This is a genomic window from Enterobacter sp. RHBSTW-00318, assembly GCF_014101375.1.
Classification (GTDB): Bacteria; Pseudomonadota; Gammaproteobacteria; order Enterobacterales; family Enterobacteriaceae; genus Enterobacter; species Enterobacter ludwigii.
Genome location: NZ_JABXQH010000001.1, coordinates 3,096,584 through 3,154,254 on the forward strand (window position 1 = coordinate 3,096,584; position 57,671 = coordinate 3,154,254).

35 protein-coding genes, 2 tRNA genes, 3 rRNA genes and 8 pseudogenes (1 of these 48 cut by a window edge) are annotated in these 57,671 nt (G+C 54.8%); 29 read left to right on the forward strand and 19 right to left on the reverse strand.

What is annotated here, in order from left to right; all coding sequences use genetic code 11:
- Together fadA and fadB are read right to left on the reverse strand one after the other, a co-directional pair.
- Positions 1-915: the 5' portion of an acetyl-CoA C-acyltransferase FadA gene (gene fadA, locus HV157_RS15340; RefSeq protein ID WP_044866329.1), read on the reverse strand. The gene continues 249 nt to the left of window position 1, outside the view; 915 of the gene's 1,164 nt are visible here — the first part of the coding sequence; its start codon is at positions 913-915; its stop codon lies beyond the left edge, outside the window.
- 9 nt (positions 916-924) lie between these two features.
- Positions 925-3,114: a fatty acid oxidation complex subunit alpha FadB gene (gene fadB / locus HV157_RS15345; protein WP_182268687.1), complete on the reverse strand. Its 2,190-nt coding sequence runs from the start codon at positions 3,112-3,114 to the stop codon at positions 925-927.
- Between the two features lie 190 nt (positions 3,115-3,304).
- Between fadB and pepQ the strand changes: the two genes are divergently transcribed.
- The 12 genes from pepQ (at position 3,305) to HV157_RS15405 (ending at position 15,865) form a co-directional block, all read left to right on the forward strand.
- Positions 3,305-4,636, forward strand: coding sequence for a Xaa-Pro dipeptidase (pepQ, locus tag HV157_RS15350; RefSeq protein WP_025202792.1), 1,332 nt, complete (start codon positions 3,305-3,307; stop codon positions 4,634-4,636).
- Entirely contained in the window at positions 4,636-5,250 is a 615-nt protein-coding gene (locus HV157_RS15355; RefSeq protein ID WP_182268688.1) for an IMPACT family protein, read from the forward strand. The genes pepQ and HV157_RS15355 overlap by 1 nt, the downstream gene beginning before the upstream one ends.
- Positions 5,251-5,291: 41 nt before the next feature.
- The gene (gene trkH, locus HV157_RS15360) at positions 5,292-6,743 is read left to right on the forward strand and encodes a Trk system potassium transporter TrkH (RefSeq protein WP_025202793.1); all 1,452 of its coding nucleotides are present in this window, start codon (positions 5,292-5,294) and stop codon (positions 6,741-6,743) included.
- Positions 6,744-6,753: 10 nt separating this feature from the next.
- Positions 6,754-7,299 (forward strand): menaquinone-dependent protoporphyrinogen IX dehydrogenase, encoded by a 546-nt coding sequence (gene hemG / locus HV157_RS15365; RefSeq protein ID WP_020882866.1) that lies wholly within the window; start codon positions 6,754-6,756, stop codon positions 7,297-7,299.
- A 376-nt stretch (positions 7,300-7,675) separates the two neighbouring features.
- Positions 7,676-9,215 (forward strand): 16S ribosomal RNA (locus HV157_RS15370).
- Positions 9,216-9,285: 70 nt separating this feature from the next.
- A tRNA-Ile gene (locus HV157_RS15375) sits at positions 9,286-9,362 on the forward strand.
- Positions 9,363-9,400: 38 nt separating this feature from the next.
- Positions 9,401-9,476: transfer RNA gene (locus tag HV157_RS15380), tRNA-Ala, on the forward strand.
- 180 nt (positions 9,477-9,656) lie between these two features.
- Positions 9,657-12,562 (forward strand): 23S ribosomal RNA (locus HV157_RS15385).
- A 63-nt stretch (positions 12,563-12,625) separates the two neighbouring features.
- Positions 12,626-12,741 (forward strand): 5S ribosomal RNA (gene rrf, locus HV157_RS15390).
- Together the 16S, 23S and 5S rRNA genes with 2 tRNA genes alongside form the textbook arrangement of a ribosomal RNA operon.
- Positions 12,742-12,875: 134 nt before the next feature.
- The gene (gene murB, locus HV157_RS15395) at positions 12,876-13,904 is read left to right on the forward strand and encodes a UDP-N-acetylmuramate dehydrogenase (RefSeq protein WP_182268689.1); all 1,029 of its coding nucleotides are present in this window, start codon (positions 12,876-12,878) and stop codon (positions 13,902-13,904) included.
- Complete coding sequence (birA, locus tag HV157_RS15400) at positions 13,901-14,863, forward strand: bifunctional biotin--[acetyl-CoA-carboxylase] ligase/biotin operon repressor BirA (RefSeq protein WP_032680102.1); 963 nt, start codon at positions 13,901-13,903, stop codon at positions 14,861-14,863. The genes murB and birA overlap by 4 nt, the downstream gene beginning before the upstream one ends.
- 6 nt (positions 14,864-14,869) lie before the next feature.
- Positions 14,870-15,865: a glycosyl hydrolase family 8 gene (locus HV157_RS15405; RefSeq protein WP_040018274.1), complete on the forward strand. Its 996-nt coding sequence runs from the start codon at positions 14,870-14,872 to the stop codon at positions 15,863-15,865.
- 45 nt (positions 15,866-15,910) lie between these two features.
- Here the strand turns inward: HV157_RS15405 and bcsG are convergent, their stop codons facing one another.
- From bcsG to bcsE, 3 genes are read right to left on the reverse strand one after another with little or no spacing between them, the layout of a single operon-like run.
- Positions 15,911-17,590: a cellulose biosynthesis protein BcsG gene (gene bcsG, locus HV157_RS15410; RefSeq protein WP_020884479.1), complete on the reverse strand. Its 1,680-nt coding sequence runs from the start codon at positions 17,588-17,590 to the stop codon at positions 15,911-15,913.
- Complete coding sequence (gene bcsF / locus HV157_RS15415; protein WP_182268690.1) at positions 17,583-17,777, reverse strand: cellulose biosynthesis protein BcsF; 195 nt, start codon at positions 17,775-17,777, stop codon at positions 17,583-17,585. The genes bcsG and bcsF overlap by 8 nt, the downstream gene beginning before the upstream one ends.
- Complete coding sequence (bcsE, locus tag HV157_RS15420; RefSeq protein ID WP_014172094.1) at positions 17,774-19,336, reverse strand: cellulose biosynthesis c-di-GMP-binding protein BcsE; 1,563 nt, start codon at positions 19,334-19,336, stop codon at positions 17,774-17,776. The genes bcsF and bcsE overlap by 4 nt, the downstream gene beginning before the upstream one ends.
- A gap of 113 nt (positions 19,337-19,449) precedes the next feature.
- Between bcsE and HV157_RS15425 the strand changes: the two genes are divergently transcribed.
- From HV157_RS15425 to bcsA, 5 genes and pseudogenes are all read left to right on the forward strand, one after another.
- Positions 19,450-20,430, forward strand: a complete 981-nt coding sequence (locus tag HV157_RS15425; protein ID WP_000019445.1) for an IS5-like element ISKpn26 family transposase — start codon at positions 19,450-19,452, stop codon at positions 20,428-20,430.
- A complete protein-coding gene (locus tag HV157_RS26445) occupies positions 20,412-20,639 on the forward strand; it encodes a hypothetical protein (protein ID WP_307729179.1) in 228 nt (75 codons plus the stop codon). Before HV157_RS15425 ends, HV157_RS26445 begins: the two co-directional genes overlap by 19 nt.
- A 70-nt stretch (positions 20,640-20,709) precedes the next feature.
- Complete coding sequence (gene bcsR / locus HV157_RS15430) at positions 20,710-20,898, forward strand: cellulose biosynthesis protein BcsR (RefSeq protein ID WP_020884481.1); 189 nt, start codon at positions 20,710-20,712, stop codon at positions 20,896-20,898.
- A gap of 11 nt (positions 20,899-20,909) precedes the next feature.
- Entirely contained in the window at positions 20,910-21,662 is a 753-nt protein-coding gene (gene bcsQ, locus HV157_RS15435) for a cellulose biosynthesis protein BcsQ (RefSeq protein ID WP_025202798.1), read from the forward strand.
- Positions 21,659-23,533, forward strand: a pseudogene (gene bcsA / locus HV157_RS15440) (UDP-forming cellulose synthase catalytic subunit); the annotation flags it as partial. The gene bcsQ and the pseudogene bcsA, both read left to right, overlap by 4 nt.
- A 16-nt stretch (positions 23,534-23,549) precedes the next feature.
- Here bcsA and HV157_RS15445 read toward each other — a convergent pair.
- The 5 genes and pseudogenes from HV157_RS15445 to HV157_RS15465 all read right to left on the reverse strand — a co-directional run.
- Positions 23,550-24,026, reverse strand: a pseudogene (locus HV157_RS15445) (IS3 family transposase); the annotation flags it as partial.
- Positions 24,027-24,106: 80 nt separating this feature from the next.
- On the reverse strand, positions 24,107-25,615 hold the full coding sequence (ltrA, locus tag HV157_RS15450) for a group II intron reverse transcriptase/maturase (protein WP_001189111.1): 1,509 nt from the start codon (positions 25,613-25,615) through the stop codon (positions 24,107-24,109).
- Positions 25,616-26,287: 672 nt separating this feature from the next.
- Positions 26,288-26,716 (reverse strand): annotated as a pseudogene (locus tag HV157_RS15455) (IS3 family transposase); the annotation flags it as partial.
- 9 nt (positions 26,717-26,725) lie between these two features.
- Entirely contained in the window at positions 26,726-27,877 is a 1,152-nt protein-coding gene (locus tag HV157_RS15460) for an IS30-like element IS30 family transposase (protein ID WP_001254932.1), read from the reverse strand.
- Positions 27,878-27,944: 67 nt separating this feature from the next.
- Positions 27,945-28,190, reverse strand: a pseudogene (locus HV157_RS15465) (transposase); the annotation flags it as partial.
- Between the two features lie 66 nt (positions 28,191-28,256).
- Here HV157_RS15465 and HV157_RS15470 point away from each other — a divergent pair.
- The 7 genes and pseudogenes from HV157_RS15470 to HV157_RS15500 all read left to right on the forward strand — a co-directional run.
- Positions 28,257-29,000: pseudogene (locus tag HV157_RS15470) on the forward strand (PilZ domain-containing protein); the annotation flags it as partial.
- A 10-nt stretch (positions 29,001-29,010) separates the two neighbouring features.
- Positions 29,011-31,432, forward strand: a pseudogene (gene bcsB / locus HV157_RS15475) (cellulose biosynthesis cyclic di-GMP-binding regulatory protein BcsB).
- 6 nt (positions 31,433-31,438) lie between these two features.
- A pseudogene (gene bcsZ / locus HV157_RS15480) lies at positions 31,439-32,545 on the forward strand (cellulose synthase complex periplasmic endoglucanase BcsZ).
- Positions 32,527-36,009 (forward strand): annotated as a pseudogene (bcsC, locus tag HV157_RS15485) (cellulose synthase complex outer membrane protein BcsC). Before bcsZ ends, bcsC begins: the two co-directional pseudogenes overlap by 19 nt.
- 119 nt (positions 36,010-36,128) lie before the next feature.
- The gene (hmsP, locus tag HV157_RS15490; protein WP_025202803.1) at positions 36,129-38,135 is read left to right on the forward strand and encodes a biofilm formation regulator HmsP; all 2,007 of its coding nucleotides are present in this window, start codon (positions 36,129-36,131) and stop codon (positions 38,133-38,135) included.
- A 159-nt stretch (positions 38,136-38,294) separates the two neighbouring features.
- Positions 38,295-39,581, forward strand: a complete 1,287-nt coding sequence (locus HV157_RS15495; RefSeq protein ID WP_014172087.1) for a dicarboxylate/amino acid:cation symporter — start codon at positions 38,295-38,297, stop codon at positions 39,579-39,581.
- 226 nt (positions 39,582-39,807) lie between these two features.
- Complete coding sequence (locus HV157_RS15500; RefSeq protein ID WP_014172086.1) at positions 39,808-41,301, forward strand: pitrilysin family protein; 1,494 nt, start codon at positions 39,808-39,810, stop codon at positions 41,299-41,301.
- Positions 41,302-41,344: 43 nt separating this feature from the next.
- On the opposite strand, the gene HV157_RS15505 is transcribed toward HV157_RS15500, so the two are convergent.
- Positions 41,345-42,274: a sugar kinase gene (locus HV157_RS15505; protein ID WP_014172085.1), complete on the reverse strand. Its 930-nt coding sequence runs from the start codon at positions 42,272-42,274 to the stop codon at positions 41,345-41,347.
- Positions 42,275-42,502: 228 nt separating this feature from the next.
- On the opposite strand from HV157_RS15505, the gene pdeH reads away from it, so the two are divergent.
- Both pdeH and HV157_RS15515 read left to right on the forward strand, forming a co-directional pair.
- Positions 42,503-43,276: a cyclic-guanylate-specific phosphodiesterase gene (gene pdeH, locus HV157_RS15510; protein WP_020884490.1), complete on the forward strand. Its 774-nt coding sequence runs from the start codon at positions 42,503-42,505 to the stop codon at positions 43,274-43,276.
- A gap of 65 nt (positions 43,277-43,341) precedes the next feature.
- Positions 43,342-45,384, forward strand: coding sequence for an AsmA family protein (locus tag HV157_RS15515; protein ID WP_182268692.1), 2,043 nt, complete (start codon positions 43,342-43,344; stop codon positions 45,382-45,384).
- Positions 45,385-45,444: 60 nt separating this feature from the next.
- On the opposite strand, the gene HV157_RS15520 is transcribed toward HV157_RS15515, so the two are convergent.
- The 3 genes from HV157_RS15520 to HV157_RS15530 form a co-directional block, all read right to left on the reverse strand.
- The gene (locus HV157_RS15520; RefSeq protein WP_047355821.1) at positions 45,445-46,767 is read right to left on the reverse strand and encodes an MFS transporter; all 1,323 of its coding nucleotides are present in this window, start codon (positions 46,765-46,767) and stop codon (positions 45,445-45,447) included.
- A gap of 261 nt (positions 46,768-47,028) precedes the next feature.
- Entirely contained in the window at positions 47,029-48,054 is a 1,026-nt protein-coding gene (yhjD, locus tag HV157_RS15525) for an inner membrane protein YhjD (RefSeq protein ID WP_182378520.1), read from the reverse strand.
- Between the two features lie 50 nt (positions 48,055-48,104).
- Complete coding sequence (locus tag HV157_RS15530; protein WP_182268694.1) at positions 48,105-49,004, reverse strand: LysR family transcriptional regulator; 900 nt, start codon at positions 49,002-49,004, stop codon at positions 48,105-48,107.
- A 119-nt stretch (positions 49,005-49,123) separates the two neighbouring features.
- On the opposite strand from HV157_RS15530, the gene HV157_RS15535 reads away from it, so the two are divergent.
- Complete coding sequence (locus HV157_RS15535) at positions 49,124-49,882, forward strand: SDR family oxidoreductase (RefSeq protein WP_044857220.1); 759 nt, start codon at positions 49,124-49,126, stop codon at positions 49,880-49,882.
- Positions 49,883-50,055: 173 nt separating this feature from the next.
- A complete protein-coding gene (locus HV157_RS15540) occupies positions 50,056-50,658 on the forward strand; it encodes a response regulator transcription factor (RefSeq protein WP_182268695.1) in 603 nt (200 codons plus the stop codon).
- Here HV157_RS15540 and HV157_RS15545 read toward each other — a convergent pair.
- Both HV157_RS15545 and HV157_RS15550 read right to left on the reverse strand, forming a co-directional pair.
- On the reverse strand, positions 50,637-50,975 hold the full coding sequence (locus HV157_RS15545) for a lysozyme (protein ID WP_014172077.1): 339 nt from the start codon (positions 50,973-50,975) through the stop codon (positions 50,637-50,639). The two genes, HV157_RS15540 and HV157_RS15545, sit on opposite strands and share 22 nt — an antisense overlap.
- 71 nt (positions 50,976-51,046) lie before the next feature.
- Positions 51,047-51,586, reverse strand: a complete 540-nt coding sequence (locus HV157_RS15550; protein ID WP_182268696.1) for a GNAT family protein — start codon at positions 51,584-51,586, stop codon at positions 51,047-51,049.
- 148 nt (positions 51,587-51,734) lie between these two features.
- Between HV157_RS15550 and HV157_RS15555 the strand changes: the two genes are divergently transcribed.
- On the forward strand, positions 51,735-53,324 hold the full coding sequence (locus tag HV157_RS15555) for an STY4199 family HEPN domain-containing protein (RefSeq protein WP_032679187.1): 1,590 nt from the start codon (positions 51,735-51,737) through the stop codon (positions 53,322-53,324).
- 60 nt (positions 53,325-53,384) lie between these two features.
- Here the strand turns inward: HV157_RS15555 and HV157_RS15560 are convergent, their stop codons facing one another.
- From HV157_RS15560 to HV157_RS15570, 3 genes are all read right to left on the reverse strand, one after another.
- The gene (locus HV157_RS15560) at positions 53,385-55,034 is read right to left on the reverse strand and encodes an alpha,alpha-trehalase (RefSeq protein WP_020884498.1); all 1,650 of its coding nucleotides are present in this window, start codon (positions 55,032-55,034) and stop codon (positions 53,385-53,387) included.
- A gap of 271 nt (positions 55,035-55,305) precedes the next feature.
- Entirely contained in the window at positions 55,306-56,658 is a 1,353-nt protein-coding gene (gene gorA / locus HV157_RS15565; RefSeq protein WP_032680113.1) for a glutathione-disulfide reductase, read from the reverse strand.
- A gap of 71 nt (positions 56,659-56,729) precedes the next feature.
- Positions 56,730-57,572: a 23S rRNA (adenine(2030)-N(6))-methyltransferase RlmJ gene (locus HV157_RS15570; protein WP_020884500.1), complete on the reverse strand. Its 843-nt coding sequence runs from the start codon at positions 57,570-57,572 to the stop codon at positions 56,730-56,732.
- Positions 57,573-57,671: the final 99 nt, after the last annotated feature.

A 57,671-nucleotide genomic window follows, 5' to 3' on the forward strand; every position in this document is an offset into this window, starting at 1 on the left:
AAACAGATCGATATCACTGGTGGTTAAGCCTGCTTTTTTCAGCGCCAGCTTCGAGGCCGGCACCGGACCGTAACCCATAATGGACGGATCGCAACCCACCACCGCCATCGAACGCACCCGGGCACGAGGCGTCAGGCCTAATTCGCGGGCACGGCTTTCACTCATCACCAGCATCGCGGCGGCCCCGTCAGATAGGGCAGACGAGGTGCCTGCCGTTACCGTACCGGTGACCGGGTCAAACGCCGGGCGCAGCGTAGAAAGGGTTTCTACAGTGGTTTCCGGGCGAATCACTTCATCGTAGTTGAACTGCTTCAAAACGCCGTCAGCATCGTGACCACCGGTTGGGATGATCTCATGCTTAAACGCGCCGGACTGCGTTGCGGCCCAGGCGCGTGCGTGGGAGCGCGCAGCAAAGGTATCCTGCATTTCGCGGCTGATGCCGTGGAGGCGGGAAAGCATCTCAGCGGTCAGGCCCATCATTCCCGCCGCTTTCGCCACGTTACGGCTCATACCCGGGTGGAAATCAACCCCGTGGCTCATCGGCACGTGGCCCATGTGCTCCACGCCGCCGACCAGACAGGCCTGTGCATCACCGGTCATGATCATGCGTGCCGCGTCGTGCAGCGCCTGCATTGACGAACCACACAGACGGTTAACGGTCACCGCCGGAACTGAATGCGGGATCTCCGCCAGCAGCGAAGCGTTACGGGCGATGTTAAAGCCCTGTTCGAGGGTTTGCTGTACACAGCCCCAGTAAATATCGTCGAGCGCAGCGGGATCCAGTGCCGGGTTACGCGCCAGCAGGCTACGCATCAGGTGCGCGGAGAGGTCTTCCGCGCGCACATTACGGAATGCACCGCCTTTTGAACGGCCCATCGGGGTGCGAATCGCATCAACAATGACAACCTTTTCCATTGTGACTCCTTAAGCCGTTTTCAGCTCGCCAACCGGACGGGCTGGCTCAACTGCAGGGTAATAGGGTTCGTTATGGCGCGCTTTGTTACGCAGACCTTCCGGCACGTCATACAGCGGGCCGAGGTGCTGGTACTGCTGAGCCATATCGAGATAACGGGCGCTGCCGAGCGTATCCAGCCAGCGGAACGCGCCGCCGTGGAACGGAGGGAAGCCGAGGCCGTACACCAGTGCCATATCCGCTTCTGCCGGGCTGGCGATAATGCCTTCTTCCAGGCAACGCACCACTTCGTTGATCATTGGAATCATCATTCGGGCGATGATTTCATCGTCGGTGAAGTCACGTTTCGGCTGGCTGACGTCGGCCAGCAGGCCATCCACCGCCGCGTCTTCTTCTTTCTTCGGTTTGCCTTTGCTGTCTTCTTTATAACGCCAGAAGCCCAGGCCGTTTTTCTGACCAAAGCGGCTGGCGTCAAACAGGGCGTCAATCGCGTCGCGGTAATCTTTCTGCATGCGCTGCGGGAAGCCTGCCGCCATCACCGCTTGGGCGTGGTGTGCGGTGTCAATGCCGACCACATCCAGCAGATACGCCGGACCCATCGGCCAGCCGAACTGTTTTTCCATCACTTTGTCGACTTTGCGGAAATCCGCACCGTCGCGCAGGAGCTGGCTGAAACCGGCGAAGTACGGGAACAGCACGCGGTTGACGAAGAAGCCCGGACAGTCGTTGACCACGATTGGGGTTTTGCCCATTTTGCTGGCCCATGCCACGACTTTGGCGATCGTTTCGTCAGAGGTTTTTTCCCCACGGATCACTTCGACAAGCGGCATACGGTGCACCGGGTTAAAGAAGTGCATACCGCAGAAGTTTTCCGGGCGCTTCAGAACGCCTGCCAGTTCGCTAATCGGGATGGTGGAGGTGTTTGAGGCCAGTACGGTATCAGGACGAACCTTCTCTTCGGTTTCCGCCAGCACCGCTTTTTTGACTTTCGGGTTCTCAACGACCGCTTCAACGACCACATCCACACGGTCGAAACCGCTATAGTCCAGGGTCGGGTGGATTGTCGAGATCACCCCTGAGAGTTTCAGACCGTCAATTTTGCCGCGTTCCAGCTGTTTATTCAGCAGCTTGGCCGCTTCGGTCATGCCCAGCGTCAGGGATTTCTCGTTGATGTCTTTCATCACCACAGGCACGCCTTTCCAGGCCGACTGATAAGCGATGCCGCCGCCCATAATGCCTGCACCGAGTACCGCCGCATGTTTTGGCGTCTCAACATTTTTGGTCAGCTGTTTCGCCTTACCTTTCACGAATTGATCGTTCAGGAAGATGCCCACCAGTGCGCGAGCTTCATTAGTGTGCGCCAGCGGAACAAAGCTTTGGTTTTCCAGTTTCAGCGCTTCATCACGGCCAAAGCGGGCTGCGGCTTCAATCGTTTTAACGGCGGTAATGGGCGCGGGGTAGTGTTTGCCTGCCGTCTGCATCACCATCCCTTTGGCGATGGTGAAGCTCATGGCGGCTTCAATTTTGCTGAGTTTCAACGGTTCCAGCTTCGGCTGACGTTTGGCTTTCCAGTCGAGGTCGCCATTAATGGCCTGATGCAGAATGGTGAGGGAGCCTTCAATCAGTTTTTCTGGTTTAACCACACCGTCCACCAGGCCTATTTTCTGCGCCTGTTCCGCCCCGACATCTTTACCGGCGGCGATGATCTCCAGGGCGCTATCGGCACCCAGCATGCGTGGCATACGTACGGAACCGCCAAAGCCTGGCATGATGCCCAGTTTTGTTTCCGGCAGGCCGATGCGCAGGTCTGGCGTGGCCAGACGATAGTCGGTTGCCAGCACGCACTCGCAGCCGCCGCCCAGCGCGTAGCCGTTAACGGCGGAGACTGTCGGAACAGGCAGATCTTCCAGACGATTAAAGACGCTGTTGGCAAAGTGCAGCCACTGGCTCAGCTGTTCTTCCGGGACCTGGAACAGTGAAAGGAATTCGGTGATATCTGCACCGACAATAAAAGCCGCTTTGTTTGAGCGCAGCAGCAGCCCTTTTAATTCAGATTGTTTTTCAAGCACATCCAACGCCTGGCCAAGACTGGCCACCGTCGCGGTATCAAGCTTGTTGACTGAGCCGGGGGCATCGAACACCAGTTCGGCAATGCCATCTTCCAGCCAGTTGAGGTACAGGGTGTCGCCTTTGTAGAGCATGTCAGTCTCCTGAATCCAGCAAGTGGATCTGGTCATACCAGATGAGACGGAGTGTGGGATTTATGTTAATAAAATGCAAATTTCTCATTAAGAAATTGCTGCATTGATCACGGTCGGTGGAAATCACGCAGTCGGAGTCAGGTGTGCTAAGATGCGATGACTTGAGCTCAGAAAAATGAAAGGAAGAAAGATGGACTCACTGGCTTCGCTTTATAAAAATCATATCGTTACCCTACAGGAACGTACCCGTGATGTACTGGCGCGCTTTAAGCTGGATGCGCTGTTAATCCACTCCGGAGAGCTGATTAACACCTTCCTGGATGACCATGCGTATCCGTTTAAGGTCAACCCGCAGTTCAAAGCCTGGGTGCCGGTCACGCAGGTCCCAAATTGCTGGTTGCTGGTGGACGGGGTGAACAAGCCGAAACTGTGGTTCTATCTGCCTGTCGATTACTGGCACAACGTTGAGCCGCTGCCGACCAGCTTCTGGACGGAAGAAGTGGACGTTATCGCTTTACCAAAAGCCGATGGCATTGGCAGCCTCCTGCCAGCCGGGCGCGGCAACATTGCTTATATTGGCCCGGTTCCTGAGCGTGCGCTCGGTCTGGATATTCCGGCGGATAAACTCAATCCGAAAGGGGTTCTGGATTATCTGCACTACTATCGCGCTTATAAGACCGACTACGAACTTTACTGCATGCGTGAAGCGCAAAAAACGGCGGTAAACGGTCACCGTGCTGCGCATGAAGCGTTCCAGTCTGGCATGAGCGAGTTCGATATTAACCAGGCGTATCTGACCGCCACCGGCCACCGTGACACTGATGTCCCTTACAGCAACATCGTCGCGCTGAATGAGCATGCGTCCGTTCTGCACTACACCAGGCTCGATCACCAGGTGCCATCCGAGTTGCGCAGCTTCCTGTTGGACGCTGGGGCAGAGTACAACGGCTATGCGGCCGACCTGACCCGCACCTGGGCGGCAAATGCGGATACCGATTTTGCACAGTTGATTAAAGACGTTAACGATGAGCAACTGGCGCTTATTGGCACCATGAAAGCGGGAACCAGCTATGTGGATTACCACATCCAGTTCCATCAGCGCATCGCTAAACTGCTGCGTAAGCACCAGATCGTGAAAGACATGAGCGAAGAGGCGATGGTGGAAAACGATCTGACCGGGCCGTTCATGCCGCACGGTATTGGTCACCCGCTGGGTCTGCAGGTTCATGATGTTGCCGGTTTTATGCAGGACGATACCGGTACGCACCTGGCCGCGCCGTCTAAATATCCTTACCTGCGCTGCACGCGTATTCTTGAGCCGCGTATGGTGCTGACCATCGAGCCGGGTATCTACTTTATCGAATCGCTGTTAGCGCCATGGCGTGAAGGCCCGTTCAGCAAGCACTTCAACTGGGACAAAATTGAAGCGCTGAAACCGTTTGGCGGTATTCGTATCGAAGACAACGTGGTGATCCACGAAAACGGTATTGAGAATATGACGCGAGACCTGAAGCTGGCCTGATGGATAGCTGGCTGATACCGGCTGAACCGGTCACCTTTGTTGAGGAAATTAAGAAGAGTCGATTCATTACGCTGCTGGCACATACCGACGGCGTTGAGGCGGCAAAAGCGTTTGTTGAGTCCGTTCGCGCGCAGCACCCTGACGCACGTCACCATTGCGTGGCATGGGTGGCAGGGCCGCCGAACGATTCACAACAGCTGGGGTTTTCCGATGACGGTGAACCGGCAGGCACAGCCGGTAAACCCATGCTCTCCCAGTTGATGGGCAGCGGCGTGGGTGAAATCACCGCCGTGGTCGTTCGCTACTATGGCGGTATCTTATTAGGCACGGGTGGACTGGTTAAAGCGTATGGCGGTGGGGTTCAGCAGGCACTGAATATGCTGATTACCACCCGCAAAACGCCGCTCACCGAATATACTTTATTGTGCGATTACGGCCAGTTATCCGGCATTGAGGCATTGCTAAAGCAGTTTAACGGCGTCATCGCGCACCGTGACTATCAGGCAATGGTGCAACTACGCGTGGCGCTTCCGCAGGCGGAACTGGCTGCTTTTTCAGCAAAGCTGGCGGATTTTAGTCGCGGTTCGTTGCAATTGCTGCCGATTGAAGAATAATCCCCACCTCACTTTTTTGAATACCAAAGGAAGCGGCAGAGATGCATTTTCGTGCCATTACCCGAATCGTTGGACTGCTGGTCATACTTTTTTCCGGGACGATGATTCTCCCAGGACTGGTAGCGCTTATCTACCGGGACGGCGCGGGGCGGGCATTTACCCAGACCTTCTTTGTCGCGCTGGCGATTGGCTCACTGCTTTGGTGGCCAAACCGTCGTCAAAAGGGTGAGCTGAAATCTCGCGAAGGGTTTTTGATTGTTGTTCTGTTCTGGACAGTGCTGGGAAGCGTGGGTGCGCTACCCTTTATCTTCTCTGAGCAGCCTAATCTGACCGTCACGGATGCGTTTTTTGAATCGTTCTCGGGTTTAACGACGACCGGGGCGACCACGCTGGTCGGGCTGGATTCCTTACCTCATGCCATTCTCTTTTATCGCCAGATGCTGCAATGGTTCGGGGGGATGGGGATCATCGTCCTGGCCGTGGCCATCCTGCCTATTCTCGGCGTCGGGGGGATGCAGCTTTACCGTGCGGAAATGCCGGGCCCACTGAAAGATAACAAGATGCGCCCGCGCATAGCCGAGACGGCGAAAACCCTGTGGCTTATCTATGTCTTACTGACGGTCGCCTGTGCGTTAGCGTTATGGTTTGCCGGGATGCCTGCATTCGACGCTATCGGGCACAGCTTTGCGACGATCGCCATCGGCGGGTTCTCGACCCACGATGCCAGCGTGGGTTACTTCGACAGCCCCACCATTAACACGATCATTGCCATCTTCCTGCTGATTTCCGGCTGTAACTACGGTCTGCACTTCTCCTTACTCAGCGGGCGTAGCCTGAAGGTATACTGGCGTGACCCGGAGTTTCGCATGTTCATTGGTGTCCAGCTTACGCTGGTCATCATCTGTACCGTGGTGTTGTGGTTCCACGATGTCTATAACTCCGCGTTGACTACGTTAAATCAGGCGTTCTTCCAGGTGGTGTCGATGGCAACCACCGCCGGTTTTACAACGGACAGTATTGCGCGCTGGCCGCTGTTCCTGCCGGTACTGCTGCTGTGTTCTGCGTTCATCGGGGGGTGTGCGGGGTCGACGGGCGGTGGCCTGAAGGTGATCCGTATTCTGCTGTTGTTTAAGCAGGGGAACCGTGAACTTAAACGTCTGGTCCACCCGAACGCGGTTTACAGCATCAAACTGGGTAACCGTGCCCTGCCGGAACGTATTCTTGAAGCGGTGTGGGGGTTCTTCTCGGCCTATGCGCTGGTCTTCATCGTCAGTATGCTGGCGATTATCGCGACGGGGGTGGATGATTTCTCTGCCTTTGCTTCCGTCGTTGCAACGTTGAATAACCTCGGGCCTGGCCTGGGGGTTGTGGCGGATAACTTTGCCAGTATGAACCCGGTCGCGAAATGGATCCTCATCGCCAACATGCTGTTTGGTCGTCTGGAGGTCTTTACGCTGCTGGTGCTGTTCACCCCAACATTCTGGCGCGAGTAAGGAGTCGTCGGTGAAAACACTTATTCTTTTCTCTACGCGGGATGGGCAAACGCGTGAGATTGCCTCATATCTGGCTTCAGAATTAAAAGAGCTGGGGATTTACTCTGATGTGGTGAACCTGAACCGCACGGAGCAGATAGCCTGGCAGGATTACGACCGTGTGGTTATTGGCGCGTCTATTCGTTACGGGCATTTCCATCCGGCGCTGGATCGTTTTGTGAAAAAGCATACGGCAGTACTCAATAAACTGCCCGGGGCTTTTTACTCGGTCAATCTGGTGGCGCGTAAACCTGAGAAACGTACGCCGCAGACCAACAGCTATACGCGCAAGTTTCTGTTGAGCTCTCCGTGGCAGCCTGACATCAGCGCCGTCTTTGCCGGCGCGCTGCGTTATCCGCGCTATCGCTGGTATGACCGCTTTATGATTCGCCTCATTATGAAGATGACCGGTGGCGAAACCGATACGCGCAAAGAGGTGGTGTATACCGACTGGTCGCAGGTCGCCAGTTTTGCGCGGGAGATCGCACATTTATCAGGCGATTCGCGGCTTAAATAGGCGTGACGTTTGAAAAGTGAGCGAACGAAAAGTTTTTTGTATTTTGTGCTTGCCACTGCAGAATAACTCCCTATAATGCGCCTCCACTGACACGGAACAACGGCACACACGCCGCCGGGTTAGCGGGGTTCAGAGATGAACACCAACAGAGACAAGCGAAAATAAATGCTTGACTCTGAAGCGGGAAAGCGTAATATGCACACCCCGCGCCGCAGCGAAAACGAAGCGGCACTGCTCTTTAACAATTTATCAGACAATCTGTGTGGGCACTCAAAGTGACATGGATTCTTAATGTCTTCGGACACTAAATGAATACCAAGTCTCTGAGTGAACATACGTAATTCATTACGAAGTTTAATTCACGAGCATCAAACTTAAATTGAAGAGTTTGATCATGGCTCAGATTGAACGCTGGCGGCAGGCCTAACACATGCAAGTCGAACGGTAGCACAGAGAGCTTGCTCTCGGGTGACGAGTGGCGGACGGGTGAGTAATGTCTGGGAAACTGCCTGATGGAGGGGGATAACTACTGGAAACGGTAGCTAATACCGCATAACGTCGCAAGACCAAAGAGGGGGACCTTCGGGCCTCTTGCCATCAGATGTGCCCAGATGGGATTAGCTAGTAGGTGGGGTAACGGCTCACCTAGGCGACGATCCCTAGCTGGTCTGAGAGGATGACCAGCCACACTGGAACTGAGACACGGTCCAGACTCCTACGGGAGGCAGCAGTGGGGAATATTGCACAATGGGCGCAAGCCTGATGCAGCCATGCCGCGTGTATGAAGAAGGCCTTCGGGTTGTAAAGTACTTTCAGCGGGGAGGAAGGTGTTGTGGTTAATAACCGCAGCAATTGACGTTACCCGCAGAAGAAGCACCGGCTAACTCCGTGCCAGCAGCCGCGGTAATACGGAGGGTGCAAGCGTTAATCGGAATTACTGGGCGTAAAGCGCACGCAGGCGGTCTGTCAAGTCGGATGTGAAATCCCCGGGCTCAACCTGGGAACTGCATTCGAAACTGGCAGGCTAGAGTCTTGTAGAGGGGGGTAGAATTCCAGGTGTAGCGGTGAAATGCGTAGAGATCTGGAGGAATACCGGTGGCGAAGGCGGCCCCCTGGACAAAGACTGACGCTCAGGTGCGAAAGCGTGGGGAGCAAACAGGATTAGATACCCTGGTAGTCCACGCCGTAAACGATGTCGACTTGGAGGTTGTGCCCTTGAGGCGTGGCTTCCGGAGCTAACGCGTTAAGTCGACCGCCTGGGGAGTACGGCCGCAAGGTTAAAACTCAAATGAATTGACGGGGGCCCGCACAAGCGGTGGAGCATGTGGTTTAATTCGATGCAACGCGAAGAACCTTACCTACTCTTGACATCCAGAGAACTTTCCAGAGATGGATTGGTGCCTTCGGGAACTCTGAGACAGGTGCTGCATGGCTGTCGTCAGCTCGTGTTGTGAAATGTTGGGTTAAGTCCCGCAACGAGCGCAACCCTTATCCTTTGTTGCCAGCGGTCCGGCCGGGAACTCAAAGGAGACTGCCAGTGATAAACTGGAGGAAGGTGGGGATGACGTCAAGTCATCATGGCCCTTACGAGTAGGGCTACACACGTGCTACAATGGCGCATACAAAGAGAAGCGAACTCGCGAGAGCAAGCGGACCTCATAAAGTGCGTCGTAGTCCGGATTGGAGTCTGCAACTCGACTCCATGAAGTCGGAATCGCTAGTAATCGTAGATCAGAATGCTACGGTGAATACGTTCCCGGGCCTTGTACACACCGCCCGTCACACCATGGGAGTGGGTTGCAAAAGAAGTAGGTAGCTTAACCTTCGGGAGGGCGCTTACCACTTTGTGATTCATGACTGGGGTGAAGTCGTAACAAGGTAACCGTAGGGGAACCTGCGGTTGGATCACCTCCTTACCTTAAAGAACCTGCCTTTGTAGTGCTCACACAGATTGTCTGATGAAAAACAGCAGTAAAAAACCTCTACAGGCTTGTAGCTCAGGTGGTTAGAGCGCACCCCTGATAAGGGTGAGGTCGGTGGTTCAAGTCCACTCAGGCCTACCAAATCTGTCATGCAGATTTGAAGAGGTTGGTCATACGATGGGGCTATAGCTCAGCTGGGAGAGCGCCTGCTTTGCACGCAGGAGGTCTGCGGTTCGATCCCGCATAGCTCCACCATCTTTTACTGCGAAAACAAGAAAACTTCAGAGTGAACCTGAAAAGGTGCACTGCGAAGTTTTGCTCTTTAAAAATCTGGATCAAGCTGAAAATTGAAACGACACACATGTTATGTGTGTTCGAGTCTCTCAAATTTTCGCAAACCGGTGATGAATCGAAAGAAACATCTTCGGGTTGTGAGGTTAAGCGACTAAGCGTACACGGTGGATGCCCTGGCAGTCAGAGGCGATGAAGGACGTGCTAATCTGCGAAAAGCGCCGGCGAGGTGATATGAACCTTTGACCCGGCGATGTCCGAATGGGGAAACCCAGTGTGTTCCGACACACTATCGTTAACTGAATACATAGGTTAACGAGGCGAACCGGGGGAACTGAAACATCTAAGTACCCCGAGGAAAAGAAATCAACCGAGATTCCCCCAGTAGCGGCGAGCGAACGGGGAGCAGCCCAGAGTCTGAATCAGCTTGTGTGTTAGTGGAAGCGTCTGGAAAGTCGCACGGTACAGGGTGACAGTCCCGTACACGAAAGCACACAGGCTGTGAACTCGAAGAGTAGGGCGGGACACGTGGTATCCTGTCTGAATATGGGGGGACCATCCTCCAAGGCTAAATACTCCTGACTGACCGATAGTGAACCAGTACCGTGAGGGAAAGGCGAAAAGAACCCCGGCGAGGGGAGTGAAAAAGAACCTGAAACCGTGTACGTACAAGCAGTGGGAGCCTCTTTTATGGGGTGACTGCGTACCTTTTGTATAATGGGTCAGCGACTTATATTCTGTAGCAAGGTTAACCGTATAGGGGAGCCGAAGGGAAACCGAGTCTTAACTGGGCGTTAAGTTGCAGGGTATAGACCCGAAACCCGGTGATCTAGCCATGGGCAGGTTGAAGGTTGGGTAACACTAACTGGAGGACCGAACCGACTAATGTTGAAAAATTAGCGGATGACTTGTGGCTGGGGGTGAAAGGCCAATCAAACCGGGAGATAGCTGGTTCTCCCCGAAAGCTATTTAGGTAGCGCCTCGTGAACTCATCTTCGGGGGTAGAGCACTGTTTCGGCTAGGGGGCCATCCCGGCTTACCAACCCGATGCAAACTACGAATACCGAAGAATGTTATCACGGGAGACACACGGCGGGTGCTAACGTCCGTCGTGAAGAGGGAAACAACCCAGACCGCCAGCTAAGGTCCCAAAGTCATGGTTAAGTGGGAAACGATGTGGGAAGGCACAGACAGCCAGGATGTTGGCTTAGAAGCAGCCATCATTTAAAGAAAGCGTAATAGCTCACTGGTCGAGTCGGCCTGCGCGGAAGATGTAACGGGGCTAAACCATGCACCGAAGCTGCGGCAGCGACACTATGTGTTGTTGGGTAGGGGAGCGTTCTGTAAGCCGTTGAAGGTGTCCTGTGAGGGGTGCTGGAGGTATCAGAAGTGCGAATGCTGACATAAGTAACGATAAAGCGGGTGAAAAGCCCGCTCGCCGGAAGACCAAGGGTTCCTGTCCAACGTTAATCGGGGCAGGGTGAGTCGACCCCTAAGGCGAGGCCGAAAGGCGTAGTCGATGGGAAACAGGTTAATATTCCTGTACTTGGTGTTACTGCGAAGGGGGGACGGAGAAGGCTATGTTAGCCGGGCGACGGTTGTCCCGGTTTAAGCATGTAGGCGGAGGTTCCAGGTAAATCCGGTTCCTTGTTAACGCTGAGGTGTGATGACGAGGCACTACGGTGCTGAAGTAACAAATGCCCTGCTTCCAGGAAAAGCCTCTAAGCATCAGGTAACATCAAATCGTACCCCAAACCGACACAGGTGGTCAGGTAGAGAATACCAAGGCGCTTGAGAGAACTCGGGTGAAGGAACTAGGCAAAATGGTGCCGTAACTTCGGGAGAAGGCACGCTGATATGTAGGTGAAGCCCCTGCGGGTGGAGCTGAAATCAGTCGAAGATACCAGCTGGCTGCAACTGTTTATTAAAAACACAGCACTGTGCAAACACGAAAGTGGACGTATACGGTGTGACGCCTGCCCGGTGCCGGAAGGTTAATTGATGGGGTTAGCGGTAACGCGAAGCTCTTGATCGAAGCCCCGGTAAACGGCGGCCGTAACTATAACGGTCCTAAGGTAGCGAAATTCCTTGTCGGGTAAGTTCCGACCTGCACGAATGGCGTAATGATGGCCAGGCTGTCTCCACCCGAGACTCAGTGAAATTGAACTCGCTGTGAAGATGCAGTGTACCCGCGGCAAGACGGAAAGACCCCGTGAACCTTTACTATAGCTTGACACTGAACACTGGTCCTTGATGTGTAGGATAGGTGGGAGGCTTTGAAGCGTGGACGCCAGTCTGCGTGGAGCCAACCTTGAAATACCACCCTTTAATGGCTGGTGTTCTAACGTAGACCCGTAATCCGGGTTGCGGACAGTGTCTGGTGGGTAGTTTGACTGGGGCGGTCTCCTCCCAAAGAGTAACGGAGGAGCACGAAGGTTAGCTAATCCTGGTCGGACATCAGGAGGTTAGTGCAATGGCATAAGCTAGCTTGACTGCGAGAGTGACGGCTCGAGCAGGTGCGAAAGCAGGTCATAGTGATCCGGTGGTTCTGAATGGAAGGGCCATCGCTCAACGGATAAAAGGTACTCCGGGGATAACAGGCTGATACCGCCCAAGAGTTCATATCGACGGCGGTGTTTGGCACCTCGATGTCGGCTCATCACATCCTGGGGCTGAAGTAGGTCCCAAGGGTATGGCTGTTCGCCATTTAAAGTGGTACGCGAGCTGGGTTTAGAACGTCGTGAGACAGTTCGGTCCCTATCTGCCGTGGGCGCTGGAGAATTGAGGGGGGCTGCTCCTAGTACGAGAGGACCGGAGTGGACGCATCACTGGTGTTCGGGTTGTCATGCCAATGGCACTGCCCGGTAGCTAAATGCGGAAGAGATAAGTGCTGAAAGCATCTAAGCACGAAACTTGCCCCGAGATGAGTTCTCCCTGAGACTTTAAGTCTCCTGAAGGAACGTTGAAGACTACGACGTTGATAGGTCGGGTGTGTAAGCGCAGCGATGCGTTGAGCTAACCGATACTAATGAACCGTGAGGCTTAACCTTACAACGCCGAAGATGTTTTGGCGATGAGAGACGATTTTCAGCTGATACAGATTACAGAATTTGCCTGGCGGCTTTAGCGCGGTGGTCCCACCTGACCCCATGCCGAACTCAGAAGTGAAACGCCGTAGCGCCGATGGTAGTGTGGGGTCTCCCCATGCGAGAGTAGGGAACTGCCAGGCATCAAATAAGTGAAGAGGCCATCCGAAAGGATGGCCTTTTTGCGTTTTTATCCCTTCCTCGTTTCTCTAAACTAATCACCTATCCCCCCGTATATACGGTAAACTATCCCGGTTTTTGTCTCAGGATAGCGTCTATGAATCACTCCCTTAAGCCCTGGAATACCTTTGGCATTCAACGTAATGCTAATAAAATTGTACGTGCCGATACTGCACAGCAGCTGCTGGATGCCTGGCAAAGCGCAACAGAACAAGACGAACCTGTACTGATTCTGGGCGAAGGAAGTAATGTCCTGTTTCTCGATGATTTTGCGGGAACGGTGATCGTTAACCGCATCATGGGAATTGATGTGGAAGAGCGCGCCGATAGCTGGCATCTGCACGTTGGCGCCGGTGAAAACTGGCATCATCTGGTGCAATACACCCTGGACAAAGGGATGCCAGGACTGGAAAACCTTGCCCTTATCCCTGGCTGCGCCGGATCATCCCCCATTCAAAATATCGGTGCCTATGGCATCGAACTGAAACACGTTTGTGAATACGTCGATTGTATTGAGCTGGCGACCGGCGCGGCTCAGCGTTTAACCGCTGAACAGTGCCGTTTTGGCTACCGTGACAGTATTTTCAAGCATGAATATCAGGATCGCTACGTGATTGTCGCCGTAGGCCTGCGTCTGTCAAAAAACTGGCAGCCGGTGCTGACCTACGGTGATTTAACGCGTCTCGATCCCGAAACGGCGACTGCCCGTGATGTTTTTGACTCGGTGTGCCATATGCGCACGACCAAACTTCCTGATCCTAAAGTGAATGGAAATGCGGGAAGTTTCTTCAAAAACCCGGTTATCAGCAGCGAAAACGCACAAGCGTTTCTTGCAGGTTGGCCTGCCGCGCCCCATTACCCACAGGCGGATGGTAGCGTGAAGCTGGCCGCGGGCTGGCTTATCGATCAATGCCAGTTAAAAGGCACCTCCGTGGGCGGTGCGGCCGTTCATCGCCAGCAGGCTCTGGTGCTGATTAATCAAAACGATGCGACCAGCGAGGATGTTGTCCAGTTGGCCCATCACGTCCGTCAGCAAGTGGGCGAAAAATTTAACGTCTGGCTGGAGCCAGAGGTCCGCTTCATTGGCCGTACGGGTGAAGTGAATGCCGTGGAGGTTATCGCGTGAAGGACAATACTATCCCTTTAACCCTGATAAGCATTCTTGCCGACGGTGAATTCCATTCCGGCGAGCAACTGGGTGAACACCTGGGCATGAGCCGTGCCGCCATTAACAAGCATATCCAGACCCTCCGCGACTGGGGTGTCGATGTCTTTACGGTACCCGGAAAAGGCTACAGCTTGCCGGAGCCGATTCAGCTGCTGAATGAAGAGCTGATCCGCAGCCAGGTAGAGCATGGCAATGTTGCGGTCTTGCCGGTGATCGATTCGACCAACCAGTACCTTATGGATCGACTCAGCGAATTATCCTCCGGGGATGCCTGTGTAGCCGAGTACCAGCAGGCCGGGCGTGGCCGTCGAGGCCGCAAGTGGTTTTCGCCATTTGGTGCCAACCTCTATCTCTCCATGTACTGGCGTCTGGAGCAGGGTCCCGCTGCTGCTGTTGGCCTGAGCCTGGTCATCGGGATTGTGATGGCGGAAGTGCTGCACGATCTGGGCGCTGATAAGGTGCGGGTGAAATGGCCAAACGACCTTTATCTGAACGATCGTAAACTTGCCGGTATTCTCGTTGAATTAACGGGTAAAACAGGCGACGCGGCGCAAATTGTCATTGGTGCAGGCCTCAATATGGTGATGCGCAATGTACAAAATGACGTGGTGAATCAGGCGTGGACCAACCTGCAGGAAGCGGGGATCACCATCGATCGCAACACCCTTGCCGTGCGTATGATAAAAGAATTACGCAGTTCGCTTTCGCTCTTTGAACAAGAGGGGCTGGCATCCTTCCTGTCCCGTTGGGAAAAGCTGGATAACTTTATTAACCGTCCGGTGAAATTGCTGATTGGTGATAAAGAGATCTACGGTATTTCCCGCGGCATCGACGCACAGGGCGCGTTGCTCCTGGAGCAGGATGGCGTGATCAAACCCTGGGTGGGCGGTGAGATTTCACTGCGCAGCGCGGAATAACCCATTATGCGAAAACCCGCATGCGCCGCTCTGGCCGTCATGATGAGTTTACTGTTCTCCCCCCTCTCTCAGGCGGGCCAGGCCTGGGAGAGTTACAAAGCACGCTTCTTTACGCCGGAAGGGCGGATTGTCGATACCGGCAACGGCAATGTTTCGCATACTGAAGGCCAGGGCTTCGCCATGCTGATGGCGGTGGCTAACGACGATAAAACCACGTTCGATAAGCTCTGGAAATGGACTGACAGTACGCTGAAGAACAAAGAAAATGGTCTGTTTTACTGGCGTTATAACCCTGCCGAGTCCAACCCGATTGCTGACAAAAATAACGCCGCCGATGGCGATGTCCTGATTGCCTGGGCGCTGTTGAAAGCGGATACGCGCTGGCATGACAAACAGTACAGCGCCGCATCGGATGCGATAACGAAAGCACTCATTAGCCACACCGTGACCCGTTATGCGGGTTACCGCGTGATGCTGCCCGGCGTCCAGGGGTTTACCCTCGACGGTGAGATCGTGCTTAACCCCTCTTATTTCGTCTTCCCGGCCTGGCAGGCCTTTGCCAGTCGCAGCCATTCGCCGGTCTGGGGCAAGTTGATTCAGGATGGCCATCGCTTGCTGGCAAAAATGGGATCGGGTAAAGCCAGACTTCCCACGGACTGGGTCTCGCTGGGCTCTACGGGCACGCTGTCCCCGGCCAAAGCCTGGCCGCCACGGATGAGCTACGACGCGATCCGCATTCCACTTTACCTGGCCTGGTCTGATAAGAAGAGCCCACTGTTAACGCCGTGGCGAGCCTGGTTCGGTCAGTTCCCCCGCGAACAAACTCCCGCATGGGTAAACGTGACGACCAATGAATATGCGCCTTACATGATGGAAGGGGGGCTGCTGGCGGTACGTGATTTAACGATGGGACAGCCATCCGGAGAACCCGAGATCACTGCAAAGGATGATTACTACTCCGCAAGCCTGAAAATGCTTGTATGGCTTGCTGAACAGCCATAACGGAACGGGTGAGCCCTCTCCCCTGGGGGGAGAGGGAAATGCGGTTTACTGCGGATAAGGTACCCAGTCTCCACCGTTCAGTCGAACGTACGGTTTGTTCTGATACTGAATCACGACCGCGTTCGCGTTCTCAGAGACTTCGGCAGTTTGCGGCAGGTTACTGGTGAGTTGATCCCAGTTCACGCTGTCTTCCACAAACAGTTTGCCGTCAACCGCGCGGGCAACCAGTTCTGAAATGGCCAGATAGCTGGTTGGCTGAGCGATCTCAATCGGTGCGCCCTGATGAGGTGCCTTCATACCAAAGAATTTAATGCCTGCCGGTACGTTGGTAATAGACGGGCTAGGGATATCACGCAGACCTGACACCTGCATTCTGTCGCCTTTCAGCGCGGCGCCGTGTTCAGGTACCACAACCACCATCACTTTACGGCCCGATTTATCCAGCTCCGTAAAGAACGCGTCCAGTTCATCGAAGAATTTCTGCGCACGAACTTTATAATCTGCCGTTTTGCTCACGCCAGGGAAGTGGTTACCATCGTGAAGCGGCAGCGTGTTGTAGAACGTTGCACTGCGCGGATTACTGTCTTTTTCGATGGTCTTCAGCCAGCGTTGCAGCACGGCGGTATCGTCATAAACAGGTGAACCGTCAAAGCCCAGCAGAGTGACCGGCAGTCCGGTTTGATCCATCAGCTGTGCCTGCATACCACCCTGTTCGCGCACCTCTTTCAGGAAGTTACCGAACTGGCCGTTATGTCCCAGCATCAGATGCTGCGTGAAGCCCAGTTTTGAGAGGTTATCGAACAGATAACACTGGTTGCCGGCGGGTTGATACAGGTTCTTATGCGATGTCTGACCGCAGCTTGCGCGAAGCAGGCGAATTGCTGCCGGGCCGCTGTACGAGGTGGCAGAGTTAAAGTCTTTAAACTGGATATCGAAATGGGACCACAGCGGGTGAGACATCAAACCCGCGGCATCGACGTCAGCCCAGGAGAGGGAACAGATGTTGATCACCAGCAGCTCAAACGGCTGAGCATCCGCCGGCAGGGCTTCCGGGAATTTGGTCTGACGTTTATCTTCCGCGGTATAGAAGCTGGAGAGCCAGGCGTTCAGGTTAGTGGACGTCGGCGGTGCAGTCTGCGTCGGGATATCGCCGACCACAGGCGTATCACCTGCCGTCGTGACGGTTGCCGCTGCACTTCCCCCGGTAGTGGTCACCGTGGTCGTGGGTTGACCCGCGGGCCACAGGGAGAAGTCTGGACCCGCAAGCGTCAGCACGTTCAGCCAGATCATAATGGCGACGACAAATACCGTGACGCGGATCCATTGTGACAGGAACAGCCAGGCCACCAGCAGCACAAAGACGGCACCTATCATTTGCCAGTTAATAAAGCGCTCGGTCAGGTCAAGGACATAGCTGGCGCTAAACCCTGCCACCTGCGAACCCTGACTCATAATGCTGTCCGGTCCCGGCAGCCAGGTGTCATGCCAGAACAGAGCAAAGCCGACAGGGATAGCAATCCAGTGACGCAAGCGATGCAGCCTGATATTGGGCAAAGGCATCAGCAGGAAAGCCATAAACACCAGGTTGAGCAGGGGATGGAAATTCAGATAGCCTGCCCACAGCAGACCAAACTTCACCAGAAAGTAGAAGTTCCAGCCGGAAAGGCCGCGCCAGTATTGCCAGAGCGGCGATGGTGACGAAGCGGTATAGGTAGAATTAGTCATGTTTTCGGTCTGCCTTGACGTGTGATGCCCGTGTCAGTGTTCCGGCTGGTTTTACATAGCGAGGTTTTACAAACAGCACTCTGGCCGTATCGCGGATACGGCGTATGGAATGGCGTGCATAGTAGCCAAGCGGGAAAAAGATCAGCGCAGAGAATACGACCAGTTGAATGATATCGCTGATATTCATGATGGTGCGTTCTCCCCATTCTCAGTTAACAGGCGAAGGGGTTCCGGTATTCGCCGCCAGACGTGTCCGTCATGTCGGGCGTTGAGAATCGGTTTGGCATCGCTCTTCACGCTGAGCGGTTTCGCCCATTGTTCAGGTTCGAGGGCGCGCATCTGCACCAGCTCTGCACTGATAGAATTATCTTCGAACCAGATCATACGGTTCGAGAAAATATCCCCGGTTGGCAGCGGGAAGATATGGTTAAGGGCGGTATCAAGATCGTTTATCCGGCAGAAGGACAAGAACAGCACCAGGCGGTTGTCGCCGATGGTCATGATGTCTCCTGTGCGGTTCGGACGGCATAACGTGAGCGCCTGTTCAACGCGGATACCCGGTACCGGGCGCAGGGCAACCATCACCCCTTTCCCGTCTGCAGGAAGCAGCGTGTTGCTCATCATGTTGCCGACGGCGTCGCAGAAGGTATCCCATTTCTGGTATCCACGCAGCTTCATCGGCTGCGTCATGGAGAGCAGGGTGGAGATATCTTCCGGTACGTGACGGTTGAACTGCTGACCCTGAACGCTTTCGAGAAGCGTCAGGCAGCGTGATAACGGCGCATTCCACGGAATCACCATATTGGCACCGCAGCCCAGAAGCAGGCGCTCATCCGTGGCGCGAAGGCTGGTGTTATTTTCGCGCACCACTATTTTTAAGGCGCTTCCGCGCTGGCGACGTAAGGTGTGGATCTGTCGCGCCAGCGTTTCAATCTGGTTATTTTGCATGAGCGAAAAAACAATGGTTGCCGCCTGAGTTGTGCGAGCTTCATTAAAAAGCGCTTCGTTAGAATCAAACAACGACCAATTTTCCGAGAGCGCAGGTGCCCCTTCTAAAACGGCAATATGGCTCAGGATTCGTTTTTCATCGCTGCGCGGTTGCACCACGGTTTCTTCCTGCTGCGCCAGGTGCCATTCGCCCTCAATATGTTTAAGGGTGAGCTGTTGTCTGGCGCTTACGCCTTTTTCATTACACCAGAACGCAATATCGTAGAGATAGCTGTCTGCCTGGTTCCGAAGACTCGCCAGACCAAACAGGGAGCGATATTCGCCCATTAAAAGGGAAAACAGTTTGTCATTATTACTGCCAGGATTGACTATCAATAGCGTGCAATTTTGAAATTTTGCCCATTTATTGATTTTTTCCAGCCAGGGCAGTAGTTTTTCAGCAGGGATATTTTGCAGGGCGTTATTTGAGCATTTCAGAATCACCAGATAGTGATCCGGATCAATAGAGCACTGAATGTCGCGGGACAAAAAGTATAGACTATCGGCCTCCGCAGGCATGGAAAATAATCGCACCGTCTGCGGACCGCGATCGTTTTCAAGGGTGATAATTTTCTTTGGCTCTTCGCCCATGCTCACGACGGCCACGCGGGAATCCTTGCCCTGAGCGGCAATTGTCTTGTTTACCAGACTGATAGCATCTTCATTACGATCCGTATTAATCCACCAGACTCCTCCGACTGGCATGTGGCTCAATTCGTCCCATAATGACTGGATGCCAATAGAAAATATGGAGTCCACGGTGTCCCTCTTTTCGTTTAATTTCTCTGTATCTCAGTTTACTAGGGAAGGTGCGAACAAGTTCCTGATATGAGATCATCATATTCATCCGGAGCGCATCCCAGAGGGACATCATGAGCCATCAACTCACCTTCGCCGATAGTGAATTCAGCACTAAGCGCCGTCAGACCCGAAAAGAGATTTTCCTCTCCCGCATGGAGCAGATTCTGCCATGGCAGAATATGACCGCTGTCATCGAGCCGTTTTATCCCAAGGCGGGCAATGGCCGACGGCCCTATCCGCTGGAGACCATGCTGCGTATTCACTGCATGCAGCATTGGTACAACCTGAGCGACGGTGCCATGGAAGATGCCCTGTACGAAATCGCCTCCATGCGCCTGTTTGCCCGATTATCCCTGGATAGCGCCCTGCCGGATCGCACCACCATCATGAATTTCCGCCACCTGCTCGAGCAGCATCAACTGGCCCGTCAATTGTTCAAGACCATCAATCGCTGGCTGGCCGAAGCAGGCGTCATGATGACCCAAGGCACTTTGGTGGATGCCACCATCATTGAGGCACCCAGCTCTACCAAGAACAAAGAGCAGCAACGCGATCCGGAGATGCATCAGACCAAGAAAGGCAATCAGTGGCACTTTGGCATGAAGGCCCACATTGGTGTCGATGCCAAGAGTGGCCTGACCCACAGCCTGGTCACCACCGCGGCCAACGAGCATGACCTCAATCAGCTGGGTAATCTGCTTCATGGAGAGGAGCAATTTGTCTCAGCCGATGCCGGCTACCAAGGAGCGCCACAGCGCGAGGAGCTGGCCGAGGTGGATGTGGACTGGCTGATCGCCGAGCGTCCCGGCAAGGTAAAAACCTTGAAGCAGCATCCGCGCAAGAACAAAACGGCCATCAACATCGAATACATGAAAGCCAGCATCCGTGCCAGGGTGGAGCACCCGTTTCGCATCATCAAGCGGCAGTTCGGCTTCGTGAAAGCCAGATACAAGGGGCTGCTGAAAAACGATAACCAACTGGCGATGTTATTCACCCTGGCCAACCTGTTTCGGGTGGACCAAATGATACGTCAGTGGGAGAGATCTCAGTAAAAACCGGAAATAACGCCAGAAATGGTGGAAAAAATAGCCTAAATAGGCTGATTCGATGTGTTTGCGGGAAAAAAATCGGCCCAGATCCGCGAAATTTTAATCAGCGAGTCAGCTTGGGAAGAAATGACCTGCTTATTCGCACCTTCCCTAGCGAAAGCGTAGAAATAAACCTAACATTGAAATTAAAGAACATCAGATTTAGCATGTAAATGAAATTTGATAGGGCAGGAAGCCTCGCTACTTCTGATTGTGCGATTTTACTCAAAGGGATGGAATAGAATGGATAATAACGAACCCGGCACCCCAGTCGACTCAACCCTGGGTTACACATTCCAGAACGACTTTCTGGCGCTGACGCAGGCGTTTTCATTACCTGAAATAGATTACACCGACATTTCCCAGCGGGAACAGTTGGCCGCGGCTATTAAACGTTGGCCGCTATTAGCTGAATTTGCCCAACAACAATAAGGGAGCCATTGATGGCCATACTAGGATTACAGGGCGTCCGTGGTGGAGTAGGTACAACATCCGTTACCGCGGCGCTGGCGTGGTCATTACAGCTTTTAGGTGAATCGGTATTGGTGATTGACGCCTGTGCCGATAATTTGCTGCGCATGTCGTTTAATGTCGACTTTACGCGTACAGAGGGTTGGGCTCGCGCGCTGCTTGATGATAAAGACTGGCGCGATGCGGGTATGCGTTATACCTCGCAGCTTGATGTACTGCCCTTTGGCCAATTGACCACTACCGAGCGTGAAAATGAAGCTGCCTATCAGCGTCTGTTTTCCCAGTTCACCGTCGCGCTGCAGGAGCTGAAAGAAAAAGGCCATTATAAGTGGATCCTTCTGGATCTGCCGCACGGCGCCGGCACGCTGACCCGACAGCTTATGGCGCAGTGCGATCGCGTGCTGTCGATTGTGAACGTCGACGCGAATTGCCATATCCGTCTGCATCAGCAAGGGTTGCCTGAAAATGGTCATATCCTGATTAATGATTTACGCATTGGCAGCCAGATCCAGGACGACCTGTATCAGGTTTGGCTGCAAAGCCAGCGCCGTCTGCTGCCGATTGTTATCCATCGTGATGAGGGCATGGCGGAATGCCTGGCCTCCAAACAGCCACTCGGTGAATACCGCAGCGATTCCCTGGCGGCAGAAGAGATCCTGACGCTGGCGAACTGGTGTCTGCTGCACTTTGCCAAAGGGGCAGAGCCTGCAGGGAGTTCTGTATGAGCCGTCTCGCCAGCTGGTTACTCATCCCGCCGGTCAGTTCGCGTCTGAGCGAACATTACCGGCATTTTCGCCGACACGGTGCTTCGGCATTCAGCGCCGCGCTCGGCTGCTTCTGGATGATTCTGGCCTGGACGTTTATTCCCCTCGAACACCCGCGCTGGCAGCGCATTCGTGCGCAGCACAGTGAGTTATATCCGCATATTCATCCCGACCGCCCGCGACCGTTGGATCCGGCGCGTTATATCATTCAGGCTGTCTGGCTGGTGGCCACGTCGTCCCGCTCAGAAAACAAAGCGCCGCGCTGGCGCAGCTTCTCCCGCGTGCAACATTTACGTGAGCGCTATCACCAGTGGCTGGACAGTTTGCCTGACCGCGTGGGTGACAAGACCAGCCATCTGGATAACCATAAAGAGCTCGGGCATCTGCACCCGGGCTTGCGGCGTTTTATACTCGGCGTAATCGTCGTTTTCTCGCTCATACTGGCCCTGGTCTGTATTACGCAGCCCTTTAACCCTCTGGCGCAGTTCACCTTCCTGATCCTGCTGTGGGGCGTGGCATTGCTGGTGCGCCGTATCCCGGGACGCTTCTCCGCCCTGATGCTGATTGTGCTGTCACTGACCGTCTCCTGTCGCTACATCTGGTGGCGTTACACCTCAACGCTCAACTGGGATGACCCGGTCAGCCTGGTGTGCGGTCTGGTTCTGCTGTTTGCGGAAACGTACGCCTGGGTTGTACTGGTGCTGGGGTATTTCCAGGTCATCTGGCCGCTCAACCGTCAGCCGGTTCCGCTGCCAAAAGACACGTCACAATGGCCGTCTGTCGATCTCTTCGTGCCGACCTACAACGAAGACCTGAGCGTGGTAAAAAACACGATTTACGCCGCGCTGGGTATCGACTGGCCGAAAGATAAACTCAAAATCTGGGTCCTGGATGACGGCGGCCGCCCGGCGTTCCGCCAGTTCGCGGAAGAGGTGGGTGTCGAGTACATCGCCCGTACCACGCATGAACACGCAAAGGCCGGGAACATCAACAACGCCCTCAAGTATGCCAAAGGTGAGTTTGTCTCAATCTTTGACTGCGACCACGTGCCGACGCGCTCGTTCCTGCAGATGACGATGGGCTGGTTCCTGAAGGAGAAAGAGCTGGCGATGATGCAGACGCCGCACCACTTCTTCTCGCCAGATCCGTTTGAACGTAACCTTGGCCGTTTCCGTAAAACCCCTAACGAAGGCACGCTGTTCTATGGCCTGGTGCAGGACGGGAACGACATGTGGGATGCGACCTTCTTCTGCGGTTCCTGTGCGGTTATCCGTCGTAAACCGCTGGATGAGATCGGTGGCATTGCCGTCGAAACGGTCACCGAAGATGCGCATACCTCGCTGCGCCTGCACCGTCGGGGCTACACCTCCGCGTATATGCGTATTCCGCAGGCCGCGGGTCTGGCAACGGAATCTCTCTCGGCGCACATCGGCCAGCGTATTCGCTGGGCGCGCGGCATGGTGCAGATTTTCCGTCTCGATAACCCCCTGATTGGGAAAGGGCTGAAACTCGCGCAGCGTCTGTGCTACGTCAACGCCATGTTCCACTTCCTGTCCGGTATCCCGCGCCTCATCTTCCTGACCGCGCCGCTGGCGTTCCTGCTTCTTCACGCCTATATCATCTACGCGCCTGCGCTGATGATTGCGCTGTTCGTTCTGCCGCACATGATTCACGCGAGCCTGACGAACTCGAAGATTCAGGGTAAATACCGCCATTCGTTCTGGAGTGAAATCTACGAAACGGTGCTGGCCTGGTACATCGCGCCGCCGACGATGGTGGCGCTGATCAACCCGCACAAAGGTAAATTCAACGTCACCGCGAAGGGCGGTCTGAATAGCCACGGATAATCTAGACACTTCCGAGTCGTTGATAATATTGGTTTTCATACTCCGTCGGTGGCATCTGATCGCTCGAACCATGTCGACGCTTACTGTTATAAAACATTTCGATGTAATCAAAAATATCGCTGCGTGCTTCTTCCCGTGTTCCGTAAATCTTTTTCTTTATCCGTTCACGCTTCAGTAGCTGGAAAAAGCTTTCTGCAACTGCGTTGTCGTGACAGTTACCACGACGGCTCATACTACCCTCCAGACCGTGTGATTTCAGGAACGACTGCCACTCATGGCTTGTGTACTGACTACCTTGATCAGAATGAACCAGAACCTGTTTTTGGGGATTACGTCGCCACACGGCCATCAAAAGCGCATTCAAAACAATATCTTTTGTCATCCGCGGTTGCATTGACCAGCCGATAACTTTGCGCGAGAACAGGTCAACAACTACGGCAAGATACAGCCAGCCTTCGTGGGTTCGGAGTAGAGTAAGAGGCAGGGCGTAGTCGGACTATTTCCCTGCCTCTCCTCCCCGAACCGGACGTGCACCTTTCAGCGCATCCGGCTCTCCATTTAAATGCTGGCGAACGCCATTGCCACTTCTGTAAAGCGCGATGTATACGTGTTTCTGGTCTCCGTCCTCAGATAGGGATTACCTTCGGGTAGCCGCCAGCGGAACAGCTTCTTGCCTTGCCCCACCAACCGGTACAGTATTTCGCCGCTGAGCTTGCCGTGATTGGTTTTACCAAATAAAACCCACGTTTTGCTCTGACCCGGTTTCGGTGATTTACACCACCACCTCATCAGGGAAGCGATACCTGTACGGTATTTGCGGGCCAGCCAGTGAGCCAGCTTCCAGAACACGACACGGTCGATATAACTGAAGACTTTGGCCTTAAAATCAACGAACTGATAGAACATAGCCCAGCCTTTCAGTTTTCGGTTGAGTTGTTCAGCCATATCGACTTTGCTTTCACTGTAGTTGCCTGATAACAGTGCTGTCAGCGATGCGGCGAAGTTTCTGGCTTTCTCCTGCGGGATCGTTGAGACCACTCGCATCTCGCCATAACGACTGCGTTTGCGAATGATTCTGTGCCCCAGAAAGATAAAGCCGTCATTAACATGGGTGATTTTAGTCTTATCCATGTTCAGCCTGAGTTTCAGACTGCCTTCGAGCACACCCCGACACTCCTCCCTGATGGCTTCCGCCTGTGCTTTGGTGCCTTTGACGATGAGGACAAAATCATCGGCATAGCGGCAGTACGCCACCGCGGGTTTCCACTGCCAGTTTTCTCTGACCGCCGTACTTCGGCCCCGTTGGATACTGTTATTCCAGTACCACCGATCTTTTCTGGCTTTCCCGCTCAGGTAGCGCTCATGCAGGTATTGATCGAACTCATTCAGCATGATGTTCGATAATAGCGGCGATATAACACCGCCCTGTGGTACACCTTCACTGGCCGCCCGAAAGAGACCGACATCGATATGTCCCGCCTTGATGGTTTTCCACAGCAGAGTCATGAAACGTGCGTCACTGATCCTGCGGCGTACAGCCTTCATCAGCAGTCGATGATGTACGGTGTCGAAGTAACTGGACAGGTCGCCTTCAATCACCCAGCGTCCCCGGGTTTCACCACAGTCTGTGAGCTGTAATTTCACCGTGCGGATCGCGTGGTGGACACTGCGCTCAGGCCGGAAGCCATATGAGAGCGTATGAAAATCACTCTCCCATATCGGCTCCATCGCCATCAGCATGGCCCGCTGAACAATACGATCCCGCAACGCGGGGATACCCAGTGGTCGCAGTTTGCCGTTGCTTTTAGGGATGTAAACCCGTCTGGCGGGCAAGGGCTGGTAGTGGCCTGAGAGTAATTCATCCCTGAGGATTTGCAGCTCAACAGCCAGTCTGGCCTGTAGCATTGTTTTGTTCACGCCATCAACGCCGGGGGTATGGGCCCCCTTTGATGAAAGCGTGATCCGCGCCGCTTCAGCCAGCCATTCTGGTTGTGTTATCAGACGCAGCAGCCGTTGAATCCGTAGGGACGGATCGGTGGCTGCCCATGTGGCAAGCTTGCGTTGCATTTCGCTGATTATCAAAGGTCTTCACCTCGTTAGGTCAGTTAATTCACGTCGCAAACACATTCAAACTGCTTCCCTTCGCCATGTAATGGGCTTTCCCCATCGCGGACTACTACGGAAGCTCCGCCAGCCAGCGCGTCATCGGAGCCATGCCCCCTTAACATCCGTCGCTGACCTTCCCCGGTTTACCTGCCTGGACTCAGGCATACTGAGGAGGCTGCCCGTCGCACTCTTTATCCTTGCTTGCCGCAAGTTGGCAGAAGTCAGCAACGCAAGCGTGATAGACGCTGCTGCCCCGGTGTTTCGCATACATGTCAAAACACCTTCGACCGGCAGTGCTTACGTATCACTGCCAGTTCCTCCTGCACGGCCTGTCAGATCACGTAGGCCGTGGTGACGTTTTCAACCCACAGAGGCGGATTAACGGGTTCATGTTCTTCAGCCTTTCAGTACTTAACCTTGAGGATCATCTCGGCTTAGTGATCTCGCCTCAATCCCCGTTGTCAGCGGGTTACATCACCCTGCGGGCATGCCGCAGGTCACTGCCGCTCAGGTTCTCCACCGTCACACCCGGTGGGATTGTTGGGTTTCTCATCGTGAGTTACCGGTTCAATATTCCAGACAGACTCGCGGTTCATTTAAGCATCCATGCCCGCCCTGAACTCCGGGCACACTGTACGTTATGTCCGTTACCCACCGTTCATCCGGTGCTTCCGGGTTGAACTGCCGCTGGAGTCTGTTGGGTGTCACGATACTGGCTTCACCTTTACGCGATCGTGGGCTTCGATACCCAACCTGAGCCTTTATCCCGGCACGCTTCATCAGCCGCCAGACCCGGTTAATCCCACATTGTTGCCCACTATCTCGCAGGTCGAGATGGATCTTGCGATAGCCATAAACGCAACCGGACTCCAGCCAGAACTGTTTGATTTGTCCTGTCAGTCTTATATCCGCCTGATGCCGTGGTGAATACGGCTGCTGAAGCCAAGCGTAAAACCCACTCGGATGAACATTCAATACCCGACAGAGTAGGCGAACAGGCCAACAACAGGAGTTGTCACGGATAAAGGCGTACCTCAGTCGGACAGCTTTGCGAAGTACGCCGCTGTAGATTCAATCTGTCAATGCAACACCCCTTTCAATTATCTCTTTCGGTGTTTTGAACTTCAGTGTCTTTCTCGGTCTGTTGTTTAGCTGAGCAGCAACCAGATCTAGTTCATGTTGAGTATATTGGGCAAGACATGTCTTTTTAGGAAAGTACTGCCGAATTAGCCCATTTGTGTTCTCATTTGTTCCCCGCTGCCAAGGACTCTGAGGATCGCAGAAGTAAACTTTAACGCCGGTGCTGACAGTAAATTCTAGATGTCTGGCCAGTTCCATTCCTCTGTCCCATGTCAGTGATTTTCTGAGTTCTGACGGTAAACTCAGGAATTTGTCGGTAAGAGCCTGATTTACTGAGACAGAATCTTTGCCCCTGAGTCTAAGGATGATCGTATAACGTGATTTTCGGTCTACAAGTGTGGCTATATGAGAGTTTTTTGTACCTGAGACTAAATCGCCCTCCCAATGCCCCAGAGAGCGTCTGTTATCGATATTTCGGGAACGTTCGTGAATTGGTGTTCCGTTCACTATGTTAATCGTACCTCTTTCGCCTTTGCGGGTATGACGCCTGCCATGGCGAAGGCTATGCGACCGTCGCAGATGCTGTATATTCAGGTGGTGTAGCGCTTCACGGCTACGAAAGTACAGCGTTTTATAAATTGTCTCAGGTGATATTCGCAGCGTTTTTTGACGTGGTTTTGTTCGCCTTAACCATCCTGATATTTGCTCTGGAGACCATTTCATCTCCAGCTTTTCCAGAACAAGCTTTCGCAATGGTAAATTTTGATCCAGTAAGCACGGTTTTGGCCTTTTCGCCATTCTGTTGGCTCGGTTATTAGCATCAACAGCTTTGTAATAGCGTCTGCCCCGATTACGCTGAACTTCACGTGAGATCGTCGAAGGACTGCGATTCAGCGCAGTAGCTATCGCACGAATGCTCATTTTGGCTGACAAACCAGCTCGTATCTCCTCGCGCTCAGACAGTGTCAGGTGAGCTACAGCCCGCTTACGCTCATGGGGTTTTATGCCGCCAGTATCCCTTAACATAGTGAAGATCGTTCCGGGTTTTGAACCCAGGATATTCGCTATTTCACTGAAGCCTGTTCCGTTCTTCCATAGTTCAAAAACAGAGGCTTTTTCCTCTGCTGTAAATGTTCGTCTCATTCAAAAAACCTCCGCAACCCCATGTTTTCACATAACTGTTGCGTTGACCAATTGAATCTACAGCGGCTTTTTTTAATATGTCCCGTTCGTCAGTAACCCGCTTCAGCTCCTTCTGGAGTCGACGGATCTCGGCCTGAGCATCTGACTGCTCTTTGTTGGTGGAAGAGTCCGGTCCGAACTTCTTTATCCAGGCATAAAGACTGTGGGTAGTGATATCGAGGCGTGTTGCAACGCTGGAAACAGAATGACCACGATCAACAACCTGTTTGACAGCTTCAATTTTAAACTCTTCAGGGTAACGCTTACTGCTCATGTGCACCTCTCTTTTAAGCCATTTTAAATGACTCAGAGGTGTCTGTTAAACCCGTGGCTATTCAGTCTGGTGGAAGAGGAGTATGTCGACTGGGTCATCTCCCGGCCGTACATCTTCCTGGTGTTGCTGAATATCGTGGGCGTGATTGCCGGTATCTGGCGCTACTTCTACGGCCCGGAAAACGAGATCCTGACCGTGTTCGTGAGTATGGCATGGGTGTTCTACAACCTGATTATCCTCGGCGGCGCGGTTGCGGTGTCGGTGGAGAGCAAACAGGTCCGCCGTGCGCATCGCGTGGAAATCTGCATGCCTGCGGCAATCGCCCGTGAAGATGGTCACCTCTTCTCCTGTACCGTGCACGACTTCTCAGACGGTGGTCTGGGGATAAAAATCAACGGTCAGGCGAAGGTGCTGGAAGGGCAGAAGGTTAACCTGCTGCTGAAGCGCGGCCAGCAGGAGTACGTCTTCCCGACGCAGGTGGTGCGTGTAGCCGGTAATGAAGTCGGTCTGCAGCTGATGCCGCTGACGAAAAAGCAACATATTGATTTTGTGCAGTGTACGTTTGCCCGCGCGGACACGTGGGCTCTCTGGCAGGACAGCTTCCCGGAAGATAAACCTCTGGAAAGCCTGCTGGATATTCTGAAGCTGGGGTTCCGTGGCTATCGTCACCTTGCAGAATTTGCCCCGTCGTCGGTGAAATTAATTTTCCGGTCCCTTACTTCGCTGGTTTCCTGGATCGTATCGTTCGTTCCTCGTCGTCCCGAGCGGGATGAGGCGAAGCAGGCGGACCCGGTTATGGCTCAACAATGATGATAACGCGATGAAAACTAAACTTTCCTGGTTATGTGCAGTGGCAATGGGGGTAAGTGCGCTCCCCACAACGATGGCTAACGCAGCACCCGATAACGCAGCGGCAACGCCTGCTCCGACGGTACCTGTGGTCGCCCAGGCGACCGATCCGGTTATCACCGCGGCACCCGGTCAAACGGAAAACGTCATTCCGAACCAGCCTACGGACGGCAACACCCTGCCGGCAGACAGCAATGTCGTCGGTCAGGTGATGCTGGGCGTACAGGGAGCAAACGCGCCTATTGTCGCGGAAGATGCCCCGTCACGGGACGTGAAGCTGAGCTTTGCGCAGATTGCGCCGCCGCCGGGCAGCATGGTGCTGCGCGGTATTAACCCTAACGGCGGCATTGAGTTCGGTATGCGCAGCGATGAGGTTGTCTCTCACGCCATGCTGAACCTTGAATACACGCCATCACCGTCGCTGTTGCCGGTACAGTCTCAGCTGAAGGTTTACCTGAATGATGAGCTGATGGACGTCCTGCCCGTCACGAAAGAGCAACTGGGTAAGAAAACACAGGCCCAGGTGCCAATTAACCCCCCTTTTCATCACCGACTTTAACCGCATACGTCTGGAGTTTGTCGGTCACTACCGTGACGTCTGTGAGAACCCTGCCAGCAATACCCTGTGGGTAGACGTAGGACGCAACTCTTCGCTGCAGATGACCTACCAGTCGCTGGCGCTGAAAAACGACCTCTCGTCGTTCCCGGTTCCGTTCTTTGATCCGCGTGATAATCGTCAGTTAGTGCTGCCAATGGTGTTTGCGGCGTCTCCGGACGTCACCGAGCAGCTGGCGGCCACCATTGTGGCATCGTGGTTTGGTTCACGTTCCGGCTGGCGCGGGCAGAACTTCCCGGTGATGTACGACAAAATGCCGGACAGAAACGCGATCGTGTTTGCGACCAACGCGAAACGTCCTGCCTTCCTGCGCGATCACCCGGACGTAAAAGCGCCGACCATTGAGATGATGAGTCACCCGGATAACCCGTACGTGAAGCTGCTGGTGGTCTTCGGGCGTGATGATAAAGACCTGGTGCAGGCGGCCAAGGGCATTGCCCAGGGTAACGTTCTGTTCCGTGGAAACAGCGTGGTGGTGGATGAGGTTAAACCGCTGCTGCCGCGTAAACCTTATGACGCACCAAACTGGGTGCGTACTGACCGTGCCGTCACGTTTGGCGAACTGAAAACGTATGAAGAACAGCTGCAGGCGACGGGGCTTGAGCCAGCCCCAATTAGTCTGTCACTGAATCTGCCGCCAGACCTGTACCTACTGCGCACCAACGGCATTGATATCAATCTGAGCTACCGTTACACCGCGCCGGCAACCAAAGACAGCTCGCGCATGGATATCAGCCTGAACAACCAGTTCCTGCAATCTTTCAGTCTGACAAGCACGCAGGATACTAACCGACTGATGCTCCGTCTGCCGGTGTTGCAGGGGCTGCTGGACGGGAAAACGGACGTCTCTATTCCGGCGCTGAAGCTTGGGGCGATCAACCAGCTGCGCTTTGATTTCCAGTACATGAACCCGATGCCTGGCGGCTCGGTGGATAACTGCATCACCTTCCAGCAAGTACAGAACCACGTTGTGATTGGGGATGAGTCAACCATCGACTTCTCGAAGTATTATCACTTCCTTGCCATGCCGGACCTGCGTGCATTTGCTAATGCCAGCTTCCCGTTCAGCCGTATGGCCGATCTCTCTGAATCCATTGTCGTCATGCCAAAAGCGCCAAATGAGGGCCAGGTGACGACCCTGCTGGATACCATGGCGTCCGTGGGTGCGCAGACCGGATTGCCGGCAATTAACGTCACGTTGACTGACGATGGTAGCCAGATCCAGAACAAAGACGCGGACATCATGGTGATCGGTAACATCCCGGATAAGCTGAAGGATGACAAGCGTATCGATCTGCTGGTCAAAGCAGCCCAGTCCTGGGTTAACACGCCACTGCGTCAGACCGAGTTCCCGAGCATTATGCCGGATATCAACGATCGTCAGGCCAGCGTGCAGACAACCGTTACGTCTCAGGGACCAATGGCCGCGGTGGTTGGCTTCCAGTCACCTTACAACGAGCAGCGTAGCGTAGTGGTGCTCCTGGCGGACAGCCCGCGTGGGTATGCGTTACTCAACAGCGCGATGAACGACAGCGGCAAACGTGCCGCGATGTATGGTTCGGTGGCGGTGATCCGCGAGTCTGGGGTCAATAGCCTGCGCGTGGGCGATGTGTACTATGTGGGCCATCTGCCGTGGTTCGAGCGTCTGTGGTATGCGCTGGCTAACCATCCGGTTCTGCTGGCTATCCTGGCCGCCGTCAGCGTGGTGTTGCTGGCGTGGGTGCTGTGGCGTCTGCTGCGTATCATCAGCCGTCGTCGCCTTAACCCGGATGAGTAACAGGTGATGAAAGCGTTTCGCTGGTGTGTGTTAGCAGCGTTGATGCTGGCGGCGATCCCTCTTCGCGCCGCCTGCACCTGGCCTGCCTGGGAGCAGTTTAAAAAGGATTACATCAGTGAGAGCGGGCGTGTCATTGATCCCAGCGATACGCGCAAAATCACCACGTCGGAAGGGCAAAGCTATGCGTTGTTCTTTGCCCTGGCCGCGAACGATCGCAAAGCCTTTGATCAATTGCTGACGTGGACGCGCGACAACCTGGCCGGGGGCAATCTGAACGATAATTTGCCCGCCTGGCTATGGGGTCAGAAAGACCACGACAACTGGGCGATAATCGATACCAACTCCGCCTCGGATGCCGATGTCTGGATTGCCTGGTCACTGCTTGAGGCGGGCCGGCTGTGGAAACATCCGGACTATACCCGCACGGGTAAGGCGCTCCTTAAACGCATTGCCCATGAGGAAGTGGTGAAAGTACCGGGACTCGGCTCCATGCTGCTGCCCGGGAAGGTCGGTTTTGCCGAGGAGAAAGCCTAGCGCTTTAACCCCAGCTATCTTCCTCCGCAGATAGCGAGCTATTTCACGCGCTTTGGTGCCCCGTGGACGACCCTTCGTGAAACCAATCTGCGCTTGTTGCTGGAAACGGCGCCAAAGGGGTTTTCGCCGGACTGGGTGCAGTATCAGAAAAACAGAGGCTGGCATTTGCAGCAGGATAAATCGCTGGTGGGCGGCTACGACGCCATCCGCGTCTACCTCTGGGTCGGAATGATGAGTGACAAAGACGCCCAGAAAACCCGGTTGCTTACGCGCTTCCGGCCGATGGCGACAATGACAACGAAACACGGTATACCGCCGGAAAAAGTGGATGTGGCGAGCGGGAAGCCTGCGGGCAAGGGGCCGGTCGGCTTTTCCGCTGCGATGCTGCCTTTTTTACAGCAGCGTGATGCGCAGGCGGTACAGCGCCAGCGCGTTGCAGATAATTTTCCCGATAATAATGCCTATTACAGCTACGTACTGACTCTCTTCGGGCAAGGATGGGATCAGCATCGTTTTCGCTTCACCGCTCAAGGTGAATTAATACCGGACTGGGGCCAGGAATGCGCAACTTCACAGTAAATCTTCTCAGTTTATCGCTTAGCCTGGCACTGATGCCGCTGGCTCAGGCCGCTAACTCCCCGCAGCAGCAACAGCTGCTGCAACAGGTGCGGCTGGGTGAATCGACGCAGCGTGAGGATTTGGTTCGTCAGTCGCTCTACCGCCTTGAGCTGATTGACCCGAACAACCCCGACGTCATTGCGGCGCGCTTTCGTTACCTGCTTCGTCAGGGTGATAACGCCGGTGCGCAAAAAGAGCTGGATCGTCTGAAAGGGATCGCGCCGGGCTCCAGTGCGTATCAGTCCTCGCGCAATACGATGCTGCTTTCTACGCCTGAAGGCCGTCAGCAGTTACAGCAGGCCCGGTTACTGGCTACAACGGGTCATACTCAGGAGGCCATTGCGGCCTATGACAAGCTTTTTGACGGTAATCCGCCGGGCGGTGACGTGGCGACGGAATACTGGAATGTTGTGGCGAAAGATCCTGCCCGCCGTAGCGTCGCCATTAACCAGCTGAAGAAAATTAACGCCAGCAGCCCGGGCAATACGCAGCTGCAGGGCACGCTGGCCCAGCTCCTGTTCCAGACCGGTCGTCGCGATGAAGGCTTTGCGGTGTTGCAGGAGATGGCCAAATCCAGCAATGGCCGCAGCCAGGCATCTGATATGTGGTATGAGCAGATCAAAGATCAGCCTGTCAGTAACGCCAGCGTCAGCGCGCTGCAAAAATACCTGAGCGTCTTCAGCGACGGCGACAGCGTAGCGGCGGCGCGTACTCAACTTGATACGCAGCAAAAACAGCTCGCCGACCCAACGTTCCGTGCGAAAGCACAAGGGCTGGCGGCGGTGGATGCCGGGCAGGGCGATAAGGCGGTGGCGGATCTGCAAAAAGCGGTCAGCGCAAATCATGCCGACAGCGAAGCCGTGGGCGCGCTTGGACAGGCGTACTCTCAGAAAGGCGATCGCGCCCGCGCGGTGGCACAGTTTGAAAAAGCGATCGCCCTCGATCCGCAGAGCGATAACCGCGGAAAATGGGAGAGTTTGCTGAAAGTTAACCGCTACTGGCTGCTGATCCAGCAGGGTGATACCGCCCTGAAAGCGAACAATACGGCGCAGGCGGAACGTTATTACCAGCAGGCGCGTACCCTCGACAATACCGACAGTTATGCGGTGCTGGGGCTGGGAGATGCCGCGGCGGCGCGTAAAGACACGGCTGCGGCGGAACGTTATTACCGTCAGGCGCTGCGTATGGACAGCGGTAACAGCAATGCCGTTCGTGGCCTTGCCAATGTTTATCGTGCGCAGTCCCCGGAAAAGGCCTCGCAGTTTATCCAGTCGCTCTCTGCCAGCCAGCGCCGAAGCATTGATGACATTGAACGCAGCCTGACCAACGAGCAGCTGTCAGCCCAGGCGGAACAGCTGGAAAACCAGGGCCAATACGCTCAGGCGGCGGAAATTCAGCGTCGTCGTCTGGCACTCTCTCCGGGCGACGTCTGGATAACCTACCGTCTGTCGCGCGATCTCTATAGCGCGGGCCAGCGCAGCCAGGCGGATACCCTGATGCGCCAGCTTGCCAGCCAGAAACCGTCCGATCCGGAACAGGTGTATGCCAGTGGGCTGTATCTCTCCGGAAACGATCAGGACCGGGCCGCGCTCACGCATCTGGAGACGCTTCCGCGCAGCCAGTGGAACGCCAATATTAAGGAGCTTGCCGACCGCCTGCAGAGTAACCAGACGCTGGAAACGGCAAACCGACTGCGCGACAGCGGCAAAGAGCAGGAGGCGGAAAACCTCCTTCGCCAGCAACCGTCCTCTACCCGTATCGACTTAACCCTTGCGGACTGGGCGCAGCAGCGTGGCGATCTGGAGGCCGCGAAAACGGCTTACAACACCGTGCTGGAGCGTGAACCGCAGAACGAAGATGCGATCCTCGGTCTGACCGAAGTGTATAGCGCCCAGGGCAACAAAGAGGCAGCCCGTGCCGCGCTGGCAAAACTGCCTGCTGCGCAAAACGGAGAGCCGCTGTCGCTCAATATGCAGCGCCGGATCGCGATGGCGCAGGCAGGCCTTGGGGATTCCGCCGCCGCAGAGCAGACGTTCAGCAAGATTATTCCTCAGGCGAAATCACAGCCTGCATCTATGGAAAACGCGCTGGTATTACGTGATGCCGCCCGTTTCCAGACGCAAAATGGTCAGCCTCAGCAGGCACTGGAAACGTATAAAGATGCGATGGTGTCGTCAGGCGTCACGACGACACGTCCGGCTGACAATGACAGCTTTACCCGCCTGACGCGTAACGACGAATAAGACGACTGGCTGAAACGCGGCGTGCGTAGCGACGCCGGTGATTTGTACCGTCAGCAGGATGTTAACGTCACGCTGCAGCACGATTACTGGGGCTCCAGCGGCACCGGCGGCTATTCCGATCTTAAAGCGCATACCACCATGTTACAGGCGGATGCGCCACTGGCGGATGGCCGTATGTTCCTGCGTAGCGATGTGGTCAATATGGATGCCGGGTCCTTTTCCACCGATAACGGTACCTACGATCCGAAATGGGGCACCTGTTACGAAACGCCGTGTAGTGGCAACACGCATCAGTCAGCAAATGGCGCGAGTATTGCCGTGGGCTGGCAGAACAAAACCTGGGCGTGGGATATTGGTACCACGCCGATGGGCTTTGACGTTGTCGACGTGGTCGGTGGTGTAAGCTACAGCAGCGACCTGGGGCCAATCGGTTATACCGTTAACGCCCATCGTCGCCCGATCTCCAGCTCTCTGCTCGCCTTTGCCGGGCAAAAAGATACCAACACCGGCACCACCTGGGGCGGCGTGCGCGCAACCGGCGGTGGCGCGAGCATCAGTTATGACAAAGGTGAGGCGCACGGCGTCTGGTCGAGCCTGAATGCGGAAACGCTGACGGGTAAAAATGTGGAAGATAACTGGCGCGTCCGCTGGATGACCGGTTACTACTACAAGCTCATCAATAAAAACAATGAGCGTCTGACCGTTGGCGTGAGCAACATGCTCTGGCACTACGATAAAGATCTGAGCGGTTATACCCTGGGTCAGGGCGGTTATTACAGCCCGCAGGAGTATGTCTCCTTCGCGTTGCCTGTCACCTGGCGTAAACGTACCGAGAACTGGTCCTGGGAGCTGGGCGGATCGGTGTCATGGTCTCATTCTAAAACTAACGACGTGATGCGCTACCCCATTCAGGGACTGATTCCGACCGATGAGCCCGGTCGCTACACCGACAGAGGCGAAATGGAAACCGGCAGCAGCTCCTCAGGCACGGGTTATACCGCACGGGCCATTATCGAGCGCCGGGTCACGTCCAACTGGTTTGTGGGTCTCGGTGTGGATATTCAGGAAGCAAAAGATTATACCCCAAGCCACGCACTGCTTTATGTACGCTACTCTGCTGCAGGCTGGCAGGGCGATATGGACTTACCGCCGCAGCCGCTGATCCCTTACGCGGACTGGTAATCGGATTTAACTTAATCCATTTGTAAGTCTCTCTTAAAAGTACAGCAATCGGGTATACTCAGGCGCACCAGGTTTACACCCTGGTGCGCCCTGCGCTTCGAGTTTTGTGGAGAGTCATTTTGCGTGTCAGCCGTTCCTTAACTATCAAACAGATGGCGATGGTTTCTGCCGTCACAATGCTGTTTGTACTCCTTTTTTGCGTAATTTTGCTGTTTCATTCCGTACAGCAGAATCGCTATAACACGGCTTCGCAATTAGAAAGTATTGCCCGCTCGGTGCGTGGCCCGCTCTCTGCCTCTATTTTGAAAGGGGATATTCCCGAAGCGGAAACCATTTTAAAACGCATTCAGCCTGCCGGTGTCGTGAGCCGCGCAGACGTGGTGTTACCCAATCAGTTTCAGGCGCTGCGGATGAGTTTTATCCCCGAGCGCCCGGTCCCCATGATGGTGATGCGACTGTTTGAACTGCCGGTGCAGATTTCGCTGCCGGTCTATTCGCTTGAGCGTCCCGCGAATCCACAGCCGTTGGCCTACCTTGTTCTGCAGGCGGACTCGTACCGCATGTACAAATTCGTCATGAGCTGGGTTGTCACGTTAGTGACCACTTGCTTACTTATGACACTTATTCTGAGCGTGGCGCTGACCTGGTGTATTAACCGTCTGATTGTGCATCCGCTACGCCGGATTGCCCGGGAGTTGAACACGCTTTCACCGCAGGACCAGGTGGGGCATCAGCTTCCGCTGCCGCGTCTTCATCATGACGACGAGATTGGCATGCTGGTACGTAGCTATAACCTCAACCAGCAGCGGATGCAGCGCCAGCAGGATGAGCTGAACAGCAGCGCCACGCGCTTCCCGGTCTCGGAACTGCCCAATAAAGCCTTCCTGATGGCGATGCTGGAACAGACTGTCGCCCGCCAGCAAACCACCGCGCTGATGGTGATCGCCTGTGAAACCCTGCAGGACACCGCCGGCGTGCTCAAAGAGAACCAGCGTGAAATGCTGCTCCTGACGCTGGTGGAGAAAGTGAAGTCCGTGCTGGCCCCGCGCATGGTGCTGACCCAGGTCAGCGGGTATGACCTGGTGGTGATTGCCAACGGCGTGAAAGAGCCGTGGCATGCGATCACGTTAGGTCAGCAAGTACTCACTGTCATTAATGAGCGGCTGCCCATTCAGGGCATCCAGCTTCGTCCAAGCGCCAGCATCGGTATTGCGATGTACTACGGTGACTTAACGGCGGAACAGCTTTACCGTCGTGCTTTCTCGGCGGCGTTTACCGCCCGGCGCAAAGGGAAAAATCAGATCCAGTTCTTCGACCCGGAACAGATGGAAAGGGCGCAGCAGCGCCTGACGGAAGAGAGCGACATTTTGACCGCGCTGGATAACCGTCAGTTTGCCCTCTGGCTCCAGCCGCAGGTGAATTTGCTGACGGGCGAGGTGATCAGCGCGGAAGCGCTGCTGCGCGTGCAGCAGCCGGATGGTTCATGGGAATTGCCGGAAGGGCTCATTGAGCGCATCGAATCCTGTGGCCTGATGGTCACCGTCGGTTACTGGGTGCTGGAGGAGTCGTGCCGACAGCTTGCTGCCTGGCAGGAACGAGGCGTGACGCTCCCGCTGTCGGTCAACTTGTCCGCCCTGCAGCTGATGCATCCGACCATGGTGTCTGAGATGCTGGAGCTGATCCATCGTTACCGGATCAAGCCTGATACGCTAACGCTGGAAGTCACGGAAAGCCGGCGTATTGACGATCCTAATGAGGCGGTCGCGATTCTGAAACCGCTGCGTAATGCCGGTATACGCATCGCGCTGGACGATTTCGGTATGGGCTATGCCGGGCTGCGTCAGCTCCAGCATATGAAAACCCTGCCGGTGGATGTGCTGAAAATCGACAAAGCCTTTGTTGAAGGGTTGCCGGAAGACAGCAGCATGGTCCAGGCCATTATCCAGCTGGCCCGCAGCCTGAAACTGCAGCTGATTGCCGAAGGGATTGAGACAGACGCGCAGCGCACCTGGCTGGCTGAAGCGGGCGTGGAGGGCGGACAGGGCTTCCTGTTTGCACCGGCTGTTCCGTCGGATGTCTTTGAACAACGCTACCTTTCCGGTGGGGACAATAGCGCAAACGTGTAATTTTGTTGCTGGCTTGTGCGAGCCAGCTCAAAGTTCTTAACATTTGTGTTTCAAATTTGAACTGGGTTTATTTCTGTCCTGTTATACGGGTGTTATTTTAGAGCCGCAGGTTAACCATAACCTTACAAAGCCTGTGGTTTTTCTTCCCAAGGACACCCTATGAAAACCTCACTCTTCAAAAGTCTCTATTTTCAGGTCCTGACAGCCATCGCAATCGGTATTTTGCTTGGTCACTATTACCCTGAACTTGGCGCACAAATGAAACCGCTTGGCGACGCATTCGTTAAGCTCATCAAAATGGTCATCGCCCCGGTGATCTTCTGTACCGTCGTGACGGGCATCGCTGGCATGGAAAGCATGAAGGCGGTAGGCCGTACCGGTGCAGTGGCGCTTCTCTATTTCGAAGTGGTCAGTACCCTTGCGCTGATTATTGGTCTTATCATCGTGAACGTGGTGCAGCCCGGCGCGGGGATGAACGTTGACCCGTCGACGCTGGATGCCAAAGCGGTCGCGGTGTATGCCGATCAGGCGAAAGACCAGGGGGTAGTGGCCTTCCTGCTGGACGTTATCCCAGGCAGCGTCATCGGTGCATTTGCCAGCGGCAACATTCTGCAGGTGCTGCTGTTTGCCGTCATGTTTGGCTTTGCCCTGCACCGTCTGGGCAACAAAGGCCAGCTGATCTTTAACGTCATTGAAAGCTTCTCGCAGGTCATCTTCGGCATCATCAATATGATCATGCGCCTGGCGCCTATTGGGGCCTTCGGTGCGATGGCATTCACCATCGGTAAGTACGGTGTGGGTACCCTGGTGCAGCTGGGTCAGCTCATCATCTGCTTCTATATCACCTGTATTCTGTTCGTGGTGGTGGTGCTGGGCTCAATCGCCCGCGCGGCAGGGTTCAGCATTTTCAAATTTATCCGTTATATCCGCGAAGAGCTGCTGATTGTTCTGGGGACCTCTTCATCAGAATCGGCCCTGCCGCGCATGCTCGATAAGATGGAAAAGCTGGGCTGCCGTAAATCGGTGGTGGGGCTGGTCATCCCGACGGGCTACTCCTTCAACCTTGATGGCACCTCGATATACCTGACAATGGCGGCCGTGTTTATCGCTCAGGCGACCAACAGCCATATGGACATTTTCCATCAGGTTACCCTGCTGGTGGTGCTCCTGCTCTCGTCTAAAGGGGCCGCAGGTGTCACTGGCAGTGGCTTTATCGTGCTGGCGGCCACCATTTCCGCGGTCGGACACCTGCCGGTGGCGGGGCTGGCGCTGATTCTCGGTATTGACCGCTTTATGTCTGAAGCCCGTGCCTTGACCAACCTCGTAGGTAACGGTGTGGCAACGGTAGTCGTGGCAAAATGGGTGAAAGAGCTGGATCACAAAAAGCTCGACGATACGTTAAATAATCGCCAGTCAGACAGCAAAACTCCTGGTTTATCCTCTTAATATTGTCACAAATGCCCGCATTCCCTTGTCGGGATGCGGGCTCCTGCGCATAATAACTGTTCGTACCTGTCATAATTCGACAAGATTTTTTTTGGGTATATTTCACTTCTGACCGTGACGTTTTGTAGAACACGCGGTCTAATCGACGTGTTTTCATCGTCATCTTTTAGAGTGAAACGCGTCGCGAGACACTCTCTTTAACCAGGAATGTTGATCAGGGGTTCACATGCAGGGCACAAAAATTCGACTCTTAACCGGCGGTTTGCTGATGATGGCAGCAGCCAGTTATGTGCAGGCAGATGCGCTCCAGCCAGACCCGGCCTGGCAACAAGGGACACTAGCGAACGGTTTTCAGTGGCAGGTTTTAGCCACCCCACAACGTCCAAGTGACCGTGTTGAAATCCGTCTGTCTGTTAATACCGGCTCCCTCACGGAAAGCACTCAGCAAACCGGTTTTAGCCATTTTATTCCCCGACTGGCGCTCACGCAGAGCGGCAGTTTACAAGCAGTTCAGGTGCGTTCGCTCTGGCAACAGGCCATTGATCCGAAACGCCCGCTTCCGCCGGCTGTGGTCTCGTATGACTACACCATGTTCAACCTGAGCCTGCCAAATAACCGTAACGACCTGCTCAAAGAAGCCCTTACGTATCTCGCCGATGCGTCGGGCAATCTGGCGATTACGCCGGAAACCGTTAACTATGCGCTGAGCAACAGTGACATGGTTGCCACCTGGCCTGTGGACACCAAAGAGGGCTGGTGGCGTTACCGCCTGAAGGGTTCAACGCTGCTTGGGCATGACCCGGCCGAGCCGCTGAAACAGCCGGTGGACGCTGAGCAGGTAAAATCGTTCTACCAGAAATGGTACACCCCGGACGCGATGACGCTTATCGTGGTGGGGAATGTGGACAGCCGTGCGGTGGTGGAGCAGATCAACAAAGCGTTTGGCGAACTGAAAGGCAAACGCGAAACACCGGCCCCTGTCCCAACGCTCTCTCCGCTGCGCGCAGAGCCTGTCAGCATTATGACGGATACCGTTCGTCAGGACCGCCTCTCCGTCATGTGGGATAACGCCTGGCAGCCAATCCGTGAGTCAGCGGCGCTGCTGCGCTACTGGCGTGCCGATCTGGCACGTGAAGCGCTGTTCTGGCACGTTCAGCAGACGCTCAGCAAGAATAACGTGAAGAATATCGGTCTCGGCTTTGACTGCCGCGTGCTGTTCCAGCGTGCACAGTGTGCCATTAACGTTGAATCGCCGGGCGATAAGCTGAATGCGAATCTGGGCGTGGTGGCAAAAGAGCTGGCAAAAGTGCGCAAAGAGGGCCTGTCGGAAGAAGAGTTCAATGCACTGGTCGCGCAGAAAAAACTTGAGCTGCAGAAGCTGTTTGCAACGTATGCCCGCGCCGATACCGACATTCTGATCAGCCAGCGTATTCGCTCACTGCAGAATCAGGTGGTGGATATCGCGCCGGAGCAGTACCAGAAGCTTCGTCAGGACTTCCTGGAGGGGTTGACCGTCGATATGTTGAATCAGGACTTACGTCAGCAGCTGTCGCAGGAAATGGCGTTGATTCTTCTGCAGCCGAAAGGCGAGCCGGAATATGACATGAAGGAACTTCAGTCGACCTGGAATACCATTATGGCCTCCGCGCCGCAGCCATCGCAGGCTGCTACGGCAGATGATTTGCACCAGGACGCAACGGATATCCCGCAGGGGCAGTAATGCCCCTCATCCAGAACCCTCTCCCTGTCGGAGAGGGTTTTTTTTACTGTGGCATTGCCTCACGCGGAATAATTGCCCCGCGATACTGGATCACGGTGCTCGCCGTCAGGTGTCCACGCTGGGCTGCCGCTTCAGGCGTCCCGCCCGTCAGACGCACCGCCAGATAGCCCGCACTGAATGAATCACCCGCCGCCGTCGTATCAATCACTTTCTCTTTCGGCAACGTCACCGCAGGAACGTCGATGACGGCTTCACCTGGGATGGCGACCAGACATGAATCAGCCCCGCGCTTAATCACCACTTCACTTACGCCGGCGGCCTGCGTACGCGCAATCACCTCATCAACGGGTTTCTCACCCCACAGCGCATCTTCATCATCGAGCGTCAGAAAGGCGATATCGGTGCATTGCAGTATCTGCTGATAAACCTGCTGCGTCTCTTCACGGCTGGCCCACAGGCGCGGGCGGTAGTTATTATCGAAAATAACCTTGCCGCCATTGGCGCGGCATTCACGCAGTAACGACAGCAGCTTTTCACGGCTGGCTGAGCTTAAAATAGCCAGGCTAATCCCGCTCAGATAAAGATAATCAAAGGTGGCTAACGCTTCGCAGATGGCTGCCGCAGCGTCGCTCTCCAGCCAGAATTTGGCCGCGGCTTCGTTACGCCAGTAGTAGAAGGTCCGCTCGCCGGTATCGTCGGTTTCAATGTAGTAAAGCCCCGGCAGGCGGTTTTCCATACGCTGTATCAGCGAGGTGTCCACCTGCTCACTCTGCCAGGCTTCCAGCATTTGCTGGCTGAAACTGTCCGTCCCCAGGGCGGTGACGTAGTTCACGGTAAGGGCCTCAGGGGCAACCTGACGGGCAATATAAACGGAGGTGTTTAACGTATCGCCACCAAAACCGCGGCTGACTTCCGCGCCTTTTTGTGACAGCTCAATCATGCATTCGCCAATCACGGCAATTTTCTTGGTCATAGTCGTGAACCTGAACAGAGTAATTTTCGGTAGTGTGCGCTGAGTGAATTATGCGGTCAACTATATTAAAACGACGTTCCATTATTTTATTTGAGCCAGCGCGTGTTCCTGTTAATTTCTGCCCGCTTAATTTCATTTTCCCGGTGAATTGAACATAAAGTTCTCAATTGCCGGGCCGATAACCCTTTGACGAGTCCAGAAAGGCCATCCAACAACAGGACATCTGAAATGAAGTCAGAGCAGGTTATCCAGCGGCTGAGCACTACGCCTGAGGCAAGTATTGAGAACTTGCAGGAGCATCGCTACTGGCTGCAATGTGAGCGTGCGTACACCTATCAGCCGATCTACCGAACGGACGGTCGACTGATGGCTATTGAAATTTTGACCGTCGTGACGCACCCGTCAAACCCCTCACAGCGTATCGCACCGGACCGCTATTTTGCCGAAGTTGCCGTGCGCCAGCGCCTGGATGTGCTGGAAGAACAGCTCCGTATGCTGGCAACCAAACAGGCCTTTTTCGAACAGCACGCCATCCTCGCCTCGGTCAACGTCGATGGACCCACCCTGCTGGCGCTGCGCCAGAACGCGAAATTACAGGAGCTGATCGCCTCCTTACCGTGGATGCGCTTTGAGCTGGTGGAGCATGTTCGTCTGCCACAGGACTCATCATTTGCCTCGATGTGCGAATTCGGCCCGCTGTGGCTGGATGACTTTGGCACCGGGATGGCGAACTTCTCTGCCCTCAGCGAAGTGCGTTACGACTACATTAAAGTGGCCCGCGACCTGTTCATTATGCTGCGCCAGACCCCGGAAGGGCGGAATCTGTTTACGCTGTTATTACAGCTGATGAACCGCTACTGCCAGGGCGTGATTGTGGAAGGTGTGGAAACGCTGGAAGAGTGGCGTGATGTGCAAAATTCTCCCGCGGCGGCGGCACAAGGCTATTTCCTCTCTCGTCCGGTCCCAATGGATACCCTCGATTCCGTGATAACGATCCTCTGATCTGCCCGCTTCCCTTTGTCTGAACTATAGTTTTACAGGTAAGGTCATCAGGAAAGGGGATAACAATGACAAAAACAACCAGGGTAATCTCCTGGACAGCAGGGATTTTATTGTTGTTGATCGTGGTCGCCGTCGTCATTATCGCGACGTTTGACTGGAACCGCCTTAAGCCGACCATCAACCAGAAAGTCTCCACCGAACTCAATCGCCCCTTCGCCATACGCGGCGATCTCGGGGTGGTGTGGGAACGTCAGAAAGAGGAGACCGGCTGGCGAAGCTGGATCCCCTGGCCGCATGTCCACGCCGACGACATCATTCTCGGCAACCCGCCGGATATTCCTGACGTGACAATGGTGCATCTGCCCCGCGTAGAAGCCACGCTGGCCCCGTTAGCGCTACTGACCAAAACGGTTTACCTGCCGTGGATCAAGCTTCAGCAGCCCGATGCGCGTCTGATCCGCCTTTCCGAAAAGAACAACAACTGGACGTTTGATCTCGCCAGCAGCGACGAAAAAGATCCCAATGCGCAGCCCTCATCATGGTCATTCCGTCTCGACAATATTCTCTTCGATCGCGGGCGGATCGCCATCGACGACAAGGTCAGCAAAGCTGATATCGAGATCCTGGTCGATCCGTTGGGCAAACCGCTGCCGTTTAGCGAAGTGACCGGCGCAAAAGCGAAGGGCGATAATGCCAAAGCCGGGGATTACGTTTTCGGCCTGAAGGCCGAAGGACGCTACCAAGGGCAGCCCCTGACCGGCACCGGTAAAATTGGCGGCATGCTGGCGCTTCGAAGCGACTCGACGCCATTTCCTGTGCAGGGGGATTTCCGCTCCGGGAACACGCGGGTGGCCTTCACCGGGACCGTCAACGATCCTATGAACATGGGGGGCGTTGATCTGCGGCTGAAGTTTGCCGGTGATTCGCTGGGTGAACTGTATGAACTCACTGGCGTCCTGCTGCCAGATACGCCACCGTTTGAGACGGACGGTCATCTGGTGGCAAAAATCGATACGGAAAAATCGTCGGTATTTGATTATCGCGATTTCAATGGCCGTATTGGCGACAGCGATATCCATGGCTCGTTGACCTACACCACCGGAAAACCGCGTCCGAAACTGGAAGGCGATGTGGAGTCTCGCCAGCTGCGGCTGGCCGATTTGGGGCCGCTGATCGGGATTGATTCCGGTAAAGGCACGAAATCAAAAGAGGTGAAGAAAGATCGCCAGCCGGCGGGGAAAGTCCTGCCTTACGATCGCTTTGAGACCGATAAGTGGGACGTAATGGATGCGGATGTTCGCTTTAAAGGGGGCAAAATCGAACATGGCAGTACGCTGCCGATCAGCAATCTTTCGACCCATATCCTGCTTAAAAATGCCGATTTACGCCTGCAGCCGCTGAAGTTTGGTATGGCGGGTGGGACCCTCTCATCGAACATTCACCTCGAAGGCGATAAAAAGCCGATGCAGGGGCGTGCCGATATCAAGGCCCGCCGACTCAAACTGAAAGAGCTGATGCCGAACGTGGAATTGATGCAGAAAACCCTCGGTGAAATGAACGGCGATGCGGATATCCGCGGCGTGGGGAATTCCGTGGCTGCACTGCTCGGGAGCAGTAACGGTAACCTGAAGCTTCTGATGAACGACGGGCTGGTGAGCCGCAACCTGATGGAGATCCTGGGGCTGAACGTCGGGAACTACGTCATCGGGCAAATCTTCGGTGATGATGAGGTGCGGGTGAACTGTGCGGCGGCCAACCTGGATCTGGTCAACGGCGTGGCGCGCCCGCAAATTTTTGCTTTCGATACGGAGAACGCGGTTATCAACGTGACCGGTACCGCCAGTATGGCCTCCGAGCAGCTTGATTTAACCATCGATCCGGAAAGTAAGGGGATTCGTATCATCACCCTGCGTTCGCCGCTCTACGTGCGTGGGACCTTTAAAAATCCGCAGGCGGGTGTGAAACCCGGTCCGCTGATTGCGCGCGGCGCGGTGGCGGCAGCACTCGCGACGCTGGTTACGCCAGCGGCGGCGCTGTTGGCGTTAATTTCGCCGTCAGAAGGGGATGCGAATCAGTGCCGGAACATTTTGTCGCAGATGAAAAAATAACGTACGGCTTTCGGGACCTTTACCCTCTCTCTGGGGGAGAGGGTATCAGGCCGCAGTGAATTACAGAGACTGGTGCTTCGTCTCGTGGGTCAGCAGCAGGGCAATCAGCGTCAGCGCTGCCATGGCGGCCAGGTAAACGCCCACGTAGAACAGGCCATAATTTGCCTGCAGCCAGGTGGCGATATAAGGCGCAACGGACGCACCCAGAATAGAGGCAACGTTATAGGAGAACGACGCACCGGTATAACGCACTTCCGTCGGGAACAGCTCTGGCAGCAGCGCACCCATCGGGCCGAAGGTCAGGCCCATCAGGCTCAGACCAATGAGCAGGTACGCCATCACCAGCGAAGGGCTACCTGAACCCAGCAGCGGCGGGAAGACGAACAGGGCAAACAGAATGATCAGCGTGGTGATAACAATCATGCTTGAGCGACGACCAAACTTATCCGCCAGCAGGCCGGCAATCGGCACCATGACGCCAAACCCAATGACCGCCATCATCAACATCCACAGCACTTCGTTACGCGGCAGGCCGAGCCCAACCGGCGCGGCGGCGGTGCTGAACGTCATTGAGTAGACCGTCATGATATAGAACAGCGTATAGGTCGCGAGCATGATAAACGTGCCCAGTACCGTCACGCGGACGTGTTTAGTCAGCAGCGTACCCAACGGCACTTTTACCTGTTTTTTCGCGGCAGCAACTTTAGCGAAAACCGGCGTTTCGTGAAGCGACACGCGGACATACAGGCCAATCAGCACCAGCACGGCGGAGAAGACGAACGGAATACGCCAGCCCCAGCTCATGAACTGTTCGTCCGTCAGCAGCCAGGAGAGCAGCAGGAAAGTCCCGTTCGCAAAGAAGAAGCCAATCGGTGCACCAAGCTGCGGGAATGAACCGTACAGCGCGCGTTTGCGTGCCGGTGCGTTCTCCGTGGCCAGCAGCGCCGCACCCCCCCATTCACCGCCCAGCCCCAGACCCTGACCAAAACGCGCCAGCGCCAGCAGCATCGGGGCCAGAATACCAATGGTTTCGTAGGTAGGCAGCAAGCCGATAGCGACGGTGGAGATCCCCATCGTCAGCAGCGAGGCCACCAGCGTGACCTTACGGCCGATGCGATCGCCAAAGTGTCCAAACAGGGCAGAGCCAATCGGACGCGCAACAAACGCGATCGCAAAGGTAGCCAGAGACTGCAGCGTGGCTGCCGTCGGGTCACCCTGCGGGAAGAAAATATGCGGGAAGACAATGACCGCTGCGGTGGCATAAATGTAAAAGTCGAAGAACTCAATGGCGGTGCCAATCAGCGAGGCGACGACAACTTTGTTTCGCGAGTTAACCGGCGCGGTTTCCGCACCGGAGTCGAGTGTTGTGGCTGTTGCTTGCATAATATTTTCTTATTTTTAGTCGGACGAAAGGCCATATTACGCACAGCAAAAGCGACATTTCAATCTGTAACAAAGCCGCGCGCTGGTGATAAAAGCAACAAAAAGCGGATAATGTTCAGGCCAGACAAAACACTTCCATGAAATGCTTCACAGTTTTCAAATATCAGCTGATAAAACTGGTTTTTGGTTAAATAAAAGTTACGGACTGGATTTATATGCTGAAATGATGAATCGGGCTGAAGTTTCAGCCCGGGAGAGACGTTATCGGTGTGTTTTACCCGGCATGCGCGGGTCGTCTTTGTACTCGGCGGTGGCAATCCATGCCGCGCAGAACAAGGTCAGGCGGGCGAAGAAGTAGAAGAACGCCATCAGCCCCAGCACCGAGCCAAACGCCGCGCCAGAAGGGGATTTCACCAGCGATGGCAGAGTGTAAGTCATCACAATTTTGATCACTTCAAAGCCTATCGCCGCAATCAATGTGCCGCGGATCAGCGCCTTCTTACGCGGACGATGGCGGGGCAAGCGCCAGAAGATCCAGAAGAACAGCAGATAGTTGGCGAAGATGGAAATAGCCAGTCCAATGCCGCGCCACGCGGGCTTCAGCCACTCGATGTAATCCAGATAGAGCGCAGAGATAATCATCTGCTGCGCCGAACCGGCGACAGAGGTGATGGAGAGCGTCACAATCAGCGCGACGAGCAGGCCAATCAGCGAAACAAAGTCGCGAAGATACTTAACCCAGATTTTCTCCTGGTCCTGAGGCTTACGCTCCCACACCTCGCGCGACTGGGCACGAATGGCCTCGCGGAGGTTGCCCATCCAGTTAATCCCGGAGTAAAGGGCAATCAGCAGACCGACGATACCGACCGTCGTACGTTGCTGTACGGCGGTATTAATGGTGTTTTTGAGCGTGGTGGCGAGGGTCGGATCACTGACGTTATTCAGGATTTTATTGAAGATATCCTGCAGCAGCGTTGGGTGTGACGCGAGCACAAAACCGGCTGCGGCAAAGGACACCATCAGGATCGGGATCATCGATAAAAAAGAGAAATAGGTGATGGCAGCACCAAACTGGTTACCCATGCGGTCATTAAACCGCTCTGTTGCGCGTATCAGGTGCGCAATCATGGGGAACTGCTGTACCCGCTCTGCCAGGCTGGTGACAGTCCCCAGCGCTTTGCTGGCGGTGCCTGGCACTTTTACTTCTTCAGGCCCGGTTTCCATCTTCTGGATGGGTTCGTAATCTAAATGTTGGGTAGGTCGTTGCGGGTTGTTTTCCGGCGTCACGCGACTTTTCCTTTTCGTTTGGCTGGATGTTATTGAATTATAGCTTGCGACTAATCCACGTAAGCTTTTGTGAGTGCAGTCAGCCACTCCATAAACAGATGTACCCGACGGGAGAGGTTGCGCCGGTGGGGATAAATCAGCGATACCGGCATCGGTTCCGCCCGGTACTGCGGGAGAACTTCAATCAACTTCCTGGTGCGCAGAGCGTCACGCACGCCAACGCGCGGCACCTGGATAATACCCAGTCCGGCGATGCACGCCGCCTGATACGTTTCTGTGCTGTTGACGGTCAAAACTCCGCCCGTCTTCACCCACTGCGTCGACGTGCCGTTATAAAATTCAAAGCCCTGGGGACGTGTTCCCAGCGTGGCGGCGTAGTGAATGACGGCGTGTGAACCCAAATCTTCCAGCGTTTCCGGATAGCCAAAACGCGTGACATAATCCGGGCTGGCGCAGTTAATCACCGACAGCTTGCCCAGCGGGCGGGCGATAAGTCCCGAGTCTTTGAGCGCGCCGACGCGTACCACACAATCAAACCCTTCACGAATAACATCCACCAGGCGATCGCTGCTGCTAAGTTCCAGCTCGATGCCCGGATATTGCTGCAGAAAAGCAGGCAGTTTGGGGATGACTAAATTTCGAGCAACGCTGACGGGCATATCCACGCGTAACCGACCGCTGATGGTGGAGGGGTCATGCTGGAACATACCGTCCAGTTCATCCAGGTTTGTCAGAAGATCTTTTGCCCGCTCGTAATACACCATGCCGTCCTGCGTCAGGCTTACGCGACGCGTGGTTCGGTGCAATAGCTGGATTCCCAGTCGGTTTTCCAGCGCCTGAATTTGCCGCGAAACACTGCCTTTCGGCAGCGTCAGTGACTCCGCCGCCCGGGAAAAACTCTCCAGTTCCGCGACACGAACAAACAGCTGCATTGCGTGAATTTTATCCATAGACGAAGCTCATTGTTGTTGCAATTGAAACAGTGAAGCGCTCTGCGACATCTTTATTGATCTTCTATCACCTAATAAGCTCTTTCTCAATCTCCACAACAGTCAAAACGAGGTTTCTTATGTCTGAACGTATTGCATTAGTCACAGGTGGTAGCCGTGGTCTGGGTAAAAACGCGGCCTTAAAGCTGGCAGCAGACGGAACGGGAATTATCCTGACCTATAACCGAAGCCAACAGGACGCGCTGGATGTTGTGCGCGAAATTCAGCAAAAAGGCGTTAACGCTGCGGCATTGCAGCTCAACGTCGGAGATGTTGCCAGTTTCGACCTTTTTGCCGCTCAGCTTCAGGAAATCCTTAAGACCGTATGGCAGCGTGAAACCTTTGATTATTTATTAAACAACGCCGGGACGGGCTTGTACGCGCCCTATGCCGAGACAACGGAAGCCCAGTTTGATGAGGCGCTGAATATCCATTTCAAAGGGCCTTTTTTCCTGACGCAGCGTTTGCTTCCCTTGCTGAACGACGGTGGGCGGATCCTGAACGTCTCCAGCGGGCTGGCCCGTTTTACGCAACCCGGTTCCGGCACCTATGCGGCAATGAAAGGGGCGATGGAAGTGCTGACCCGCTACCAGGCGAAAGAGCTGGGCGCGCGCGGTATCTCCGTCAATATCATTGCTCCCGGTGCGATAGAAACCGACTTTGGCGGCGGACGCGTGCGTGACAACGCGCAGCTTAATCAGATGCTGGCATCGCAGACGGCGCTCGGGCGCGTAGGGCTGCCGGATGATATCGGTGATGCCATTGCGGCGCTGCTCAGCGATAAACTGGGCTGGATGAATGCGCAACGTATTGAAGTATCAGGCGGTATGTTCCTGTGATGCCTTCGCTTAAGGGGATGGAACCTCTTAAGGAAATCCTCAAATTGAATGTGTCCAGATAATGGGAGATATAAATAACACTGGTGGATTTGTAACGTCTCCGTTCATTGAGTTTTTTCTTAAATAATGCCTCTGTAGAATCTCCCTTCGCGACTCTCAGAGGGAGAAAAACGATGCGGGTAATTATGTTTGACAGGCAGTCCCTGTTTATTCACGGAGCGATACACAGTCTTCAGAAATTAATTCCGGAAATAAATATTACGGGAAGCTGTCAGGCAGAAGATTTATGGGCGCAAATTTCAGCGTCACCCTCGGCTATCGTCATGATTGACGGGAATTTAATTGAGGATGAGGGGATCGCCTGGCTGGAAGCGATCATGCAGCGTTTTCCGTCGATACGCGTGGTAATGGTTCTGGCTAAAAAAGAGGCCCGATGGGTTGAGCAATTGCTGCAGCGAAACGTGATGGCAATTGTTCCCCGCAATGCGCACCCGGAGCGCTTTTCCGCAGTGCTGGATTCGGTCTCCCGAGGAATGGTGTGCTTCCCCAGTGAGTGGGTGAGGCAACCGTCGGCGCCGCAGGCGTTATTATCCTTAAGCGAACGCCAGCGCGAAGTCCTGAAATTACTGGCGGCGGGGGAGTCCAACAAAGAGATCGGACGCAATCTCAACATCAGCGCCGCCACGGTGAAAGCGCACCTGGAAGCGCTTTTCCGCCGCCTGGAGGTGAAAAACAGAACCCAGGCCGCGATGTACTATACCCGGGCGACGGCCTGAAGAATTGCGGTCGGGAGTGAGGTCGTCTCACCGAAACTGAGCATCATCAAAACCAGCGCGTCGTGCTGCTGTTGGGTTAACGGGCGTTTAAATTTTTCCCGCAGCAGCGTTTCGCACAGCTGAATATCATCGTGAAGTAAATATTCAGCCTGTAGCGGCGTGATAAGACGCTGAAAACATTCGCCCTGGCGAATAACATGGCCATAGCCAATAACCCATAAACCGTTTTCATCACGATATTTCTCCAGAGAAAGCCCCTGGTGTTTTTTTATTAACGCAATGGCGGCAGAAGATATCTTCAGCGCATGACCTTTCATATTCGTTTCCTCTTAATGGCAATATTGTAGAGGAAACGACGCACGCGAAATATCCGCCAAATGGCTATAGGTCAGGAATAATTGCTGAGATATTCCTGCTTCAATAAACCGAACAGCCAGTCATTATGCCATTGTCCGCCAAGGTAATAACTCTCGCGTAACTCACCTTCCAGACGAAAGCCCGTTTTTTCCAGCAGGCGTCTGGAGGCGATATTCCCCGCCGTGACGGTGGCGGTGAGGCGGCGTATGCCGCCCTGATGAAAGGCGTAACCGCACAGCGCCTGCAGCGATTCGAAGCCGTAGCCTTTCCCCTGGGCCGCAGGTGCAAAAAGAAAACCCACTTCCGCGCAATCGTCATCGCGATGAATATAACCGGTGACGCCGAGCGGTACGCCGGAGGTGGCGTCACGCACAACGAGGCAAAGCCAGTGCGCGCTGCCCGGCGCCCAGGGCGTCAGACGAGATTCGAATGCCTCGCGGATCGCCTCCACGGGGCGATCTTCCGCGACAAAACGCATCACCTCGGGGTCGTGCTGTAACGCCAGGAAAAAGGGCCAGTCATGGTCTTGCAGCGGTGAACAGATAAGACGCGATGTCGTTAAGACAGGCATTCAGATTCTCCTGAAACATTTAAAATGATTTTCGTGGTGTCACTTTATTTCAACAGAAAGTCAGGTATGGTTAACCTCGTATAAATAAAAAGAAAAACGGCCATTACGGGCCCATTCTGGTTGTCTTCGTTGTCGCTTAAGGAAAACAATGACTCTCAGCACAGCACACCCTATCCGCGAACAGTTCGAACACTGTCTGGCGGTTATTCGCCAGGCCTCGGTTGAAATTTTACTTCTCCTGAATGTACATGTTTCTGAGGGAAAAGATCCACGCTGGTTTCTGGAACAACTGGACAGCGCGCGTTTAGGCCTGGGGGGCTGGAATGCGGTTGCGAAGACGCTCAATTTGAATGACGCGGAGATGTCCGAATTCACGCTGCAATTGCGTCTGCTTCAGCAGCGTGTTCCTCAGTACGAAAGCGGTCAGGATGTCAGTGAAAACCAGCTGATTGCCGCGATGCGGTTTGTGACCACACTCGAGCACCTTCGTTTGCAGCAGCCTCTTCTGACCTACAGCACCGAAGTGGCGCCAGGCAGTGAACTCCAGCAACAACAGGCGCACAAGCAGGTGCGTACGATTGAGTTGATGATAAAAGGGCTGATCCAGCAGGCCTGGCCCGATCAGGTGCGGCTGAATAACCATCTTAAAACCCTGTTTAACGCGGACCGCGTGCGGCGCTGGCTGAAGCTTGGTGACATCAATGATGTGCTGAGCGGCATGATGTTCAGTGAGCTGGCACAGATGCTGGTGGATAAAAAAGAGTTCAGCCGCTACTACGCCTCGCTGTTTAGCGATCCGTCAATGCTCACGCTGATGGTGGAACCGCGGAAAACCCTGCAAACCTTCCTCGATGATATTCGGCAAATCCGCAACAATATTACCGTGCAGAAAGCGTTAAGTTCGGCGCAAATCCAGCTGCTGGATAACTACTACACGCAGATCACCCGACCGGTTCAACGTGCTTTTGAAGAGGGGAGAACCCGCGTCAACCCGGCCGGACTGATGGCGGTGGATGCCAGCGAGCTGCATGCTTTCTGGGAAAAGGCGCAGAAAATGGATCGTGTGACCGGCGGGGATCTCTTTGAGGTTCGTGACACGATTGAAAAACCGACCCAGCGCGCACCGCGCACGCCAGAACAGCGTGAGCAGCTTATTTCCGGCGCGTTATGGGGGGCGGTTGGCGTGATGGTGATTGCCATTGTGGCGGGCGGCTTCTGGCTGGTAACCAGCAGTAAACCCCAGCCTGCAGCCGGGAACGTTGCAGAAACGGCCCAGCCTCAGGAGATGCGCGAAACCCCCTCCTCGCGCGAGACGCTGTCGCGCATGGGCGTGACCTGGGACGAGAATAATTTCCGCTCGGCGATTAACCGCAATGATACCCGGGTGGCACTGCTGTTTTTGCAGGGAGGGATGGACTGGAAGCTCTCCTGGACGGAAGAGGCGATGTCGGCTGACTATGACGACGTTCTGGAGCTGATGTTGCGCTACCGACAGAACATGGTGGAACAGAAGCCGTGCCGGCGCTTTATCAACACGCTCAGCCATGCCATGTCGAATGGCGAGTCCCTGACGTCAATGCGTAAACAGTATCTGAAGGCGTTTTGCACCGTGCCTGCCGTGGTGAAGCGCCAGCAGCATGATCTGGATTTGGCGACGCGTCGGGCACAATCACAGCCGGATGCCACCACAAAAAAATGGCAGTCCATCCAGACCGCCATTTATGAAGTGATTCGTTAATCCTGTCTTCTCCCTCTCCCGGGAGGAGAGGGATGGATACGGGCATCAGACCGCAGAAGGTCACGGCTCCCCATACAACCCTATCAACCGCCGTACCACGCCGTTAGTCCAGCCGAAGCCATCCTGCAGCGGGTACTCACCCCCGCCCCCTTCGCGCGGCGTACTGCTGGCGATGTGATATTTCTCAATCAGCTTATGGTGGGCTTTATAGAAATGATTCACCGTCTGCAGCCAGCTCCAGGCAATCTCATCGCCCAGCGAGTCATTGCCGTACTGTTTGAAGCCCTGAATCGCCATCCACTGCAGCGGCGCCCAGCCGTTGGGTTTATCCCACTGCTCGCCGGTTTCGTACTCGGTGGCCAGAATCCCGCCCGGCGTCAGCAGACGTGCTTTTACCGCATCCGACAAGCGTTCAGCCTGCTCGTGAGTCGCCATGCCAACGTACAGCGGCACAATGCTCGCCGCTGAGAACAGCGCCATGACCTCGCGGCGCCAGTCGTAGTCACGGTAACAGCCATTCTCGTCATCCCACAGATACCGGTTCACCGCGGCGCGGCGATCGCTGGCTTTCTGGCGGAACAGTTCCGCGGTCTCTTTATCCCCTTTCGATGCCGAAATATTGGCGATCGCGCTTTCCAGCTTGAACAGGAACGCGTTCAAATCGATAGGGATAAATTGCGTGGTGCGGATGCTGGCAAGTCGGCCAGGCTCCCGCAGCCAGCGCGAGGAGTAATCCCAGCCGGAGGCCGCGCCTGCGCGCAAATCGCGATAAACCTCATTCGGCGGACGGCCAGAGTGACGGGCGGTTTCCACATCCTCAATCCATGATTCATCACGCGGCGTGTCACGGTCGTCCCAGTAGCGGTTTAACAGCGAGCCATCCGGCATACGCACCGCGCTGCGATAGGCCTGATTAAGCAGCAGCGATTCCGCCCCGTCCATCCAGAAGGCATGCTCCATTTTGAGGTGTTCAAGGTAGCGCTTTGCACCGCGCACACCATCCTCTTCAAACAGCTCCACCATCAGGGCAAATACCGGCGGCTGGGAGCGGCTGAGATAATAGGTACGGTTACCGTTCGGGATATGACCGTAGCGTTCAATCAACCACGCGAAGTTATCCGCCATACATTTCAGCAGATCGTTACGTCCGCTCTCTGCCAGACCCAGCATGGAGAAGTAGGAATCCCAGTAATAGGTCTCGCTAAAACGCCCGCCGGGCACGATATAGGCCTGCGGCAGCGCCAGCAGAGAAGACCAGGGGATGTGGTCCTGCGGCTCGCGCGTCAGCACGGGCCACAGGCTGTCAATGTGCTCTTTTAGCGACAGGCCGGGGTCGGAGACATATTCCGTGGTATAGGTCTCTGGCAGCCAGAAGTGGTTCTCCACGAACCGGCGCAGGTCGAAATCCCGGTGGCGTCTGACCTTGCGATAGCGGATCAGAATATCCAGAGGATCCATCTTCGGGGCACAGTCGGGGAAGGTTTTGCTGTCCGCAAACAGCCGTGTCGACTGCACGTGCTCGAACAGTTCCAGATAGCGATCGGCGGGCGTCAGAGCATCAGAGGCGGGTAGCCCCTCAATCATTTCGGGTTCCGGCTCCGCCTCAATCATTTCATCCAGTTTTAACTCGCAGGGATCGGTCTCGTAGCGCAGCTCTTCTGCAATCTCGAACTCGATGTTCTCGGCAGCCTGTAGTTTCTGGTTGAACATGGCGATAAGGACCTCCGGTTGTGTGTTCAAAATAACAGTTTTTTCCGGGCGTCTTATAAGCGTAGACATTCGCTTCGGTGTTGGCTGAGGGAAATGTGCGGTTGATCACGTTTTTAAGCGCGGGGTATTTGCGGAGTTAGAACAGCAATTGGCTGAAAAATAAAGGCTAAAAGGGATTTTTAGACAGATTTATGGGGCAAATAATTCAGAGCATTCGTTGTGCAACCATTTATGTCTGAAACAAACGCCCCTCCGCAGAGGGGCATTTTGCTTAACGCATGGTGACAAATTCTTCGGCCGCTGTCGGGTGGATCGCAACGGTGTTATCGAAGTCTTTCTTGGTGGCACCCATTTTCAACGCCACGGCGAAGCCCTGCAGGATCTCGTCCATGCCAAAGCCAATGCCGTGGATACCGACAATCTTCTCTTCCGGACCCACGCAGACCAACTTCATGCGGCATGGCTGACGGTGAGAGGTGACGGCGGTATACATCGCGGTGAACGCGGATTTATACACTTTCACCTGGTCGTCGCCATACTGCTCGCGCGCCTGAGGTTCTGTTAAGCCCACTGTGCCGATTGGCGGGTGGCTGAAGACCACGGTCGGAATGTTACTGTAGTCCAGATGCTCTTCCGGTTTGTTGTTAAACAGACGCTCAGAGAGGCGACGGCCCGCGGCAACCGCAACCGGCGTCAGTTCGACCGCACCGGTGTTATCGCCCACCGCGTAAATGCCCGGAACGCTGGTGTTCTGGAATTTATCGACAACGATATACCCTTTCTCATCGGTTTTAACGCCCGTCGCCGCCAGGTTGAAGTTGTCGTTAGCCGGTTCACGACCAATCGCCCAGATCAGGCAATCCACGGTCTGGCTACGGCCATCTTCCAGCTCAAGCGTCAGGCTACCGTCTGCATTTTTCACGACCGCTTTTGGCACGGCGTGGGTGTGCAGCGTTGGGCCTTCGGTATTCATCACTTCGACCAGCGTATCGACGATCAGCGGGTCAAAGTTGCGCAGCGGCGCGTGTTTACGCACGAACAGGTGCGTTTCTGCGCCCAGGCCATTAATCACACCGGCCAGTTCTACGGCGATGTATCCCGCGCCCACCACGGCAACACGTTCTGGCAGAGCAGGCAGCTCGAAGAAACCGTCGGAGTCGATACCGTATTCCACACCGGGAATATCCGGGTGGCTCGGACGCCCGCCGGTCGCGATCAGGATGTGATCGGCAGTGATCGTCTCACCGTTAACTTCGATCGTCTTCGCATCAACAAAGCGCGCAAAACCATGAATAACATCGACGTTGTTCTTGCCCAGCACATTGTCGTACGAGGTATGAATACGGTCGATATAGGCTGTACGGCTGGCGATCAGCTTGTTCCAGTCAAAGTTATTGATGGTGGTGTCAAAGCCGTAATCCGGGCCATACATATGGATTGCTTCACGGATTTGGGCCGCATGCCACATCACTTTCTTCGGTACACAACCCACGTTGACGCAGGTGCCGCCCAGCGCTTTGGCTTCGATCAGCGCACATTTCTGGCCATACATGGCCGCGCGGTTGATGGAGGCGATGCCGCCGCTGCCGCCGCCGATTGCGATGTAGTCATAATGCTTAGTCATAGCTTTTATCCTTAATCGTGAATTGCCGCGATTGTATACCTGAAATCAATAGTTTCCACCGATGACTGCGATTACTCCGGCACGATCCAACTGACGGTGGCATGGCCCGTTCCGGCCGGCACCAGCGTCTTGTGCAGCCATGGCAGCACGTTGTTCATCTGCGCTTCGAGCTTCCATGGCGGGTTGATCACAATCATGCCGGAAGCGGTCATGCCGCGCTGGTCGCTGTCCGGGCGCACGGCCAGTTCAATTTGCAGAATTTTGCGGATACCGGTCGCTTCCAGGTCTTTGATCATGCGTTTAATTTGCGCGCGCAGCACCACCGGATACCACAGGGCATAGGTGCCCGTCGCAAAACGTTTGTAGCCGTCGTTAATACCGCTCACTACCGCCTGATAGTCGGTTTTGATCTCATAAGGCGGGTCGATCAGCACCAGACCGCGACGGGATACCGGCGGCAGTTTGGCCTTCAGCTGCTGGTAGCCATCCGCCTTTTCCACACGGGCGCGGCTGTCTTTCTGGAATTCAGAACGCAGCAGCGGGAAGTCGCTTGGGTGCAGCTCGGTCAGCTGAAGGCTGTCCTGCTCGCGCAGCAGCTGGCGGGCAATCAACGGCGAGCCAGGGTAGTAGCGCAGCTGGCCGTTGCGGTTAAAATGATTCACCACACCAATGTAGGGCTCCAGCTCTGCCGGCAGGTCGTCCTGCTGCCAGATGCGGGCGATCCCTTCCAGGTATTCCCCGGTGCGTTCGGCATGTTCGCCGCTCAGCTGATAACGTCCCGCGCCCGCGTGGGTGTCCAGATAGAGAAACGGTTTATCTTTCTCTTTGAGTGATTCAATGATCAGGCTCTGAACGGTGTGTTTAAGGACGTCGGCGTGGTTGCCTGCGTGAAAGCTGTGGCGATAACTGAGCATGAATGAATGTGTTCCAGGTAGTAAACGTAGGCCTGATAAGCGTAGCGCCATCGGGCAAAAATAGAGCGTATCGCCACAGTATACAGAAAAGTTTATCCT

Bases quoted from the DNA above. Each gene is read 5' to 3' on its own strand.
- ltrA (WP_001189111.1), bottom strand. From the start codon at position 25,615: ATGCAACGCAAGCTTGCCACATGGGCAGCCACCGATCCGTCCCTACGG.
- bcsF (WP_182268690.1), bottom strand. From the start codon at position 17,777: ATGAATATCAGCGATATCATTCAACTGGTCGTATTCTCTGCGCTGATC.
- fadB (WP_182268687.1), bottom strand. From the start codon at position 3,114: ATGCTCTACAAAGGCGACACCCTGTACCTCAACTGGCTGGAAGATGGC.
- pepQ (WP_025202792.1), top strand. From the start codon at position 3,305: ATGGACTCACTGGCTTCGCTTTATAAAAATCATATCGTTACCCTACAG.
- HV157_RS15540 (WP_182268695.1), top strand. From the start codon at position 50,056: ATGCGGGTAATTATGTTTGACAGGCAGTCCCTGTTTATTCACGGAGCG.
- HV157_RS15460 (WP_001254932.1), bottom strand. From the start codon at position 27,877: ATGAGACGAACATTTACAGCAGAGGAAAAAGCCTCTGTTTTTGAACTA.
- HV157_RS15425 (WP_000019445.1), top strand. From the start codon at position 19,450: ATGAGCCATCAACTCACCTTCGCCGATAGTGAATTCAGCACTAAGCGC.
- trkH (WP_025202793.1), top strand. From the start codon at position 5,292: ATGCATTTTCGTGCCATTACCCGAATCGTTGGACTGCTGGTCATACTT.
- HV157_RS15515 (WP_182268692.1), top strand. From the start codon at position 43,342: ATGACAAAAACAACCAGGGTAATCTCCTGGACAGCAGGGATTTTATTG.
- HV157_RS15550 (WP_182268696.1), bottom strand. From the start codon at position 51,586: ATGCCTGTCTTAACGACATCGCGTCTTATCTGTTCACCGCTGCAAGAC.
- bcsQ (WP_025202798.1), top strand. From the start codon at position 20,910: ATGGCCATACTAGGATTACAGGGCGTCCGTGGTGGAGTAGGTACAACA.
- gorA (WP_032680113.1), bottom strand. From the start codon at position 56,658: ATGACTAAGCATTATGACTACATCGCAATCGGCGGCGGCAGCGGCGGC.
- HV157_RS15405 (WP_040018274.1), top strand. From the start codon at position 14,870: ATGCGAAAACCCGCATGCGCCGCTCTGGCCGTCATGATGAGTTTACTG.
- HV157_RS15570 (WP_020884500.1), bottom strand. From the start codon at position 57,572: ATGCTCAGTTATCGCCACAGCTTTCACGCAGGCAACCACGCCGACGTC.
- bcsR (WP_020884481.1), top strand. From the start codon at position 20,710: ATGGATAATAACGAACCCGGCACCCCAGTCGACTCAACCCTGGGTTAC.
- HV157_RS15500 (WP_014172086.1), top strand. From the start codon at position 39,808: ATGCAGGGCACAAAAATTCGACTCTTAACCGGCGGTTTGCTGATGATG.
- HV157_RS15495 (WP_014172087.1), top strand. From the start codon at position 38,295: ATGAAAACCTCACTCTTCAAAAGTCTCTATTTTCAGGTCCTGACAGCC.
- HV157_RS15355 (WP_182268688.1), top strand. From the start codon at position 4,636: ATGGATAGCTGGCTGATACCGGCTGAACCGGTCACCTTTGTTGAGGAA.
- HV157_RS15535 (WP_044857220.1), top strand. From the start codon at position 49,124: ATGTCTGAACGTATTGCATTAGTCACAGGTGGTAGCCGTGGTCTGGGT.
- HV157_RS15545 (WP_014172077.1), bottom strand. From the start codon at position 50,975: ATGAAAGGTCATGCGCTGAAGATATCTTCTGCCGCCATTGCGTTAATA.
- bcsG (WP_020884479.1), bottom strand. From the start codon at position 17,590: ATGACTAATTCTACCTATACCGCTTCGTCACCATCGCCGCTCTGGCAA.
- HV157_RS15505 (WP_014172085.1), bottom strand. From the start codon at position 42,274: ATGACCAAGAAAATTGCCGTGATTGGCGAATGCATGATTGAGCTGTCA.
- pdeH (WP_020884490.1), top strand. From the start codon at position 42,503: ATGAAGTCAGAGCAGGTTATCCAGCGGCTGAGCACTACGCCTGAGGCA.
- HV157_RS15520 (WP_047355821.1), bottom strand. From the start codon at position 46,767: ATGCAAGCAACAGCCACAACACTCGACTCCGGTGCGGAAACCGCGCCG.
- HV157_RS15530 (WP_182268694.1), bottom strand. From the start codon at position 49,004: ATGGATAAAATTCACGCAATGCAGCTGTTTGTTCGTGTCGCGGAACTG.
- HV157_RS15560 (WP_020884498.1), bottom strand. From the start codon at position 55,034: ATGTTCAACCAGAAACTACAGGCTGCCGAGAACATCGAGTTCGAGATT.
- murB (WP_182268689.1), top strand. From the start codon at position 12,876: ATGAATCACTCCCTTAAGCCCTGGAATACCTTTGGCATTCAACGTAAT.
- HV157_RS15555 (WP_032679187.1), top strand. From the start codon at position 51,735: ATGACTCTCAGCACAGCACACCCTATCCGCGAACAGTTCGAACACTGT.